The sequence below is a fragment of the Acidithiobacillus albertensis genome (genome assembly GCF_001931655.1).
Taxonomy (GTDB): Bacteria; Pseudomonadota; Gammaproteobacteria; order Acidithiobacillales; family Acidithiobacillaceae; genus Acidithiobacillus; species Acidithiobacillus thiooxidans.
In genome coordinates this window covers 1,458,176-1,515,249 of record NZ_MOAD01000001.1, presented here as the reverse complement: position 1 = coordinate 1,515,249, position 57,074 = coordinate 1,458,176, and the positions used below count along the sequence as shown (strand labels likewise).

The 57,074-nt window shown below is 52.7% G+C and carries 59 protein-coding genes (1 of these 59 cut by a window edge); 47 read left to right on the top strand and 12 right to left on the bottom strand.

Annotation, left to right across the window (positions count from 1 at the left end; genetic code table 11):
• Positions 1-62, top strand: the 3' end of a protein-coding gene (locus BLW97_RS07800) for a LabA-like NYN domain-containing protein (protein ID WP_075322856.1). Its footprint begins 904 nt before the window's first position; the window shows 62 of its 966 coding nt (coding positions 905-966); the start codon falls outside the window, past its left edge; its stop codon occupies positions 60-62.
• 10 nt (positions 63-72) lie between these two features.
• Here BLW97_RS07800 and argA read toward each other — a convergent pair whose 3' ends face one another.
• The 4 genes from argA to BLW97_RS07780 all read right to left on the bottom strand — a co-directional run bounded on the left by argA (position 73) and on the right by BLW97_RS07780 (position 2,661).
• Complete coding sequence (gene argA, locus BLW97_RS07795; RefSeq protein WP_024893516.1) at positions 73-1,380, bottom strand: amino-acid N-acetyltransferase; 1,308 nt, start codon at positions 1,378-1,380, stop codon at positions 73-75.
• Positions 1,381-1,447: 67 nt separating this feature from the next.
• Entirely contained in the window at positions 1,448-1,759 is a 312-nt protein-coding gene (locus BLW97_RS07790) for a BolA family protein (protein ID WP_075322855.1), read from the bottom strand.
• A complete protein-coding gene (locus BLW97_RS07785) occupies positions 1,756-2,058 on the bottom strand; it encodes a YciI family protein (protein WP_024893514.1) in 303 nt (100 codons plus the stop codon). Before BLW97_RS07785 ends, BLW97_RS07790 begins: the two co-directional genes overlap by 4 nt.
• A gap of 51 nt (positions 2,059-2,109) precedes the next feature.
• Positions 2,110-2,661: a septation protein A gene (locus tag BLW97_RS07780; RefSeq protein ID WP_075322854.1), complete on the bottom strand. Its 552-nt coding sequence runs from the start codon at positions 2,659-2,661 to the stop codon at positions 2,110-2,112.
• 63 nt (positions 2,662-2,724) lie between these two features.
• Between BLW97_RS07780 and BLW97_RS07775 the strand changes: the two genes are divergently transcribed.
• A complete protein-coding gene (locus BLW97_RS07775) occupies positions 2,725-3,588 on the top strand; it encodes an ATP-binding protein (protein WP_075322853.1) in 864 nt (287 codons plus the stop codon).
• Between the two features lie 25 nt (positions 3,589-3,613).
• On the opposite strand, the gene BLW97_RS07770 is transcribed toward BLW97_RS07775, so the two are convergent.
• The gene (locus BLW97_RS07770) at positions 3,614-4,411 is read right to left on the bottom strand and encodes an inositol monophosphatase family protein (RefSeq protein ID WP_065974519.1); all 798 of its coding nucleotides are present in this window, start codon (positions 4,409-4,411) and stop codon (positions 3,614-3,616) included.
• 110 nt (positions 4,412-4,521) lie between these two features.
• On the opposite strand from BLW97_RS07770, the gene BLW97_RS07765 reads away from it, so the two are divergent.
• The 39 genes from BLW97_RS07765 to tilS all read left to right on the top strand — a co-directional run bounded on the left by BLW97_RS07765 (position 4,522) and on the right by tilS (position 43,547).
• Complete coding sequence (locus BLW97_RS07765; RefSeq protein WP_075322852.1) at positions 4,522-5,289, top strand: RNA methyltransferase; 768 nt, start codon at positions 4,522-4,524, stop codon at positions 5,287-5,289.
• Between the two features lie 50 nt (positions 5,290-5,339).
• Positions 5,340-6,095 (top strand): serine O-acetyltransferase, encoded by a 756-nt coding sequence (gene cysE / locus BLW97_RS07760; protein WP_024893509.1) that lies wholly within the window; start codon positions 5,340-5,342, stop codon positions 6,093-6,095.
• Between the two features lie 45 nt (positions 6,096-6,140).
• Positions 6,141-6,632, top strand: coding sequence for an Rrf2 family transcriptional regulator (locus BLW97_RS07755; RefSeq protein WP_010638749.1), 492 nt, complete (start codon positions 6,141-6,143; stop codon positions 6,630-6,632).
• Between the two features lie 18 nt (positions 6,633-6,650).
• Entirely contained in the window at positions 6,651-7,916 is a 1,266-nt protein-coding gene (locus BLW97_RS07750; RefSeq protein ID WP_077218310.1) for an IscS subfamily cysteine desulfurase, read from the top strand.
• A gap of 24 nt (positions 7,917-7,940) precedes the next feature.
• Positions 7,941-8,369: a Fe-S cluster assembly scaffold IscU gene (gene iscU / locus BLW97_RS07745; RefSeq protein ID WP_010638752.1), complete on the top strand. Its 429-nt coding sequence runs from the start codon at positions 7,941-7,943 to the stop codon at positions 8,367-8,369.
• A gap of 10 nt (positions 8,370-8,379) precedes the next feature.
• Entirely contained in the window at positions 8,380-8,703 is a 324-nt protein-coding gene (gene iscA, locus BLW97_RS07740) for an iron-sulfur cluster assembly protein IscA (RefSeq protein WP_010638753.1), read from the top strand.
• Positions 8,703-9,320, top strand: a complete 618-nt coding sequence (hscB, locus tag BLW97_RS07735; RefSeq protein WP_075322851.1) for a Fe-S protein assembly co-chaperone HscB — start codon at positions 8,703-8,705, stop codon at positions 9,318-9,320. Before iscA ends, hscB begins: the two co-directional genes overlap by 1 nt.
• 103 nt (positions 9,321-9,423) lie before the next feature.
• Positions 9,424-11,289: a Fe-S protein assembly chaperone HscA gene (gene hscA, locus BLW97_RS07730; RefSeq protein WP_075322850.1), complete on the top strand. Its 1,866-nt coding sequence runs from the start codon at positions 9,424-9,426 to the stop codon at positions 11,287-11,289.
• Positions 11,290-11,628, top strand: coding sequence for an ISC system 2Fe-2S type ferredoxin (gene fdx / locus BLW97_RS07725; protein WP_075322849.1), 339 nt, complete (start codon positions 11,290-11,292; stop codon positions 11,626-11,628). It begins immediately after the preceding gene.
• Positions 11,628-11,822: a Fe-S cluster assembly protein IscX gene (gene iscX, locus BLW97_RS07720; protein ID WP_010638760.1), complete on the top strand. Its 195-nt coding sequence runs from the start codon at positions 11,628-11,630 to the stop codon at positions 11,820-11,822. The genes fdx and iscX overlap by 1 nt, the downstream gene beginning before the upstream one ends.
• Before the next feature lie 12 nt (positions 11,823-11,834).
• Positions 11,835-12,899 carry a tRNA 2-thiouridine(34) synthase MnmA gene (gene mnmA / locus BLW97_RS07715; protein ID WP_075322848.1) on the top strand — a complete coding sequence of 355 codons (1,065 nt, stop codon included), beginning with the start codon at positions 11,835-11,837 and terminating at the stop codon, positions 12,897-12,899.
• Positions 12,900-12,919: 20 nt separating this feature from the next.
• Positions 12,920-13,936, top strand: coding sequence for a potassium channel beta subunit family protein (locus BLW97_RS07710; RefSeq protein ID WP_242947757.1), 1,017 nt, complete (start codon positions 12,920-12,922; stop codon positions 13,934-13,936).
• Between the two features lie 160 nt (positions 13,937-14,096).
• A complete protein-coding gene (locus BLW97_RS07705; protein WP_075322847.1) occupies positions 14,097-15,359 on the top strand; it encodes a DEAD/DEAH box helicase in 1,263 nt (420 codons plus the stop codon).
• Positions 15,360-15,472: 113 nt separating this feature from the next.
• The gene (phoB, locus tag BLW97_RS07700; RefSeq protein WP_010638767.1) at positions 15,473-16,189 is read left to right on the top strand and encodes a phosphate regulon transcriptional regulator PhoB; all 717 of its coding nucleotides are present in this window, start codon (positions 15,473-15,475) and stop codon (positions 16,187-16,189) included.
• Between the two features lie 43 nt (positions 16,190-16,232).
• Positions 16,233-17,561 (top strand): phosphate regulon sensor histidine kinase PhoR, encoded by a 1,329-nt coding sequence (phoR, locus tag BLW97_RS07695; protein ID WP_075322846.1) that lies wholly within the window; start codon positions 16,233-16,235, stop codon positions 17,559-17,561.
• Positions 17,562-17,817: 256 nt separating this feature from the next.
• A complete protein-coding gene (pstB, locus tag BLW97_RS07685; protein WP_024893499.1) occupies positions 17,818-18,585 on the top strand; it encodes a phosphate ABC transporter ATP-binding protein PstB in 768 nt (255 codons plus the stop codon).
• Between the two features lie 12 nt (positions 18,586-18,597).
• Positions 18,598-19,311: a phosphate signaling complex protein PhoU gene (phoU, locus tag BLW97_RS07680; RefSeq protein ID WP_010638778.1), complete on the top strand. Its 714-nt coding sequence runs from the start codon at positions 18,598-18,600 to the stop codon at positions 19,309-19,311.
• A gap of 2 nt (positions 19,312-19,313) precedes the next feature.
• On the top strand, positions 19,314-20,825 hold the full coding sequence (locus BLW97_RS07675) for a Ppx/GppA phosphatase family protein (RefSeq protein ID WP_075322845.1): 1,512 nt from the start codon (positions 19,314-19,316) through the stop codon (positions 20,823-20,825).
• Between the two features lie 33 nt (positions 20,826-20,858).
• Positions 20,859-21,458, top strand: a complete 600-nt coding sequence (locus tag BLW97_RS07670; protein ID WP_010638782.1) for a DedA family protein — start codon at positions 20,859-20,861, stop codon at positions 21,456-21,458.
• Between the two features lie 191 nt (positions 21,459-21,649).
• Positions 21,650-22,402 (top strand): 30S ribosomal protein S2, encoded by a 753-nt coding sequence (rpsB, locus tag BLW97_RS07665; protein ID WP_075322844.1) that lies wholly within the window; start codon positions 21,650-21,652, stop codon positions 22,400-22,402.
• A 29-nt stretch (positions 22,403-22,431) separates the two neighbouring features.
• Complete coding sequence (tsf, locus tag BLW97_RS07660) at positions 22,432-23,310, top strand: translation elongation factor Ts (protein ID WP_075322843.1); 879 nt, start codon at positions 22,432-22,434, stop codon at positions 23,308-23,310.
• The gene (gene pyrH / locus BLW97_RS07655) at positions 23,311-24,036 is read left to right on the top strand and encodes a UMP kinase (protein ID WP_010638788.1); all 726 of its coding nucleotides are present in this window, start codon (positions 23,311-23,313) and stop codon (positions 24,034-24,036) included.
• Positions 24,033-24,593: a ribosome recycling factor gene (gene frr / locus BLW97_RS07650; protein WP_010638790.1), complete on the top strand. Its 561-nt coding sequence runs from the start codon at positions 24,033-24,035 to the stop codon at positions 24,591-24,593. The genes pyrH and frr overlap by 4 nt, the downstream gene beginning before the upstream one ends.
• Positions 24,594-24,598: 5 nt before the next feature.
• A complete protein-coding gene (uppS, locus tag BLW97_RS07645; RefSeq protein ID WP_010638793.1) occupies positions 24,599-25,363 on the top strand; it encodes a polyprenyl diphosphate synthase in 765 nt (254 codons plus the stop codon).
• Positions 25,345-26,163, top strand: coding sequence for a phosphatidate cytidylyltransferase (locus BLW97_RS07640; RefSeq protein ID WP_010638795.1), 819 nt, complete (start codon positions 25,345-25,347; stop codon positions 26,161-26,163). The genes uppS and BLW97_RS07640 overlap by 19 nt, the downstream gene beginning before the upstream one ends.
• The gene (gene ispC / locus BLW97_RS07635) at positions 26,160-27,338 is read left to right on the top strand and encodes a 1-deoxy-D-xylulose-5-phosphate reductoisomerase (protein ID WP_075322842.1); all 1,179 of its coding nucleotides are present in this window, start codon (positions 26,160-26,162) and stop codon (positions 27,336-27,338) included. Before BLW97_RS07640 ends, ispC begins: the two co-directional genes overlap by 4 nt.
• A 12-nt stretch (positions 27,339-27,350) precedes the next feature.
• Entirely contained in the window at positions 27,351-28,706 is a 1,356-nt protein-coding gene (gene rseP / locus BLW97_RS07630) for an RIP metalloprotease RseP (protein ID WP_075322841.1), read from the top strand.
• Positions 28,703-31,039, top strand: a complete 2,337-nt coding sequence (bamA, locus tag BLW97_RS07625; RefSeq protein ID WP_075322840.1) for an outer membrane protein assembly factor BamA — start codon at positions 28,703-28,705, stop codon at positions 31,037-31,039. The genes rseP and bamA overlap by 4 nt, the downstream gene beginning before the upstream one ends.
• 18 nt (positions 31,040-31,057) lie before the next feature.
• Positions 31,058-31,588, top strand: a complete 531-nt coding sequence (locus tag BLW97_RS07620; RefSeq protein WP_075322839.1) for an OmpH/Skp family outer membrane protein — start codon at positions 31,058-31,060, stop codon at positions 31,586-31,588.
• Positions 31,588-32,652 (top strand): UDP-3-O-(3-hydroxymyristoyl)glucosamine N-acyltransferase, encoded by a 1,065-nt coding sequence (gene lpxD / locus BLW97_RS07615; RefSeq protein WP_075322838.1) that lies wholly within the window; start codon positions 31,588-31,590, stop codon positions 32,650-32,652. The genes BLW97_RS07620 and lpxD overlap by 1 nt, the downstream gene beginning before the upstream one ends.
• On the top strand, positions 32,642-33,091 hold the full coding sequence (fabZ, locus tag BLW97_RS07610) for a 3-hydroxyacyl-ACP dehydratase FabZ (RefSeq protein WP_024893489.1): 450 nt from the start codon (positions 32,642-32,644) through the stop codon (positions 33,089-33,091). Before lpxD ends, fabZ begins: the two co-directional genes overlap by 11 nt.
• A complete protein-coding gene (lpxA, locus tag BLW97_RS07605) occupies positions 33,088-33,870 on the top strand; it encodes an acyl-ACP--UDP-N-acetylglucosamine O-acyltransferase (RefSeq protein WP_075322837.1) in 783 nt (260 codons plus the stop codon). Before fabZ ends, lpxA begins: the two co-directional genes overlap by 4 nt.
• Entirely contained in the window at positions 33,867-34,808 is a 942-nt protein-coding gene (locus tag BLW97_RS07600) for a Gfo/Idh/MocA family protein (protein ID WP_075322836.1), read from the top strand. Before lpxA ends, BLW97_RS07600 begins: the two co-directional genes overlap by 4 nt.
• A gap of 48 nt (positions 34,809-34,856) precedes the next feature.
• On the top strand, positions 34,857-35,966 hold the full coding sequence (locus BLW97_RS07595; protein ID WP_075322835.1) for a DegT/DnrJ/EryC1/StrS family aminotransferase: 1,110 nt from the start codon (positions 34,857-34,859) through the stop codon (positions 35,964-35,966).
• Between the two features lie 4 nt (positions 35,967-35,970).
• Positions 35,971-37,098 carry a lipid-A-disaccharide synthase gene (gene lpxB, locus BLW97_RS07590; RefSeq protein ID WP_075322834.1) on the top strand — a complete coding sequence of 376 codons (1,128 nt, stop codon included), beginning with the start codon at positions 35,971-35,973 and terminating at the stop codon, positions 37,096-37,098.
• Between the two features lie 41 nt (positions 37,099-37,139).
• Positions 37,140-37,742, top strand: coding sequence for a ribonuclease HII (locus BLW97_RS07585; RefSeq protein ID WP_075322833.1), 603 nt, complete (start codon positions 37,140-37,142; stop codon positions 37,740-37,742).
• Positions 37,739-41,245: a DNA polymerase III subunit alpha gene (dnaE, locus tag BLW97_RS07580; protein WP_075322832.1), complete on the top strand. Its 3,507-nt coding sequence runs from the start codon at positions 37,739-37,741 to the stop codon at positions 41,243-41,245. The genes BLW97_RS07585 and dnaE overlap by 4 nt, the downstream gene beginning before the upstream one ends.
• Before the next feature lie 30 nt (positions 41,246-41,275).
• Complete coding sequence (locus tag BLW97_RS07575) at positions 41,276-42,226, top strand: acetyl-CoA carboxylase carboxyltransferase subunit alpha (protein WP_010638820.1); 951 nt, start codon at positions 41,276-41,278, stop codon at positions 42,224-42,226.
• Complete coding sequence (tilS, locus tag BLW97_RS07570) at positions 42,204-43,547, top strand: tRNA lysidine(34) synthetase TilS (protein ID WP_075322831.1); 1,344 nt, start codon at positions 42,204-42,206, stop codon at positions 43,545-43,547. Before BLW97_RS07575 ends, tilS begins: the two co-directional genes overlap by 23 nt.
• 6 nt (positions 43,548-43,553) lie before the next feature.
• Here tilS and dksA read toward each other — a convergent pair whose 3' ends face one another.
• On the bottom strand, positions 43,554-44,018 hold the full coding sequence (dksA, locus tag BLW97_RS07565) for an RNA polymerase-binding protein DksA (RefSeq protein WP_024893481.1): 465 nt from the start codon (positions 44,016-44,018) through the stop codon (positions 43,554-43,556).
• Between the two features lie 120 nt (positions 44,019-44,138).
• On the opposite strand from dksA, the gene BLW97_RS07560 reads away from it, so the two are divergent.
• Entirely contained in the window at positions 44,139-44,903 is a 765-nt protein-coding gene (locus BLW97_RS07560; protein WP_065974495.1) for an HAD-IA family hydrolase, read from the top strand.
• 88 nt (positions 44,904-44,991) lie between these two features.
• Here the strand turns inward: BLW97_RS07560 and BLW97_RS07555 are convergent, their stop codons facing one another.
• On the bottom strand, positions 44,992-45,231 hold the full coding sequence (locus BLW97_RS07555) for an HP1242/YdcH family protein (protein WP_010638825.1): 240 nt from the start codon (positions 45,229-45,231) through the stop codon (positions 44,992-44,994).
• Between the two features lie 344 nt (positions 45,232-45,575).
• Here BLW97_RS07555 and galU point away from each other — a divergent pair, with 344 nt between their 5' ends.
• Both galU and BLW97_RS07545 read left to right on the top strand, forming a co-directional pair.
• Entirely contained in the window at positions 45,576-46,520 is a 945-nt protein-coding gene (gene galU / locus BLW97_RS07550; protein ID WP_075322830.1) for a UTP--glucose-1-phosphate uridylyltransferase GalU, read from the top strand.
• 5 nt (positions 46,521-46,525) lie between these two features.
• Complete coding sequence (locus BLW97_RS07545; protein ID WP_075322829.1) at positions 46,526-47,275, top strand: PilZ domain-containing protein; 750 nt, start codon at positions 46,526-46,528, stop codon at positions 47,273-47,275.
• A gap of 32 nt (positions 47,276-47,307) precedes the next feature.
• Here the strand turns inward: BLW97_RS07545 and BLW97_RS07540 are convergent, their stop codons facing one another.
• Together BLW97_RS07540 and BLW97_RS07535 are read right to left on the bottom strand one after the other, a co-directional pair.
• The gene (locus BLW97_RS07540; RefSeq protein ID WP_075322828.1) at positions 47,308-48,486 is read right to left on the bottom strand and encodes a glycosyltransferase; all 1,179 of its coding nucleotides are present in this window, start codon (positions 48,484-48,486) and stop codon (positions 47,308-47,310) included.
• A gap of 15 nt (positions 48,487-48,501) precedes the next feature.
• Positions 48,502-49,626: a glycosyltransferase family 4 protein gene (locus BLW97_RS07535; RefSeq protein ID WP_075322827.1), complete on the bottom strand. Its 1,125-nt coding sequence runs from the start codon at positions 49,624-49,626 to the stop codon at positions 48,502-48,504.
• A 203-nt stretch (positions 49,627-49,829) separates the two neighbouring features.
• Here BLW97_RS07535 and BLW97_RS07530 point away from each other — a divergent pair, with 203 nt between their 5' ends.
• From BLW97_RS07530 to BLW97_RS07520, 3 genes are all read left to right on the top strand, one after another.
• Positions 49,830-51,800 carry a DNA topoisomerase IV subunit B gene (locus BLW97_RS07530; RefSeq protein ID WP_075322826.1) on the top strand — a complete coding sequence of 657 codons (1,971 nt, stop codon included), beginning with the start codon at positions 49,830-49,832 and terminating at the stop codon, positions 51,798-51,800.
• 38 nt (positions 51,801-51,838) lie between these two features.
• Positions 51,839-54,160, top strand: a complete 2,322-nt coding sequence (gene parC / locus BLW97_RS07525; RefSeq protein WP_242947753.1) for a DNA topoisomerase IV subunit A — start codon at positions 51,839-51,841, stop codon at positions 54,158-54,160.
• A gap of 166 nt (positions 54,161-54,326) precedes the next feature.
• The gene (locus BLW97_RS07520; RefSeq protein ID WP_242947751.1) at positions 54,327-54,851 is read left to right on the top strand and encodes a hypothetical protein; all 525 of its coding nucleotides are present in this window, start codon (positions 54,327-54,329) and stop codon (positions 54,849-54,851) included.
• A gap of 8 nt (positions 54,852-54,859) precedes the next feature.
• Here the strand turns inward: BLW97_RS07520 and BLW97_RS07515 are convergent, their stop codons facing one another.
• From BLW97_RS07515 to BLW97_RS07505, 3 genes are all read right to left on the bottom strand, one after another.
• The gene (locus tag BLW97_RS07515; RefSeq protein ID WP_010638837.1) at positions 54,860-55,138 is read right to left on the bottom strand and encodes a YrhK family protein; all 279 of its coding nucleotides are present in this window, start codon (positions 55,136-55,138) and stop codon (positions 54,860-54,862) included.
• Positions 55,139-55,203: 65 nt separating this feature from the next.
• Positions 55,204-55,674 (bottom strand): lytic transglycosylase domain-containing protein, encoded by a 471-nt coding sequence (locus BLW97_RS07510; protein WP_242947750.1) that lies wholly within the window; start codon positions 55,672-55,674, stop codon positions 55,204-55,206.
• 250 nt (positions 55,675-55,924) lie between these two features.
• On the bottom strand, positions 55,925-56,815 hold the full coding sequence (locus BLW97_RS07505) for a sensor domain-containing diguanylate cyclase (protein WP_242947748.1): 891 nt from the start codon (positions 56,813-56,815) through the stop codon (positions 55,925-55,927).
• Between the last annotated feature and the right edge of the window lie 259 nt (positions 56,816-57,074).

Below are 57,074 nucleotides of genomic sequence, written 5' to 3'. Positions count from 1 at the left end.
CAGAGACTCGGGAAGCGGAGGAAGCAGTCGAACCGGAAGTTCTGGAGGAGACCACGCCTTAAATCAGTTTTCTCAGAGAATCTGAAAAAAAACCTGACTACGACGTTGAAAATTATAGAGTTGCTGCCGTGGAACAGGAAGTTCCTCCAGGCTTCCCTGGCGGAATTTACGCTCCAGAAACCAGTGGGTAGTTTGGGTGCTCAACACAAAAATCTGTGACAATTGCCGTTCTCTGGCCCAGTTCTCACAAAACGCCATCAGCCGCTCACCGCGTCCCTGGCGACGATAACGGCTGTCCACCGCCAGACAGGCGACCTCCGCCATGCCCTGATCGGGATAAGGATACACGGCCGCGCAGCCAATAATCTTGCCGTCCCGTTCCATCACCACAAAATGATCTGCTTCCATTTCCAGGCGCTCACGACTGCGTTTGACCAGAATCCCTTTTTCTTCCAGAGGCCGGATCAAAGCGAGAATGCCGGGAATGTCGGCGACCGTGGCCATCCGCATATGTTCAAAGGAATCCCTGGATATCAGCGTGCCCAGGCCATCACGGGTAAACAGTTCGCGGAGCAGGGCACCATCCACATGCCGGGAAATCAGATGAACACGTTCTACGCCCCGGGCACAGGCTGCTCCGGCACTCAGCAGATGCTCGCGGGCATCGGCCGAAATATTTTGACGGTCCAGCAAGCCCGGAATTTCCGAAGAGGTCAGTTGCCGCAGAAGTTCTCCATCTCCATCCAGAATGCCGTCCTCGTCCATGTAAAAAACCAGTTTTGCCGCACCCAAAGCAATGGCTGCAGCTACGGCTACTTCTTCAGCACGGATATTGAACAGGGTTCCAGTAGGAGAAACACCGATGGGTGAAAGCAGGACAATTTCATCAGCAGCCAGATGCCGTTCCATGGCCTCATTGGCCACCCGCCGTACTTGCCCGGTACTTTGGTAATCCACCCCGTCGAGAATACCCAAAGGCTGGGCAATGATGAAATTACCGCTGACCACCTGAAGTCCGGCATGTGCCATGGGTGAGCCCATTTGTCCTTCAGACAAAGCTGCTTCCACCACCAGGCGTGCGCCGCCTACCGCTTCCCGCAGTACCTGCATGGCTTCGGGGCTGGTAATGCGCTTACCATTGACGCGTTGCGTTTGTAAGCCATGAACCTGCAGAGCCGCATCGATTTGCGGTCCGGCGCCATGAACCAGCACCACGTTAATCCCCAGGCTGTTGAGCAGGGCAATGTCATGGGCCAGACCGCGAATGCTGCCATCGGCAATGGCATTACCACCAAAATTGATGACGAAAGTCTGCCCCCGGAAGCGGTGGATATAGGGAGAAGATTCGCGAAAACTGCGGACGAAACTATCAGCAGGCATATTTTGTTCCTGCAATATCGAGCGCAAGGCAGTTATTGTCAGTCAGCAATGATGGCTGTCCGGTATGTTACTGGGTATTCAGTGAGATGGTCGGGCGCCGGGTTCTGGGTTTGTTCAGCGCGGCAAATTCTTCGGGGGTATAAGCCTTGACGGCCAAAGCATGAATTTTTTCCCGTACTGACTCTGTCGCCGCGTTGACCAGCCGGTGACGGGCGAGGGGCGCCATACCTTCGAACTGATGGCAGACAATACGCAACTCGTAGTGACCGCCACCGTCGGACTGCTCGTGGGAACTGTGGGCCTCACTACGATCCTTGATTTCCAGAAATTCGGGATGAAGGGCATCTTCAATGAGTTGTTCAAGCACTTGCTTGTTCATGGTAAAAACACTCCTTTATAGGGACGAACACTGACATCTGCGTAGACGCCAGCACTGAGATAGGGTTCGGCGGCCGCCCAGGCATGCGCTTCTTCCAGAGAATTAAAACGGGCGATAATCAGGCTACCGGTAAATCCCGCTTCGCCGGGTTCTTCCGTATCAGCAGCTGGGAAAGGGCCCGCTGTCAGCAGTCGCCCTTCGGATTGCAACTGATGCAGGCGCGCCAGATGATCACCCCGGGCGTTTTGGCGCTTGCTCAGGGAATTCGGATTATCAGTGCCAATGATGCAGTAATACATAAGCTTGTCCTGTCAATGAATGAGCGGTATCGGTGTTTCCAGCATCGGCGTTCACGAGTCACTGCCTTTAATTTCCTGGGGAAGTGCCCGGGAAATGACCACGGCCTGGAACAGCACAAAAATGATGGTAATGCCGAGCATACCGAAAAGCTTGAAGTCTACCCAGATACTCGTCGAAAAACTGTAGGCCACCACCAGATTCAGGACCGCGCCAAAAATAAAAAACGTGATCCAGTAGATATTGAGGCGTTTCCAGAAAGACTGCGGTAGGGTAGCTGGCAGTTGACTACCCATCAGGCGCTCGAGCAGTGGCTGATCCCGCCAATGGGTAAACAACAGGACTCCGGCAAAAAGCAGATAGAGGATGCTGGGTTTGACCTTGATGAAGGTGTCATTATGAAAATAGAGAGTCAGGCCACCGAAAATCAGAATCAGCAGCGTAGAGACCCAGGTCATTGTCTCAATACGACCACGGCGCCACCACTGCCAGGCCATGAGCACAATGGCGGCAACAATCAGCACTTCTGTAGCCGTATAAATACCATGAATCTTATACGCTACAAAAAAGAGGATAATGGGCAGAAAGTCGGTAAGCAGTTTCATGACGGGACGCAGTAATATAGAGTGGAACCTGGCTATCTAATCACAGAAAGGAGTTTATGGACAGTGGAACGTCAGCATTTGCTTCAAAGTTTAGCAGCGCTGCTGGGGGATAGCAGTGATCATCCCTTGCCGGATTTCGCCAGCATCAAGGCTGCGCGTTGGCGACATTTGCCACTGGGTGGGCGTCTGGAGGCCGTCAGCCGGGTGGATTTGCCGGATATGGATGAGTTGTTGGGTATTGACGAAACCAAGGCGGCCCTGGAACTGAATACCCGGCAGTTTGTGGCCGGATTCCCGGCCAATGACGCCCTGCTCTGGGGCGGAAGGGGAACGGGAAAGTCTTCCCTGGTCAAAGCCTTGCTACGTCGTTATGCGGATCAGGGCTTGCGTCTGATTGAAATAGACGCGGATGGCATTCTCGATTTGCCGGAAATACTGGCCGCCCTGCAGGCTGCTGATCCCGAACAACGTTATCACTTTGCCCTGTTTTGTGATGATTTGTCTTTTGGTTCTGACGATCCTGGCTACAAGGCCCTCAAATCACTGCTCGATGGCGGTGTGGAGGCGCGGCCCGATAATGTGCTTTTGTATGCCACCAGTAACAGGCGTCATCTCATGCCCCGGCATTTTTCCGACAATGAAGAATATCACCGTCATGGTGATGAGATTATTGCGGGAGAAACAGCGGAGGAAAAAATCAGTTTATCTGAGCGTTTTGGATTGTGGCTGGGTTTTTATCCCTTTGATCAGACCATGTATCTGGATATTTGTGCCATCCATTTGCGGCGTCTGAATATGCCGGCGGATCCTGAACAATGGCAGGAGGAAGCCTTGCGCTGGGCACTGCAGCGTGGCTCCCGCAGCGGGCGGGTAGCCCGCCAGTTTGCCCGGCACTGGGCCGGATCAAAGTCACTGGCAGGGCAGTAAAACGCCGCGCCCGAGCTGCGGGTTTTCAGACCTTGGGCTTGTTGATTTCCTGGCTGATGATGTGGAGCATCTGCGCATGTACGCGCAGATTGCCCGCCACGATGTTGCCATTTTCCAGAAATCCCTGGTCCCCCGTAAAGTCGGTGGCGACCCCACCGGCCTCCTGAACCAGCAGTGCTCCCGCTGCCAGATCCCAGGGTTTGAGGTTGAATTCCCAGAAGCCGTCATAACGGCCAGCGGCCACATAAGCCAGATCCAGAGCGGCAGACCCTGGGCGACGAATCCCTGCAGTTTTCAGCATGAAGGCCTTGAAGGTGGCAAGATAGGTATCCAGATAGGAAAAATCCCGAAAAGGAAATCCGGTACCCAGAAGCGCACCATCCAGATCTTTGCGTTGGGCAATGCGCAGGCGGCGATCATTGAGATGGGCGCCGCCGCCGCGCGTGGCGGTAAACAGCTCATCGTGGATGGGATTGTAAATAACTGCATGTTCCAGCCGGTCAAAATGTTTAATGCCAATGGATACACAGAGCTGTGGCATGCCATGAATAAAATTGGTGGTGCCGTCGAGAGGATCGATAATCCATTCAAAATCCTTGTCAGGAATCCGGTTGCCCTCTTCGGCCAGAATGCCATGATCCGGGTAGGCGCGGCGGATGATTTCGACAATGGCGGCCTCGGCGCGTTGATCCACGTCGGTCACAAAGTCATTGTGCGCTTTGCTGGTGATGGTGATTTCATTGACCCGGGCAAAACTGCGATTGATGATATCGCCGGCTTTACGGGCGGCACGGATAGCGGTAACAAGTATGGGATGCTGCATGGGAACCCTATGGCAAAACAAATTGGGTCCAGTATAAAGGAGAACGGCAATGACCGCACGAATAGCGCTGCGCATAAAACTAATCAGTGCGCGATCAGGAGTAAGCTAGCTTGAGTACAAAATTTTTGGAGGGGCTGCGGGTGGTTCTGGTGGAAACCAGCCATCCGGGCAATATTGGCGCTACTGCCCGCGCCATGAAAGTGATGGGACTGCAACACCTGGTCCTGGTGAATCCACGTTTTTTTCCTCATCCTGAAGCGACAGCACTGGCATCAGGTGCCGAGGATATTCTTGAACGGGCGCAAGTCACAGCAGATCTGGCTGCAGCCTTGCAGGGCTGCCACAAGGTCTATGGAACCAGTGCCCGGGATCGCCGCATTCAGTGGCCCGTATTGGATGCCCGCGAGGCGGCTGTGGAAATGGTTGCGGAACTTGCTGACGGAAATTGTGCGCTGGTTTTTGGCCGTGAGCGCACGGGGCTCAGCAATGAGGAGCTGGATCACTGTCAGGTTCTGGTGAATATTCCCACGGCGGAATTATATCATTCTCTGAATCTTGGTCAGGCGGTGCAGGTTCTGGCATACGAACTGCACATGGCGACTCTTCAGGCAAATCTGGAGCCGCACCCTGATCTCGATGTAACCAGCGTAGAACTGGCAGCGCCTATGGAGGACATGGAAGGTTTTTATGATCATCTGGAGCAGGTTCTGCGGCAAAGTGGTTTTTTACAGGAAATTCGTGCCATCCGGATGATGCGTCGATTGCGTCGTCTCTATGACCGGGCCCGGCCTACGGTTAATGAAGTCAACATTCTGCGTGGCATACTTACCGAAATACAGCGCTGGGCGACGAATAGTAGACAAAAAGGGTCGGGATAGTCTTTAATGCGGTCTGACAAGGGCTCGTAAAACCTGGAGGAACATAACGAATGGCTGGTCATTGGCGTGCTGACCTGGATGCCGTATTTGCCCGTGATCCTGCCGCCCGCAATCGTCTTGAGGTTCTGCTGACCTATCCCGGTGTGCATGCCCTGTTTATGCACCGTCTTGCCCATGGGCTATGGAAACGGCGCTGGCGCTTGCTGGCCCGCAGTCTTGCGGCTTTTTCTCGTTTTTGGACGGGCATTGAAATTCATCCTGGTGCCTGCATTGGGCAGCGCTTTTTTATTGATCATGGCATGGGTGTAGTGATCGGTGAGACGGCAGAAATTGGTGACGATTGTACGCTTTATCATGGCGTTACCCTGGGTGGAACGTCCTGGCAACCGGGCAAGCGTCATCCCACATTGGGTAATGGCGTGATTGTCGGCGCGGGGGCCAAAGTGCTGGGACCCATTATGGTTGGCGATCAGGCTCGGGTTGGTTCCAATGCGGTCGTGGTCAAATCGGTTCCGGCAGGGGCGACAGTGGTGGGTATTCCCGGCCGGGTCGTAAATAAAGGGGAACAACACCCGGATAATTTTGAAGCCTATGGACTGACTGGGCAGATGCCTGACCCGGTAGCGCGAGCGATAGAATGCATGCTTGAACACATGCATCGCCAGGATGCCGAGATCACCCAGATCAGATCCGGATTACAACAATTACAACCGCGTGAAGCCTTGATGCCGGTCGAGGAAATCGCTTGTTCTCTGGAAGCAGGGCCGGATTCTGCCGAACAGGGAACTTCAAAACAGAATACTTGACTAAATTAGTACAGATAGTAGGATGTGCAGCAGAGGTTACCTGATATGAAATTGACGACGAAAGGCCGCTATGCCGTAACAGCCATGCTGGATTTGGCCCTGCACCAGAGTGATGGCGTGGTGACGGTGGCGGATGTTTGCCAACGTCAGCAAATATCTGTGGCTTATCTGGAGCAGTTGTTTGGACGTATGCGGCGCTTCGGACTGATTGAAAGTGTACGTGGGCCAGGTGGAGGTTATCGGCTGGCTGTACCTGATTCAGAAATTCCCCTGACCAGGATTGTCGAGGCGGTTAATGAGTCCATCAGTACAACCCAGTGCGGTGGCGAACCGCAAAACTGCTGCAAGGGTGATGGCCAGCAATGCCTGACTCATGATTTGTGGGAAGAATTGGGCGAGCGCATCGCCAGTTTTCTCGGGAATATCACCTTGGGTGATCTGGTTGCCCGACATTTACAAAAAGAATCGGCGCAGGGTGTGCCGATTCGTATGCAAAATCGCCATGCGTTGCATGCGGCAACACATGATACCGCTTGATACCGTGAGGTGCAGAAAATGAATCAACCCCAAATTATCGACCTGGAAAGCAAGAAACCCTTGCTGATTAACCCGGATCGTCCCATTTATCTGGATTATCAGGCGACTACGCCGGTAGACCCACAGGTGTTGGAACAGATGCTGCCTTATTTGACCCATGATTTTGGCAATGCAGCGAGCCGTTCCCATGCTTATGGCTGGACAGCAGAAAAAGCCGTCGAAAAAGCCCGTCAGCAGGTGGCGGATGCGCTTCATGCGGATCCCCGGGAAATTGTCTGGACCTCCGGCGCAACAGAGGCCACTAATCTGGCCTTGAAAGGTGCGGCGCATTTTTATTCCGGTAAAGGCAAGCACATTATCACCCTGCGCACCGAGCATAAGGCAACTCTGGACACCTGCCGTCAGTTGGAGCGGGAAGGTTTTGAGGTCACTTATCTGGAGGTTCAGGAAGATGGTCTGGTCGATCTGAAGGCTTTCGAAGCCGCCATTCGTCCGGACACCATCATCGCCTCGGTGCTGTTCGTAAATAATGAAATCGGCGTCATCCAGCCCATGGAAGAAATTGGCCGGATTTTGCGGACGCACAAGGTCCTTTTTCATGTGGATGCGGTGCAGGCGCTGGGTAAGATACCAGTAGATGTAGAAGCCATTCAGGCGGACATGATGAGCCTGTCCGGACACAAGATTTATGGCCCTAAAGGCATCGGTGCACTATATGTCCGGCGTAAGCCCCGGGTGCGCGTGGAAGCTCAGGTGCATGGTGGTGGTCACGAACGGGGTATGCGTTCAGGTACTTTGCCCACGCACCAGATTGTCGGTATGGGAGCAGCTGCGGAACTGGCCGTTCAGTTGATGGATGCTGATGCCCAAAGAATTGGTAAATTGCGCGATCGTCTGCTCAAAGGCATCCAGGATCGTGTTGAGGAAACCTATATTAATGGCAGCATGGAACATCGGGTTCCGCATAACCTGAACATCAGTTTTGCCTTTGTCGAAGGCGAATCTTTGATCATGGCCCTGAAGGAAATTGCAGTTTCCAGCGGTTCAGCCTGTACTTCAGCCAGTCTGGAGCCGTCTTACGTGCTTCGGGCACTGGGTAAATCCGACGAATTAGCCCATAGTTCCATTCGTTTCGGTATTGGGCGCTTTACGACCGAGGCAGAAATTGATGCCACCATCGAGTTGATAGCGGGCAAAGTGGGCAAATTGCGGGAGTTGTCACCGCTTTGGGAAATGCATCTTGAAGGCATAGATCTTAACAGTATTCAGTGGGCCGCACATTAAGGCCCTCAAGTAAGGAGAATAGTCATGGCATACAGCGAAAAAGTGATTGATCATTATGAAAATCCCCGGAATGTCGGGGCGATGGACAAGGATGATAGTGGGGTTGGCACCGGCATGGTAGGTGCGCCCGCATGTGGAGACGTCATGCGTCTGCAGATCAAGGTAAACGAGCAGGGCATTATCGAAGATGCCAAGTTCAAGACCTATGGTTGCGGTTCGGCCATTGCCTCCAGCTCACTGGTTACCGAGTGGGTCAAGGGTAAAACTCTGGACGAGGCCATGACGATCAAAAACAGTCATATTGCCGAAGAGCTGGAACTGCCGCCCGTCAAAATCCATTGCTCCGTGTTGGCGGAAGATGCCATCAAGGCGGCTGTGGAAGACTATCGCAGCAAGCGGGGTGCCGGGCAGGCCAGTCAAACTGAAGTAGCTGCCGCCCAGGTGGCACATTAAGGATACGGTCATGGCTTTGACTTTATCGGAAAGTGCGGTCCAGCAGGTACGAAAAAGCATTGCCAAACGTGGCAAAGGCTTGGGAATTCGTATCGGGGTCAAAACCAGCGGCTGTTCCGGGCTGTCCTATGTAATGGAATTTGTCGATACGCCCAACCCCGAGGATATGGTTTTTCCCCATGACGACGTGAGTCTGTTCGTGGATCCTAAAAGCCTTATTTATCTGGACGGGACGGAGCTGGATTTTACCCGTGAAGGCCTGAATGAAGGGTTTCGCTTCAACAACCCCAATGTGAAGGACTCCTGCGGCTGCGGCGAGAGCTTCACGACCTGATGGCAGATGTATGCATTCAGTGCGGGGCGGAGCTCAATGCTCCCCCCGCACTTTGTCATTCTTGTGGAGCTATTCAGCCCTTTCGTGCGGAGTTGTCCCTGTTCGATGTGGTCGGGTTGCCGGAAAGCTATGATCTGAATTTGCAGGAATTACGGAGTCAGGTATTGCAGTTGCAGAAAATCCTGCATCCCGACCGCTTTGCCCGGGCAGAAGCGGCAACCCGGCGCTTTTCCCTGGAGTGGAGTACCCGGCTGAATGAAGCGTTGGCGGTACTGCGTGATCCCTTGAAGCGTGCGGACTATTTGTTGCAACGTCAGGGAATTGATGCCCTGGGTGAACAGGTCAAGGTGGCTGATCCGTCACTGCTGATGACCCAGATGATGTATCGTGAGCGTCTGGAAGATCTGCTCGCAGCCAGGGACCAGAACGGGTTGGATCAATTGCTTGGAGAAGTGGAAGACGCTTCATCCAAAGCGGTAAATAAGCTTCACATCCTCTTGAAAAATCTGCCCTGCGAACAGGTTGACGAGGCTGGATCTGTACTGCGTGAGTTACAGTTTCTGGACAAACTCCTGGGTGAAATTGAGCGTGGCGAAGAGTCCTTGCAAAATCTGTAGTTTTTGGATGCATCACACGAACTTTTAAGATAAAGCCTGGCGTAGTTGCTTTGCAGGGACCATACCCAGAGCTTTTTATCATGAACAAACAAGGTGCTATAGCATGGCTTTAATGCAAATTGCAGAACCGGGCATGACTGCTGATCCGCATCAGCGGCGGCTGGCTATTGGGATTGATCTGGGAACTACCCATTCTCTAGTAGCTTCTGTTTTGTCTGCGCTGCCGACGGTCATGCGCAACCATGACGGGCAATATTTGTTACCCTCGGTGGTGCGTTACTGCGAAGACGACAAGGTGGTTGTGGGTTATCCGGCACAGGCGGCAGCGGGACAGGATCCCCATAACACTATTGCTTCGGTCAAGCGTTTTATGGGTCGTGGTCATGAAGACGTCCAGCTTTTGGCCGGGCACTTACCCTACGATCTGGTGCCCGCTGAAGGCATGATTCGCCTGCGTACGCGTGCGGGTGAAAAGTCTCCCGTTGAGGTTTCTGCAGAAATTCTTAAGGTTCTGAAAAATCTCGCAGAGGAAACGCTGGGGTCTGAGCCCGAGGGTGTCGTGATTACCGTGCCCGCCTATTTTGATGAGGCGCAGCGGCAGGCGACCAAAGATGCTGCCCGTCTTGCTGGCTTGAATGTTTTGCGCCTGCTGGCCGAGCCAACGGCAGCGGCAGTGGCGTATGGACTGGATAAAAAAAGTGAAGGTCTTTTTGCCATTTATGACCTCGGCGGCGGCACTTTTGATATCTCCATTTTACGCCTGCAGGCGGGAGTGTTTGAAGTGCTGGCAACTGCCGGCGATACGGCACTGGGTGGCGATGACATGGACCATGCCATCGCTGAATGGTTGATGGCGGAGAGCGGTATCCATCTGGATGATCCACTCTGGCGTCGTCAAGTTCTGCAACAGGCGCGGCAGGCCAAGGAAGCCTTAACAGATCAGGAGCAGGTTGAGCTGACGCTGGACTCCGGGCAGGGTGCTCCCCGCATCATCCAATTGACGCGAAAGCAGCTTGAAACCCTCATTCAGCCTGTTTTACAGCGCACCCTTCCAGCCTGCCGGCGCGCCCTGCGTGATGCAGGTCTGAAAGTGGCGGATGTGGATGGGGTGGTGCTGGTAGGAGGGGCAACCCGGGTTCCGGCCCTGCGTCGTCTGGTGGCCGAATTTTTTCAGCAGCCCGTATTAACTGATATTGATCCTGATCAGGTTGTGGCTTTGGGAGCGGCCATCCAGGCTGATGCGTTGGTGGGCAATCAGCGCGAAGATTTACTGTTGATGGATGTTCTGCCCCTTTCTTTGGGTCTGGAGACCATGGGCGGGCTGGTGGAAAAAATTATTCCCCGAAATACTCCTATCCCCGCTGCCAAAGCTCAGGAGTTCACGACCTTCAAGGACGGCCAGACGGCCATGAGTATTCATGTACTCCAGGGCGAGCGGGATCTGGTGCAGGATTGTCGTTCTCTGGCGCGTTTCAGTTTGCGCGGGATTCCCCCAATGGTAGCCGGAGCTGCCCGGATCCGCGTGACTTTTCAAGTGGATGCTGATGGACTGTTAACGGTATCTGCAGAAGAAACGAGTACAGGTGTGCGTTCTGAGGTGCTGGTCAAACCCAGTTTTGGCCTCAATGACGAAGAAATTGCCCGCATGCTCCAGGATTCTTTTGCGCATGGGGCTGAAGACATAGCGCATCGGCGTCTTTCTGAAGCACGGGTAGAAGGGGAACGGGTGCGCGAAGCCTTGCAAGGTGCCTTATCGACAGATGCTGCCTTGCTGCAAGCGGACGAAAAAGCCCGATTGGATGCCGCCAGTCAGCATTTAGAGCAGTGTCTGGCAGGCAGTGATGCAGATGCCATCAGTAAAGCCGCCGAGGCTGTGGAAGCTGCAGCCGAACCTCTGGTGCAGCGACGCATGGATAGTGCCTTGCGGCGGGCTATTGCCGGCCGTTCCATAGATGATCTGGGAGAGTGAATGACTAAAATACAAGTACTACCCAATGCTGAACTTTGCCCCGAAGGGGCGGAGTTTGAGGCGGAGCCGGGGGAAACCATCATTGCTGCGGCCATGCGCAACCATATAGCGATTGAACATGCCTGTGAAATGTCCTGTGCCTGTACGACCTGTCATGTCATTTTGCGGGAAGGTTTTGACAGCCTCGAAGCAGCCGAAGAAAAAGAGGAGGATCTTCTTGACAAGGCCTGGGGTCTGGAGCCCACTTCGCGCCTGAGTTGTCAGGCCAAAGTGGCGGAAACCCCTCTCGTCATTGAAATACCCAAGTACACCATCAATCTGGAAAAGGAGCGGCACTGATGCATTGGGGCGATACCATGGACATTGTTTTCGCGCTGGATGAAGCACATCCCGATGCGGATGTGCAGTTGCTCCGATTTACAGATTTGCATCGCTGGATTGTCGAACTTGCAGATTTTGATGATGATCCTGAAAAGTCCAGCGAAGGGGTTCTCGAAGCCATCCAGATGGCCTGGCTGGCAGAGCGGGACTAAGGACAGATTAACATGGCGGCGCCCAAGGCATTGGTGGCACTTTCCGGCGGTGTGGATTCAGCGGTAGCTGCGATTCTCATGCAGGAACAGGGCTATGACCTGATCGGTGTTACCATGCGCCTGTGGCCGAAAAGTCGTTGTTGCGACGAGAAAGATATTGAAGACGCAGCCGAAGTCTGTGCCCGGCTCAATATCCCTTATCAGGTTCTGGATTATCGCGAGGCTTTTCGCCAGCAGGTTGTGGATGTGTTTGTGGCAGAATATCAGGCGGGGCGAACGCCCAATCCCTGTGCCCGCTGCAATCAGTTTCTCAAGTTCGATGCCCTGTTGGAAGAAGGGAAAAAGCTGGGGGCGACGATTCTCGGTACGGGTCATTATGCCCGTCTTCAGGAAACCCCTTCCGGGATGTCTTTGCTGCGGGGTGAGGACGCAGCCAAAGATCAGTCCTATTTTCTGTTTGCTCTGAATGCTGATCTGCTGCCACAGTTGTGTTTTCCGGTGGGTGAAATGAATAAGGACGCGGTTCGGGCCATCGCCCGGCGGCACGGTTTGCCGGTGGCAGCCAAACAGGACTCTCAGGATATCTGCTTTGTTCCGGACGGGGACTATCGGCGTTTCCTGGCGGATTATGCCGGCCTTGATATGGAGCAGGAAGGGGAGATGGTCGATAGCAGCGGTCAAGTCATCGGGCATCATTCCGGAACCCTGAATTTTACCGTAGGACAGCGCAAAGGTCTGGGTGGCGGCAATGGCCAGCCGCGCTACGTGCTGGCCCTGGACCCGGTTCGTAATCAGGTGCGAGTCGGTAGTGAAAATGAGTTGTATCAGCCTCAGGCCTATTTGCAGGACTGCAACTGGCTGACGCCCCTCTCTGCTTCTGATGAACACCCTGTGACCGTCAAGTTGCGGTATCGCTCGCGCCCGGAGCCGGGGCTGTTGCTCCTGAAGGAAGATGGTCGTGCCGAAATCCGCTTTCATGAAGCACAACGGGCCATTACTCCCGGTCAGGCGGCGGTGTGTTATCAGGGCGAGCGTCTGATTGGTGGTGGCTGGATCAGTAGCGCCCATGGTGTTTGATTGATAAGGAGAGTCAATAGATGTCTGCAGATTCAAAAAGCAATTCGATGATTTATCGTCATCTCGGCCGCAGCGGTTTAAAGGTTAGTCTGTTTTCTTTGGGCTCCTGGGTCACCTTCCATAACCAGGTAGATGCTTCAGGCGTTCGCGAAATGATGGCTATGGCCTGGGATGCCGGGGTCAATTTTTTCGATAACGCAGAAGTATATGCCAACGGTGAAAGTGAGCTGTTAATGGGTAACGCTTTGAAAGAACTAGCCTGGAATCGTCTTGATTTTGTGATTTCCAGTAAGTTTTTTTGGGGGTTGAAGCCGGTTGGTGGAAAACAGTCCAGGATCAACAGTCAAAATACGCTCAACCGGAAATATTTAATGCAGGCTATTGATGGCAGTCTGCAGCGTCTGAAACTGGATTATCTGGATCTTATATTCTGCCATCGCGCTGATCCTCATACCCCTGTTGAGGAAACAGTTTGGGCGATGCATAACATTATCGAACAGGGCAAGGCACTTTACTGGGGAACCAGTGAGTGGAGTGCTGATGAAATTCGTGCTGCCTGGGAAGTCGCCGAGCGTCATCATTTGCATAAACCGGTGATGGAGCAGCCACAGTACCATTTGTTCCATCGTCAGCGTGTAGAAAAGGAATATGCCAGATTGTACAAAGACATAGGTCTTGGTTTGACCACCTGGAGTCCGCTGGCCTCAGGACTTTTGACAGGTAAATATATTGAAGGAATTCCTGATGGTAGTCGTGGTGCCATGCAAAATATGTCATTTTTACAGGAAGAATTACTGGATCAGCAAAAAAATCATGCTGTAGCTCAATTGCAGGAAATTGCGCACTCATTGGATTGTAGTGTCGCACAATTGGCTTTAGCCTGGGTGGCTCATAATCCCAGAGTCAGTACAGTTATTCTTGGAGCATCTCGTCCTGAACAATTACAAGAAAATCTTGCTGCGTTGGATGTTCTGAAGAAGCTGAATCCGGAAACGGTGGATAAGATTGAAGGTTTGACGGCGAAATTTGCCGATTAACTCATTTTATTCTCGTATTTATGTTTATATTCTGATAAAGTCCGTTCGCCAACATGATACAGTCTATATGATGGCCCTTTGCATTGGTCCCCACCTTGAGAAGCGTCTGCCCAGACTGACGCCCTAGCGGCGAGGCCGGTGTTTTTTTGGAGTAAATCCCATGTCGTCTGATTTTGCATCTCTCGGTCTTTCCGAGCCCATTTGGCGTGCTGCAGCGGAACGCGGTTATACCACCCCCACACCTATTCAGGAACAAGCCATACCGGTGGTCATGTCAGGCGTGGATTTGCTGGCTGGTGCGCAAACCGGAACGGGCAAAACGGCTGCTTTTGCCATGCCGATTCTCCACAAACTGGCCGCCACGTCGGAAACTGCGTTTCATGGTCCTTCCAGCGTGCGCGCCCTGGTGTTGGTCCCTACCCGGGAACTGGCTGCCCAGGTAGAAGAAAGCGTGCAGCTTTACGGAAAGAATTTGTCTTTGCGCTCCCTGATTCTGATCGGTGGCGTCAAAATCAATCCCCAAATGCAGAAGTTGCGACGCAGTGTGGATGTGCTGGTGGCGACGCCAGGGCGCCTTCTGGATCATATTCAGCAACGCAGTGTGGATTTGTCGCATGTTGAAATTCTGGTTCTGGATGAAGCGGATCGTATGCTGGATATGGGGTTTATCCGGGATATTCGCCGGATTCTAGCAGTGTTGCCTAAAAAACGTCAGAACTTGTTGTTTTCTGCAACTTTTTCTCCGGAAATCAGAACACTGGCAGACGGCCTCCTGAATAATCCCGTCAGTGTCGAAGTGGCCAGTCGTAACGCCACTGCCGATACGGTTTCCCAGCGCTTTTTGGCGGTAGATCAGGATCGTAAAAGAGAACTCCTGACCCATCTTATTGGTGAACAGCAATGGCATCAGGTGCTGGTGTTTACGCGTACCAAGCATGGTGCGGATCGACTGGCGAAACATCTCTCCCAGGGGGGCATGCAGGCCATGGCCATTCACGGTGATAAAAGCCAGGGTGCCCGTACCCGTGCGCTGGCTGAATTCAAGGAAGGTAAGGTGCGGGTGTTGGTGGCTACGGACATTGCAGCACGAGGCATTGATATCAATGAATTACCTCATGTGGTGAACTATGAACTGCCGCATGTGCCGGAGGACTATGTGCACCGTATTGGGCGTACCGGCCGCGCCGGTAATAATGGTCAGGCGGTTTCTCTGGTCAGCGTCGATGAACGTAAACAGTTATCGGACGTGGAAAAGCTTTTGAAACGTTCTTTTACCAAGGAAATCATTGTGGGTTTCGAGCCCAAGCAAAGCTTTTCCAGCCAGCCGCATGCGCCGCATACGCGTCGTCAGACCGCTCCCGGCGCTCAGCGCCGGGCGCCTTCACGTTCGACTGGTGGCGGGAATCGGTTTCGGGATCGATAAAATCCGCTTATAAATTTTGCTGGACATTATTTGTCTGGTTTTTGGCTTGGCAGACCCCCCGCTGATCAGTCACAATGCTGCGTGAAGGGGCGTCAATCCGAGAAAAGGCAGACATGGAAGAAGAGAAGATTTCATCTGCACGCATTCTGGTTGTTGAGGATGAAGAGGGTATTCAGGAATTGTTGCGGGTTGCCCTGAAGCGTCAGGGTTTTGAGGTGCGTTGTGAAAGCAGTGTGGAATCCGCTGAGCCGGCACTACAGAGTTGGGCACCTCAGCTTGTTATTCTGGACTGGATGCTACCGGGTGAAAATGGTCTCGCCTGGTGTCGGGCCTTGCGGCGTTGTGAAGAAACCCAAAAACTGCCGATCATTCTTCTGACTGCCCGGGGTGAGGAAGGGGATAGGGTGCATGGCCTGGAATCGGGGGCAGATGATTATCTGGCCAAGCCCTTTTCACCACGTGAGCTGGTGGCCCGCGTCAATGCCTTGTTGCGCCGCAGTTATGGTAATAATTCTGCCGGTGTGGTGAAGCTGGGTGAGTTGCATGTAGACCTGCGCGCGCATCGGGTTTATGTCAAAGATGTCCAGTTGCATCTGGGACCCACAGAATTCCGTTTGCTGCGCCTGTTTGTGACCAATCCAGATCGGGTTTTTTCTCGCGATATGTTGCTGGATCAGATTTGGGGCCGACAAAGTTTTATCGAAGAACGCACGGTCGATGTCCATATCCGCCGTTTACGGCGGGTTCTTGACGAATACGGTCACGCGCCCTTGATTGAGACGGTTCGTGGTGAAGGTTACAGATGTAGTGCAGTGGTCGGTGACGTATGAACATGGCATCGCCTAAATTTTTGAAGAATATATTTTTATTTTTGTGAAAACCTTACGCGCCTGGTTTTATCCGCTCGCCGTATGGGCTCTGATACCCCTTTTTCTGGCCGCAGACAGTTTACGTGCCTGGTCTTATTTACCTCCCGTGATCATCGCCTTGATTCTGGCGATCTGGGTTGCCTGGCATCGGCAACAATCCCAAAGTTTCAGTGCCTGGTTTCGTAATCCCGATACCCATCTTCCCCCCCTCGCTGGAGGGCTCTGGGAGGAAACGTTTGCCGACGGTTATCACTGGCGGCGGGACCAGGAGGCCCGACAACGTCAGTTAAGTGCCCAGATTCTTCAGCTGCGCGATGCGCTCCAGGCAATGCCAGACGTGGTAGTGCTCATGGATGAGCGCGGTCAGTTGGTCTGGGTGAATCCTTCAGGTATTCGCCTCTTGCAACTGCAATGGCCGGATGATGTTGGCAAACCCCTGGCCTTCTGGTTGCGTACCCCCAATCTGCGGGCATTTTTAAGCGGTGAGGGCCCTTCAAGTTTGCAACTGGCTGCTCCATCTGATGCCCAGTTGTTTTTGGAGGGCGTGCGTTATCCTTTGGCTGATGCCGGAGCCTTGGTGATTTTTCGGGATGTGACCCGTATTCGCCAACTGGAGCAGGTACGCCAGGATTTTGTGGCCAACGTCTCTCACGAGCTGCGCAGTCCGTTGACTGTTGTGCGGGGCTTCCTGGAAAACCTGCTGGATGGTCCGCTGGCCGAAGACGAAGAAGTAGGCAGCCAGTTGCATTTGATGGAGCAGCAAACCCTGCGGATGCAATCCCTGGTGGAGGATTTGCTCTCTCTGGCGCGTATGGAGGCGGCCGAAGCCGAACCAGAGCGCTGTGATACGATCATTTTCAGTGCATTGATCGAGGGCGTGCTGGACACGCTCAAGCCCAATATATCCGAAAAAAGACTGAAAATTCACAAGCACCTGGACGAGACTCTGGGTATTTTTGCGGAGCAGGTAGACTTGACCAGTATCGTCCGTAATCTCCTAGAAAATGCTATCAAGTACACCCCCGCCGGGCGCAGCATCAGCATAAGCTGGGGCCGTGGTCCCGATGGTCTCATGCTGATGGTGCAGGATACGGGAGATGGGATTGCTGCAGAGCACCTGCAAAGAATTACGGAACGTTTTTATCGGGTGGACAAGGGAAGATCCCGGCGGATGGGAGGTACGGGTCTGGGACTTGCCATTGTTCGCCATGCAGTAGAACGCTATCAGGGACATTTGGAAGTACATAGCGAAATTGGTCAGGGAACCGTATTCACCGCGCAGTTTCCCCTGTCCCTGGCGCGTAGTGCTGTCAGCGGTGAAAATGTGTCATAAAACGGTAATAAAACTCTGCTATTGTAGGTTGTCTATGCTGTAGGCTTCATACCGGAAGGTTGCGCACCAATATGAAAATTAAAAATGCATACAAGACACGTCGGCTCAGTGTGCTGCCGAAAATATTTAAGTTTGCCATGAGGCCTTATCATGAGTGGCAAAATCTTGCCCCGGCGGGTGCGTTAATGGCGACCCTAGCCGTGTTGGTTTTGAGCCTTGGATCACGTTTTCTTATTAAAGACAGGAGCCCGCGTTAATGTCGGAACTTCATAATACCAAAATTGCTGTTCGCCACCTGGATTTTTACTATGGCAGCAATAAATCCCTCAAGGATATCAATCTGGAGATGCCGGAGAAACAGGTCACCGCGTTTATCGGCCCTTCGGGTTGTGGCAAGTCGACCTTGCTACGGGTATTTAACCGCATGTATTCACTTTATCCCGGGCAACGCGCTACCGGTGAGGTGTTGCTGGATGGCGAAAATATTCTTTCCCCCAATATGGACGTCAATATGTTGCGTGCCAAAATTGGCATGGTGTTTCAAAAGCCGACGCCTTTCCCGATGTCGATATACGATAATATCGCCTTTGGCATCAAGCTCTATGAAAAACTTCGCAAGGTGGAAATGGATGAGCGCGTGGAAGAAGCCCTGCGTCAGGCCGCTCTCTGGGATGAGGTCAAAGATAAACTCAAGACCAGTGGTTTGGGTCTTTCCGGAGGACAACAGCAACGTTTGTGTATTGCCCGCGCCGTTGCGGTAAAACCCGAAGTGATTTTGCTGGACGAACCGACTTCTGCTCTCGACCCGATAGCTACCCTGAAAATTGAGGAACTGGTCAGCGAATTGCGCAATCAGTTCACCATTCTCATTGTGACCCACAATATGCAACAGGCCGCGCGCGTGTCTGATTACACCGCCTTTATGTATATTGGTGAAATGGTAGAATTTGGTCAGACCAACCAATTATTTACCAATCCGGCCAAGAAGCAGACGGAAGATTACATCACGGGTCGTTATGGTTAAGGAGAACTGAACATGGATAAAGATCAGCATATTTCCCAGCGCTTCAATGATGATTTGAACGAAGTTCATGAGCTGGTTCTGGCGATGGGTGGGGTGGTTGAAGAACAAATCAGCAATGCCATTCGCGCGCTGCAGACTGGTGACAATGACCTGGCCCGCGAAGTGGTAGCCCGGGATCATGAAGTCAATGGTTATGAAGTACGGATTGAAGAGGAATGTATCAATATCCTCGCAATGCGCCAGCCGGCGGCCTCGGACTTACGTCTGGTCATGACGCTCATCAAAAGTATTGCCGATCTCGAGCGCATGGGTGACAAGGCCAGCAAGATTGCGGATATGGTGTTGGCCATGGGACATGGGACGCGTAATTCCAACCCGGCCTTTTTACGTGATGTGGGCGTCATGGCAGACTATGCGCTGAATATGCTGCGGCGCGCCATGGATGCCCTGGCTCGGGCAGACGCTGAACAGGCCATTGCCATTGCCAAGGGGGACGAGATTCTCAATCAGGAGTACCGGTCTGCGCTGCGTCGTCTGATTACCTACATGATGGAAGATCCACGCACCATCACTCCAGCCATTGATGCCCTGTTTATTGCTAAAGCCATAGAGCGTATTGGCGACCATGCCCGCAATATTTGTGAGTATGTGATTTATCTTGCCAAGGGCAAAAATGTCCGGCATCTTCCCCTGGATCAGGTAGAGCAAAGCCTCCAGGGGAAATAATCATGTCGGAACCCGTGACCACTTCAGTATTGGAAAATTATTTGGCAGCAGTGGATCTGGGTTCCAATTCTTTTCATATGGTAGTGGCGGAAGAGCTGGGTTCAGAAATTCGCTTGCTCGACCGCCTGCGAGAAGGCGTGCGTCTTGCCGAAGGTTTGCGCGAGGATGCCACTCTGGATCCGGCCGTCGAGAAGCGTGCACTGGATTGTCTGGCACGTTTTGGTCAGCGCCTTCGTGGTATTCGTCCCGAGCGGGTCCGCATTATTGGTACCAACACGTTGCGCCAGGCGAGTGCCGCCGAGGGGTTTGTGCAGGCTATTGAATCCACTCTGGGTTTTCCTCTGGAAATTGTTGCCGGTCGGGAAGAAGCGCGACTGGTCTATCTGGGGGTCGCCCACAGCCTGGCGGTAGATGCGGATGAACGCCGCCTGGTGATTGATATTGGGGGTGGCAGTACCGAACTTATTGTGGGTCAGGGATTTGTACCGAATAATCGTGAGAGCCTTCACTTTGGATGCGTAGGTTCCAGCCGCGCCTTTTTCCCGGATGATCTGATCACCACTGAGTCCTGCGAACGGCTTGAAAAAAAAGTGCGCATGGCGGTAGAGCCAATGCTGGATGAATTTACCGGCCATGGCTGGGATCAGGCAGTAGGTTCTTCAGGGACAGTCAAAGCCATAAACCGGATTCTGGTCGAGAATGGTCAGGGTAGTCGTATTACCCGCAACGGGATGTACTGGTTGCGGGAGCAAATCCTGCAGTTGGGATCGGTGCGGGCCTTGTCCCGTCTGAAAGGTTTGAAGTCGGATCGTGCCGCTGTATTTGCGGGTGGATTCATGATTCTTTACGCCTTGTTCGAAGCCTTGAATATTCAGGAAATGCGTTTTTCAGAGGGGGCGTTGCGGGAAGGTGCCATTTATGACCTGCTCGGCCGGATTCACCAGGAAGATACCCGCGAACTCAGTATTCACAGTCTCCAGGAACGCTTTCACAGTCAAACCAGGCGCAATCGTGGGGTGGCAGCCTGGGCGGATCAGTTTTTTACGGCAGCGATGGCCAACTGGTCTTTGCATGGTGCTCATCGGCAATGGCTGCAGTGGGCGGCGTTAACCCATGATATTGGGCTGGATATTGCCCATTCCGGCTTTCACAAGCATGGCGAATATATCTGGCGCAATGCCGATTTGGCGGGATTTTCCCGCAGGGAGCAGGGCGTTGTGGCAGCATTGCTGCGCACCCAGCGCAAACGGCTTCCGCATCTGCAGTTCTATTCTACCTTGGGTATTGCGGCTGAAGATTTGCTCGCTGTTCAGCGTTTGGCTGTGCTACTGCGACTTGCTATTGTTTTCCATCGCGGCGCACAAATTTCGGGTACTGCACCCGCCTTGCAAGTGGAGGACAAAGTCCTGTGTCTGTCACTGCCTGATCATTACAAGGATAAAATGCCCCTGCTTTTTGCGGATCTTGAGCAGGAACAGGAAAATACGGCTCCTGATTTTCATCTCCATTGGTAAGAGGGCGTTCCCATCGAATTTCTGAATCCGTTGTTGCACTGGCTGCATCTGCAACCGGTTACTCTGAGCGTTATCAAGGAATTTCTCCGCCAGTATGGGTACTGGATACTGTTTATCGGGACCCTGCTGGAAGGTGAGGCGGTAGTCATTGTTGCCGGGGCCCTTGCCCATGCCGGCGTGCTGGATTTACCCGTGGTCATTGCCGTTTCCTGGCTGGGTAGCACGATTAATGATCAGGTTCTGTATCAGGTAGGTTCGCGCTATGGAGAACGGATTCTCGACTGGCTTCCCAATTTTCTCAAGCGCCATGTTGCTCAGGCAGAGGGATTGATTAGGCGCTTCGGCGATTGGGTGACGCTGCTGTTTCGCTTTATTTATGGGACCCGAACCATTACCCCGATACTCCTGGGTGTGCATCATTATCCACCCCGGCGCTATCTAGTCATGAATCCACTGGCTGCTGCTGTCTGGGCCGGCGTCATCGCCGGTATCGGTTATGTTCTCGGGGCTTCATTGCAAGGCCTGCTGAATGGTGTACGTCAAGTGCAAATCATTTTGTTGCTGCTGCTGTTTGTGGGTGCTTTGCTTTACTGGTTTTGGCATCGCGGGAATAAATCCAAAACCGGTACTTAGCACAACTGCTTGCAGCCGACCTGGCCCCAGTGCGCGTTCCAGTCTTGCTCTAGTGGGGTAACCTGTGGTAAAACGCGCTGGGCTTTGCCCTAATACGCACACGTAGCCTGAGAGGATTTCCGGGTGTCCGCAAGGATGGAATTCTCGGCCGCGTGGTGGATCTTAACCCTATGAAAACTGGAGAAATCTCTATGAGCAGCAATGTAAGCATGCGTGCCCTGCTGGAAGCCGGCGTGCACTTTGGTCATCAAGCCCGTTACTGGCATCCCAAAATGGCCCCTTACCTGTTTGGTGAGCGCAACCGCATTCACATTATCAATCTTGAACATACTTTACCCATGCTGCGTAGCGCGCTGGCTTTTATTGAGCAGGTGTCGCGCAAACACGGTCGGGTTCTTTTTGTGGGAACCAAACGCCAGGCGCGTGAAGCTGTAGAGCAGGAAGCCCGTCGTTGTGGCGCTTTTTTTGTCAATCAACGCTGGCTTGGTGGGACCCTGACCAACTTTAAAACCATTCGTCAGTCTATTCGTCGTCTGGACGAGTTGGACCAGATGACAGCCGATGGCACTCTCGAAAAGCTGACCAAAAAAGAAGGTCTGACTCTGTCGCGTGAGCGTGACAAACTGGAGCGCAGTCTTGGTGGCATCAAGGAAATGAATGGTCTGCCCGATGCTATTTTTGTGATTGATGTGGGTCATGAAAATATTGCGGTGCTGGAAGCGCGCAAGTTGGGCATTCCGGTTATTGGTGTGGTCGATAGTAATTGTGATCCATTGCTGATTGATTATCCTATTCCGGGTAATGACGATGCTACCCGTGCTATCCGACTTTATGCTTCGCTGGTGGCCGATGCCATTTTGACCGGTCGGCAGGGTGGTGCAGCGGATTTGCTGGATGAATTCGTCGAAGTGGACGAAGAAACCATTGAAATTGACGCCGATTAACGCATTCACCACATAACCAAGGAGTTTACATGGCTATCAGTGCACAACAGGTTAAAGAACTGCGTGAGCGCACCGGCGCCGGCATGATGGAATGCAAAACCGTTCTGACGGAAGCAGACGGAGATATGGAAGCGGCCATTGATCTGCTGCGCACCCGTGGTTTGGCCAAGGCCGACAAGAAGGCCAGCCGGGTTGCAGCGGAGGGCGTCATTGTTACTGCGCTGAGTGCAGACCAGAAGCAGGGCGTGGTGCTGGAAGTGAACTGCGAGACCGATTTTGTGGCCAAGAATGATGATTTTCTGGCCTTGGCCAAGGATTGTGCCGGGCAGGCTCTGCAACAGGGTCTGAAACAAATAGAGGCGCTGGTGGCGGATGCGACCATTGAAGAGCGGCGCAAGACCCTGGTCAGCAAGCTGGGTGAAAACATCAGTTTGCGGCGTTTGCAGCACTTGCAGGTTAAGGAAGGCGTGGTTGGAGCCTATATACATGGCAGCCGCATCGGGGTGATAGTGGCGCTGGAAGGTCAGGCGGCTACAGAAGAACTCGGTAAGGATGTGGCCATGCATGTGGCTGCAGCCCGGCCGGAAGTGGTTCGTCCTGATCAGGTCTCTGCAGAACGTCTGGCCCGAGAAAAGGATATTCTGGTCGCCCAGGCCGCTGATAGTGGAAAGCCTGCTGATATCGTCGAAAAAATGATATCCGGCCGGCTTAACAAGCTGGTCAACGAAATTGCGCTGACCGGGCAGCCTTTTGTGAAAGATCCGGATAAAAGCGTAGGGCAGTTGGTCAAGGGCTTTCCGGGAGTGGAAGTCGTCGAATTCATCCGTTTTGAGGTGGGTGAAGGTATCGAAAAAGCACCCACGGCAGACTTCGCCAGCGAAGTAATGGCGCAAGTCCGGGGGTCCTGAATGACCGCTCCCCGGTACTCACGTGTTCTCCTGAAACTCAGTGGGGAGGCATTGATGGGGGATGGGCAGTATGGCGTCGACCGCGAGGTCGTACGCCGTATGGCTCGTGAAATCAAGGATGTGGTCTCGTCTGGTGTGCAGGTCGCCATTGTCATTGGTGGTGGCAATATTTTCCGGGGGATGGCCAAGGCAGCCGAGGGTATGGACCGTGCTACTGCTGATTATATGGGAATGCTGGCGACAGTAATGAATGCTCTTGCGGTTCAGGATGCCCTGGAGCATTTAGGCCTGCCGACGCGGGTACTTTCTGCCCTGCATATAGAGCAGGTCGCTGAACCCTATATCCGTAGGCGTGCCATTCGTCATCTGGAAAAAGGTCGGGTAGTGATTTTTGGAGCTGGCACAGGTAATCCTTTTTTTACCACGGATACAGCCGCCAGTTTGCGGGCTGTAGAAATCAATGCCGAGCTGGTTCTGAAAGGAACCAAGGTGGATGGCGTATATACGGATGATCCAGTCACTCACCCCGAGGCTATGCGTTACCGTGAACTGTCTTACAATCAGGTTCTGGAGCAGAATCTTCAGGTGATGGATGCGACAGCAATTACCCTCTGTCGTGATAATGACATGCCCATCATCGTTTTTTCCATCAACAAATCCGGCGCATTGATGCGGGTAATGCTGGGTGAAGAAGAAGGCACCTCGGTGCGTAGAGAGGTTCCATGAGTATTCAGGAAATCAAAAAAGACGCCGAAACCCGGATGAAAAAAAGCATCGAATCCCTTAAGGGGGAGTTGACGCGTCTGCGTACCGGTCGCGCCAGTGCTGGCTTGCTGGATCATGTGATGATTGATTATTACAATGCTCCCACTCCATTGGCCCAGGTGGCCTCGGTTTCCGTAGCCGATGCCCGCTCTTTGGTGGTGACACCCTGGGAAAAAAATCTGATCCCAAAAATTGATAAAGCCATTCGCGATGCCGGGCTGGGACTTAATCCGGTGGCTGGTTCGGACAATATTCGTGTACCTCTGCCGGCACTTTCAGAAGAGCGGCGCAAGGAAATGGTGAAAGTGGTCAGACAGGAAGGCGAAGGTGCCCGAGTAGCCATTCGTAATATCCGTCGTGACAGTATTTCTCAGGTCAAGGACCTCCATAAGCAAAAAGTCATTTCCGAAGACGAAGAACGTCAGGCAGAAGAGGCTTTTCAGAAGCTGACTGATCGCTTTGTGGATGAAGTCGATGCCGTGGTGGAGGCCAAAGAAGCTGACCTCATGGAGGTCTGAGCAGGATGATGGCAGCATCTGGATCAGGAGCGCGTTCGCTTCCGCAGCATGTCGCAGTCATTATGGATGGCAATGGCCGCTGGGCGTATCGGCAACATTTACCCCGTGTAGCCGGTCATCGACGAGGAGCGGAAGTCGTCCGGGAGATGGTTCAGTCGTGTGTAGACTTGAATATTCCCCATCTTACTCTCTTTGCGTTTAGCACTGAAAATTGGCGGCGGCCTCCTTTGGAGGTGCGTCTGCTCATGAATCTGTTCCGCTTGCTCCTGAAGCGGGAAGCCCGCAAGTTGCATGAAAACGGTGTGCGTTTACGAATTATCGGCGATCGCAGCGCGTTGGAGCGGGATATTCTTCAGCTCATTGAAGAAGCAGAAAGTCTCACCCAAAATAATACCCGTTTGCAACTCAACCTCGCAGTGAATTACGGTGGACGTTGGGATATTGCCCAGGCTACACGCGCGGCAATTGCTGCGCTTCAGTCTGCAGATTTGAATCTGCAAGAGCTCGACGAGCAGGATATTGCCCGGCATTTAAGCCTTGCCGATGGTCCCGAGCCGGATTTGTTGATTCGTACGGGTGGGGAAGAACGCATCAGTAATTTTCTGATCTGGCAACTGGCGTACACAGAATTCTATTTTACTGATACGCTCTGGCCGGATTTCGATCGCGCTTCCCTGGAACATGCACTACATTCTTTTGCACATCGGCAAAGACGTTTTGGACGTACTGGTGATCAGGTTCTGGAGGGCGATTGCTCCGTCAGCGACTGATCACCGCCGCCTTTTTGTTGCTGCTGGTTTTTGTCCTGATTTTTCAGGCTTCCTCTCCGGTTTTTCTGGTTTTTTTAATGCTGCTCGCCCTGTTTGCCGGACAGGAATGGGGTCGTCTCAGCCTGTTCTCCAGGCCATTTGCCTTACTGCTGGGGCTGGTACTGGCGGTTCTTTTGCTGTTGCCGCTCTGGTTGAATAATCTGATCGGCCCTATGTTGGCAGATATTTCGGTAGCCGCATGGTTATTATGGGCGGTGCTGATGCTTGCTGTGTCACCCAGCATGCTAGATAGAGCTTCAATTTGGCAGCGTCCGTTTACGGGTTTTATGCTTTTGCCAGCTTTTTTGCCAGCTTTCTGGTTTGCCTTGCAACTTCAGCGTCAGTCCCCCCATCAACTTTTGTGGGTGATTTTGATAATCAGCGCAGGAGATGTAGGTGCCATGACTTTTGGGAAACTATGGGGCCGGCGGCGGCTGATCCCACGGGTCAGTCCGGGCAAAACCTGGGAAGGCCTCCTGGGTGGCTTGCTTGCCAGCGCCATTGTGGGCACACTGGGCGCATGGATCTGGCTGGGGGCTCACCCTCTCGTATTATGCTCAGGGGCTTTGCTGGGAGTGGTGACAGCAATATTTGCAGTCATTGGTGACCTGGCAGAAAGTTATCTCAAACGCCGCGCAGATCGTAAGGATAGCGGTCAATTACTGCCGGGGCACGGTGGTTTGCTTGACCGTCTGGACAGTATCAGCGCGGGTATCCCGGTTTTTGTAGCCGGGATTTACTATCTGGGTTGGTGGAAATGACAAGAGGCATCTGCATACTCGGAGCCACGGGCTCCATTGGGAAAAGCACCCTGGACGTGCTTTCACGCCATTCCGATGTATTCCGGGTGGTGGCCTTAACGGGTAATCATCGTGTTGCGGAGATGCTGGCACTCTGCAAAATCCATCAACCTGAGCAGATCGTCATGGCAGCACCCGAAGCAGCGCAAGAACTCCGGGTGCTGTTACGTGATGCCGGTCTAAAACAAATAAATGTGGAAAGTGGTCCCGAGGCATTGGCAGCCGTTGCCCGTATGGACGGTGTTGACGAGGTAATGGCCGCAATAGTCGGAGCAGCTGGTCTTTTGCCTACTCTGGCTGCGGTGGAAGCCGGCAAAAAGGTATATCTGGCCAACAAGGAATGTCTGGTGATGGCGGGCAAGCTGTTTATGGACCGGGTGCGGGCGTGTCAGGTGACCCTGCTGCCTATTGATAGTGAGCATAATGCCGTTTTCCAGTGCTTTGCCGATGGCCGAGGGGTGCGCCGCATCCTCTTGACGGCTTCTGGCGGTCCTTTCCGGACCTGGCCTTTGGAGCGTCTCGCGGGAGTGACTCCAGATCAGGCCTGTGCGCACCCTAACTGGGTGATGGGCCGGAAAATTTCTGTAGATTCGGCGACGATGATGAACAAGGGGCTCGAAGTGATTGAAGCCCATTGGTTGTTTAATCTTCCGGCAGAACAAATTGATGTACTCATCCACCCCCAAAGTATTATCCATTCCATGGTAGAGTACGTAGACGGGTCGGTGTTGGCCCAGCTGGGCAATCCGGACATGCGTACGCCCATTGCTCATGCCCTGGCTTACCCGGAGCGCATCGAAAGTGGGGTGTCCTCACTGGATCTGGCCAAGACCGCAGATTTGCAATTTGAAGCCCCTGACCTGCAACGCTTCCCTTGTCTGGCTTTGGCTTTTTCTGCCCTTAAAGCGGGTGGTGCTGCAGCTACTGTCCTCAATGCTGCCAATGAAGTAGCGGTTCAGGCTTTTCTGGACGAGGCTTTACCTTTTGCCCGGATTGCTGCTGTTGTGGAAAGTACCCTGGCCGATTTGCAACCTGCCGCACCGGATGAACTGGAAGCCGTTCTGGCGATTGATCAGCAGGCCAGAGTGATAGCTGGCAAGCATCTGCGCCGTTACGCTGAATCTGCTTTGGCCTGATTTCGGGCTACTGTGCACATACTCGAAACCATAGGCGCTTTTATTCTCGCAATTGGCATTCTGGTGCTGATTCATGAATCCGGACATTTCTGGGTCGCCAAATTCATGGGCGTGAAGGTGCTGAAATTCAGCATCGGCTTTGGTCCTGCTTTGATCAGTCGGCGCTGGGGCAAGGATCGCACCGAATATGTCATCGCTGCGTTACCTTTGGGTGGTTACGTCAAAATGCTCGGTGAACAGGCCGGTGAAGAAGTAATGCCTGAAGACCGTTCCCGGGCTTTTGAGCGGCTGGCTCCCGGCAAACGCTTTCTTATTGCCCTGGCTGGCCCTGCTGCCAATCTCCTTTTCGCCATCATTGCTTATGCCGGAGTTGCCTGGATTGGCATTCCCGGGCTGGCTCCCATTGTTGGTCTGGTGAATGATCATTCTCTGGCCGCTCAGGCCCATTTGCAGCCGGGTCAACGCATTACCTCCCTGAACGGGCAGCAGGTATATACCTGGGAAGACATGCGTATGGGTTTGTTGTCGGCGGCCATTGCCCGGGTGCCCGCACACCTTGAGACTACCGAGCAGGGCAGGTTGTCAACACATACTCTGCCTTTGCAAAGCCTGAAGGCAGATTCGGTGGGGCCGGACTTTGTTGGCAAGGTCATCGGAATGGAGCCTTACCTGCCAGCAACTGTGGGAGCGGTCGAAGCCAAAAGTCCGGCCGCTCAGGCAGGACTGGTTGCCGGTGATCGTATTACCGGCATTGATCATCATCCTGTCCCGAGCTGGGAGAGTCTGGCCCGTCACATTGAATCGCATCCAGACAAAACGGTGGAGATGACTTACCGGACGGCTGCGGGGATCAGTAAAACCATTCAGATCAAACCACAAATGTTTCTCGACAAGGCGGGTAAAGCGATTGGCAGGATCGGTATTGTCATGGCGCCCCTGCCCAAGGATCTCATCGTTATACGCCAGCGGGGGCCACTTGAGGGCTTGATCTATGGTGCGCACAGTACCTGGCAGATGTCCTGGATGACGGTGGAGATGATGGTTCGGATGGTGCAGGGTTTTGTTTCGACGGATAATATCAGCGGGCCTATTAGCATTGCCGAATATGCGGGGCAGTCGGCTCAGGCGGGCGTGGCGCCCTTTCTGTCCTTTCTGGCTTTGGTTAGCATCAGTTTGGGGGTCCTGAATTTGCTCCCTATTCCCATACTCGATGGTGGTCATCTGGTGTTTTACGCCCTGGAAATGGTACGGGGTAAGCCGCTTTCGCCGGCGGTGGTGCAAAAAGCCCAACAGATCGGTATAGTGCTGCTTCTGATGCTGATGTCCTTCGCTTTCTACAACGATATTACGAGATTGATGACTCCGTGAAAAAATTCAGCCTGACTTCACCTTCGCCTCTGGTTCTTGCCTCGGGTATTGCCTGTTTGGCGGCCGTTTGGACGGCTCCAGCCTGGGCATTTACACCCTTCACTGTGAAAAACATAGAGATAAGAGGATTGCAGCACATTGCTCCTGGAACGGTCTATAACTACCTGCCCATCCATATCGGGGAAGAAGTAGATGACCAGAAAGCGCAGCAGGCGATTAAAGATCTGTACTCTACTGGTTTTTTCAAGGACGTAACTATCGCCCGCTCGGATGACAATTTGCTGGTGGTCGTCCAGGAACGTCCGATCATTGCCAGCATCAAGACGCACGGCATCAAGGCCTTTTCCAAAAAAGAAGTGGAAGGAACCCTGAAAGGCATTGGTTTGGTGGACCGCCATATTTTCAATCAGTCCCTGCTTGACGAGGTCGTACATGGGCTGCAGCAGCAGTATGAGGGCATGGGTTATTATAATGCGAAAATTCATGCCAAGGTGGAGAAACTGCCACGTAACCGTGTAGCTATTTATCTGGATGCCAACGAGGGAGAGCAGGCTACTATCAAGCAGGTGACCATAGTCGGTAATCACGCTTTCAGTGAAAGCCGTCTGCGTGGACTTTTCGATATTGGTGCCCCTGACGCCTTTTCATTTTTTACTAAAAATGATCGTTACTCTCAGGAAAAATTGATGAAGGGCCTGGAAGCCCTGCACAATTTCTATCTGGATCGCGGCTATCTGAATTTTGATATTGAATCCAATCAGGTACAGGTCACACCAGATCGTCGTTTTGTCTATATTACGGTCAATGTGCATGAAGGACCGGTTTATCATGTGAAGTCGGTGAATTTGACGGGGAATCTGGTGATTCCCAAGCCAGAGCTGGAAAAACTGGTTGAAATCCATCCCGGCGAAGTGTTTTCCCGGGCAAAAATCAACGACACCAACAGTGCCATTGCCAACAAGCTGGGTGATCTGGGCTATGCTTTTGCCAATACCACACCGGTGCCGACGGTAGATGAAAAAACCCGCGAGGTAGCACTGAATTTTGAAGTGGACCCAGGGCGCAAAGTATACATTCGCCGCATTGAAATTACCGGCAATGATCGCAGTCGTGACTATGTAGTCCGGCGTCAGTTCAGGCAGATGGAAGGATCTCTTTATAATGGTGCGCAGATCAGGCGTTCCAAGGAGCGGCTCCAGCAGACCGGTTTTTACGATAAAATCGATACTAAAACGGTTCCGGTTCCCGGTCATCCTGATCAGATGAATCTGGATGTGCATGTCAGTGAGCGGCCAACTGGCAGTTTTAGCCTGGGTGTGGGTTACTCCAATGCGCAGGGTATTTTGTTCAATGGTTCCATCAGCCAGAACAATTTCATGGGTACTGGAAATGCGCTCTCTTTTTCGGCCAACGTGGGCGGTTTGGGCACAGCATTCAACCTATCTTATACTGATCCTTATTTTACTCCGGATGGTATCAGTCTGGGTGTTAATCTTTATCGGAATGATACCAATCTTTCCAGCCTTGCTGTTGCGCCGTATCAGGAAATTGACTACGGCGCTACGGGTACGCTGGGCATACCCATCATGCAGTATGTCTATGACTATATGTCCTTGGGCTACAGTAATACAACTATTAATCTGACTTCAGACAGCACGCAAATTTATAATTCTTACGTAAATACTTTCGGGAATACGGCCAGCGCTGTCACTGTAGGTAATAGCCTCGTTTATGACAGCCGCAACTCGCCCATATTTCCGACCAAGGGGTTTTATGGCAGCCTGGATCTGAAAGCGGCTGTTCCTCCGGGAAAACTGAAGTGGTATAAGGCCGAAGTCAAGGCTGACTATTATCATCCCATTACCTCCTGGTTAACCGGCGGGCTCAGCGGGCGATATGGTTTCATAAACGGTTATGGTGGCAAACCAGTTCCTTTCTTTAATAACTACTATTTGGGTGGCCCCACGACCTTGCCGGGTTACCAGACATATTCCCTGGGCGAACAAATTGATGGTTATCCCGTCGGAGGCACACGAGAATTATTGTTTAACGCCAGTTTGTACTTTCCGTTACCAGGTCTGGAAGATAACCATAATTTCCGGATGTCTCTGTTTGCCGCCAGCGGTTGGGTTTATGGGGTGCAGTCTTATCTCGGCGGTGCGAACAGTACGAGTTATTTCCCCAGTCTGGGTGAGATGCGGACAACAGCTGGCGTAGGCTTTCTGTGGATCAGTCCTCTCGGGCCTCTGCGTTTGTCTCTGGCAATTCCTCTGGACAAAAAGCCGGGAGATCTTACCCAACCCCTGCAGTTCACTGTGGGTAATAACTTCTGATGCCCCGGTGAGATGGGTATGATGCGTCAGTTACTTCTGGGTCTGGGTTTGTTGCTGTTTGCCGGGATAGCCTTGGCGGATCCCATGAAAATTGGCTTTGTCGATCTTGATAAAGCCCTGCGCGAGCTTCCAGAAGCGCAGGTTGGCGCGGCGAACCTCAATAAGCAGGTGGAGGCGAAGCAAAAGGAAATAGAAGCAAAGCGCCAACAGATAGATACTTTTCAGAAATCGCTGGAAAAAGATTTTCCACATTTGAGTAATGCCCAGCGACAGGATCGCGAAGCTCAATTGCAAAGTATGATTCTCAGTCTTCAGCAATTTCAGCGCCAGGCTCAGGATACGCTCAACTATCAACGCAATCAGATCCTCAAGAATATTCAGACCCAACTGGTCAAAGTGGTCAGTCAAATTGGCCGTGCCGGGCATTATACGGTCATTCTCAATGACAAGTCGGTGTTATATGTCAGTGGTGCCATTGATTTAACCGGGCAGGTGGTGGCAGCGATGAACAGCACGATGAGTGCGGCAAAGTCCACAGGTAAAAAATAATGAGGGCAGCCAGCGCACATCGCCTTCAGGATCTGGCACAACACATTGCTGGAGAAGTACGCGGTGATGCGGAATATCTGATTACCGGCATGGCACCTCTGGATACTGCCGAGGCTGGGGATATTACTTTTTTCCAGGCGAGCAGCCTGCGCAGCTGTTTGCAGTCCAGTCAGGCTGGTGCTGTTATCCTCAGTTCTGAATTTGCTGATGATTTTTCTGGGCACTGCATTGTTGTCAAAAACCCCTATGCGGCTTTTGCTAAAACCATGCAGTACCTGTTTCCTGTGGCCCGATCTGAACCGGGTATTCATCACAGCGCTCAACTGGATCGGAATGTACAGATCCATCCTGAGGTACGCATGGATGCTTTCGTCAAGGTGGAGGCGGGGGCACAGATCGCGGCCCGAGTTTGGCTTGAGGCAGGGGTATTTGTGGGCGCTGACGTTCAGATAGGGGCGGGCACCCATGTTTATCCGGGTGCGAAAATCTACTCTGGTTGCCGCATTGGCGAACGGTGTGTTGTCCACGCGGGTGCGGTCATTGGTGCCGATGGTTTTGGGTTTGCGGAAGAAAACGGAAAATATCTGAAAATTCCCCAGATAGGCGGGGTACTGATTGGCAATGATGTGGAGATAGGTGCCAATACCTGTATTGATCGTGGTGTTCTGACCGATACGATCCTTGCCGACGGGGTCAAGATCGATAATCTGGTACAAATCGGCCATAATGTACAAATAGGCGCGCATACCGTTATTGCCGGCCAAACGGGAATAGCAGGCAGTGCCCGTATTGGCAGCCATTGCCGGATTGGCGGGCAGGTTGGCATTACCGGCCATGTTGAAATAGCAGATAACTGCGTGATTGCCGGACAAAGTGCTATTACCCATTCGTTACGCAGCCCGGGGGTTTATTCGGGAGTGGTCCCTGCCCATGAAATTACGCGATGGCGGCGCATTGTTGCCCGCTTTGACGGGCTGGATACCTTATTTCGGCGGGTAAAAAATCTGGAAAAAAAATCTGCGCACCAAGCATCAACTGACGGAGAGCCATTTCATGGAGAGTGAACTGAATATTCAGGATATTATGAAGCGATTACCGCATCGCTATCCTTTTTTGCTGGTGGACCGTGTGCTGCATGTGGAAGTGGGGAAATCATTGCGTGCGATCAAAAATGTCACTATAAATGAGCCCTTTTTTCAGGGACATTTTCCGGCTATGCCCGTCATGCCAGGGGTTTTGATTATTGAAGCCCTGGCCCAGGCTGCTGCTCTACTGGCTTTTGTTTCGGAAGATAAATATGGTGAAAATGCTGCTGTGTATTTTGCCGGTATTGATAAAGCCCGCTTCCGCAAACCGGTCACTCCAGGCGATCGCCTGGAACTGCTGGCTAACGTCAGCCGGCGTCGCTCGGGAATGTGGCAAATGGAAACCCAGGCATTGGTGGATGGTCATGAGGTGGCTTCGGCCCTGTTGATGGCGACACTTCGGGAAACCGCTCCATGACTAGGGATATTCACCCTACGGCCATTGTTGATTCAGGTGCTATTGTGGGTGCCGATTGTAAAATTGGTCCTTACGCAGTGATTGGTGCTCACGTCGAGCTGGGCGCTCATTGTCAGATCGGTGCGCATGCGGTACTGGAAGGTCCGACCAGGATAGGTAGCCATAATCATATTTTTCAGTTTGCTTCAGTGGGGACAGCTCCTCAGGATCTAGGTTACCAGGGCGAGTCTACGGCACTGGAAATTGGTTCGCACAATACCTTGCGGGAATTCGTGACGGTGAATCGCGGCACGGTAAAGGGGGGCGGTGTTACGCGGATTGGTAGCCATAATCTGCTCATGGCCTATTGTCATGTGGCGCATGACTGCCGCATCGGCGATCAGGTGGTGATGGCCAATGCGGCGACTCTGGCCGGACATGTCTGCATTGAAGATCATGCCATTCTGGGTGGCCTTTCTGCCGTACATCAATTTGCACGCATAGGTTCACATGCCATTTTGGGTGGGGGGACCATGGCACCTTTGGATATTCCACCTTATATGATGGCTGCCGGGAACCATGCCAGTCTTCATGGAATTAATGTGCGTGGTCTGGCTCGGCGTGGCATTTCCCGCGAGACCATTTTGCAAATCAAACGCGCTTACAGGATTTTGTTCCGTTCCGGGCAACGACTGGATGATGCTATGGAAGAGGTGCGCCAGCGCGGTCTTGATGCCCCGGAAATCGCCCATTTGCTGGACTTCATCCAGAACAGCAAGCGCGGAATTACCCGACCATGAAAAATCTCAAAACAGCCGTGATCGGTGTGGGTCATCTGGGTCGTTTTCATGCCCAGAAATATGCCAATGTGTCCGATCTGCAAGGCATTTATGACGCCAATCCCGATCGTGCTGCTGAAGTGGCCCAGGAACTGGGCTGTCGGGCTTTTGCCAGTATTCCTGAGCTGCTGGCTTCAGTAGAAGCCATATCCATAGCGACCCCAACTTCAACCCATCATGAGGTTGCTGAAGAAGCACTGCGTGCGGGAGTGCATTGCCTGGTTGAAAAGCCGTTCACGCTGGATATTCCGGAAGCAGACGCCCTGATTGCCCTGGCTCAGGAACGTCAACTGGTTCTGGCTGTGGGGCATATCAAAAGAGTGCATCCAGCCATTCGCTATTTGCGTCAGGCGGGTTATGGCGCCCCGCGTTACCTGGAGGCAGAGCGTCTGGCACCGTTCAAGCCCCGTTCTCTGGATATTGATGTCATCATGGATCTCATGATTCATGATCTTGATCTGACTTTATTGTTGACCGAGGCCGAACCTGTTGATGTGCGCGCGGTAGGCGTTGCTGCGGTGACCGACAAGGCCGACATGGCCAATGCCTGGATTACTCTCAGTAACGGTACCGTGGCGAACCTTGCGGCCTCCCGGGTGGTTCGCGAACCGGCCCGGCGCTTGCGGATTTTCTGGCAGGACCGTTACGCTTCTGTGGATTTTATCCAGAATACCCTGCACATTTACCATCGCGGAGAAGGCGCCGTGCCAGGTATTCCCGGTGTTCGGGATGAAGCCGTCAATTTGGCTAAAACCGATGCCCTGGCCGCAGAAATTGAAGATTTTCTGGGTGCGGTGCTGCGTCAATCTCCGGTATTTTGTGATGGTATGGCGGGTCGCCGGGTATTGGCGGCAGCACTGCAAGTACGCAAGGCGGTGGATGGTTTTCTTTCCCGATGAGGGATGGGCCAGACCCAGTGAATGAATTTCTAAACAGGATATCAATACATGAGTTATAGTACAGCCATTCCCATGGTCGATTTGCGCGCGCATTTTCAGCCACTGCGTGAAGAAATTCTTGCCGGATTGGGAAAAATTCTGGATCAGGCGGGTTTTATTCTCGGTGAACACGGTCGTGCTCTGGAACAGGATGTGGCCCAACTTTGTGGCGTAGCCCATGGGGTAGGCTGTGCGTCGGGAACAGATGCATTGTTGCTGGCTCTGCGTGCTTTGGGGATTGGGCCGGGGGATGAAGTCATTGTGCCTACCTTCACCTTTATTGCTACGGCAGAAGCGGTCCTTTACGTGGGGGCAAAGCCGGTCTTTGTAGACGTGGACCCGCAAAATTATGTGCTGACCGCGTCACTTGTTGAAGCGGCCATCACCGACCGCACAAAAGCCATTATTCCAGTGCATCTTTATGGCCTGCCTGCCGATATGCCCGCTATCATGTCTTTGGCGCAACAGTATCATCTGAAGGTCATTGAAGATTGTGCCCAGGCTATTGGGGCCAGTATTCATGGGCGTGCGGTGGGAAGCTTTGGTGATATCGGCTGTTTTTCCTTTTTCCCCAGCAAAAATCTTGGCGGTGCTGGTGATGGCGGCATGGTGGTGACCAATGATCCGGAACTGGAAAAACAATTAAGGGGCTTGCGCAATCATGGTTCATGGCAGACTTATCATCATGATGTACTGGGTTATAACAGTCGTCTGGATGAAATGCAGGCATTGATTTTGCGCACGGAATTTCCGCATCTTTCTATTTTTAATGCGGGTCGTCAACGGGCTGCTGCCTGGTATGCCGAGCATCTGGCGGGCCTGGATCTGCAGTTACCCCATGCACCAGAAGCTTATCAGCATGTATACCACCAATATACGATTCAGCTGGAAGGTCGGGATGCGTTAAAAGCCGCCTTGCAGGCTGAGCAGATTGCCAGCGCCATTTACTACCCCATTCCCGGCCATCGCCAGAAAATGTTTGGTGATCAGCCTCAAGGCCATTGTCCGGTAGCGGACAATCTGGCCGAGCGGGTTTTGTCCTTGCCCATGTTTCCCGAGCTGCAAGAGGCGCAGGTTGCCCGGGTGGCAGAGGTGATTCGCCGCACGCTGAAGGATTAAAGCGTTGGGCAAGGTATTTATCCTTGCTGTAGAGCGTTCCGGAGAAAATCTCGGACTGGAAATCATGGAAAATGCGACTGCTGCTGGTCTGGATTTACATTGGTCAGGAGTAGTGGGTTCGCGTTTGCAGGCCGCCGGCGTTGAAAATATTGCCGACGGGGAACCACTTGCCATCATCGGTCTGGTTGAGGTGCTGCGCCATTATGGGGCGCTACGCCGACTGTATCATCAGGTTGTATCGCACCTGAAAAATGAAAGGCCCACTTGTGTCATTCTGATTGATCACCCAGCATTCAATATGCGCATTGCCAAGGCTGCCAAGGCACTGGGCATTCGCGTTCTTTATGTGGTGGGGCCGCAGATTTGGGCCTGGCGCGGGCAGCGCATTCATCAAATCAAGCAGATTGTTGATCAAATGCTGGTGCTTTTTCCCTTCGAAGTTCCTATTTATGCCGAAGCCGGTGTTCCGGTGCAGGTTCTGGCCCATCCTTTGCTGGCACAGACTACTGCTGCACCTGATCGTTTGACTGCTCGGGCGGCTCTGGGGCTCGCGGCGGAGGATCAGGTGCTCGCCTTGCTGCCCGGCAGCCGGCGTGGTGAGCTGGAAAAACTTTCCCGCCGTTATGCGCAAACCGCAAGTTTGCTGCGCGAGCAGATGCCCCGGTTGAAAATTGTCGTGGCTCTGGCTCGTGATGAACTGGCGTCGGCCTGGAAGCGTCAGTGGGAACATGGAGCTGGCCCCTGTGATGCTCTGGTGGTTATTGCCCAAACCCGCACGGTACTGTCAGCCGCCAATGTGGTACTGGTGGCTTCCGGAACGGCGACCCTGGAAACCGCACTGATGGAACGTCCGGCGGTAGTGGTTTATGCCCTGAATGCGCTGACCTACGCTTTTGCGCGGCGCCTGGTTAAAACCCCTTTTGTGGCCATGCCCAATATTTTACTCAAGGAGTCTGTTTATCCGGAGTTTTTGCAGGATGCCTTTAAACCCGGACAAGTCGCTGCAGCTCTGTTACCCTTGTTTACCGATGCCGGTCATAAACAAGTTCAGCGCCTGAAGCAGATACGTGACTTGTTGCAGGGGGATTCCGCAGAGGCGTTGCAACAGGTTTTGCGGAAAATGCTTTTATGACTGGTAAATCCAAAAATGGCCAGTGGCATGAATAATTGAGAATGAGTACAGCCAGAAGATCTCCGGTTCTGGAACACTGGGGCCCCTCGTGCGCGGGTGTGGATGAAGCCGGTCGTGGTCCGCTGGCGGGGCCGGTCATTGCGGCGGCGGTGATTTTGCGTGAACCTCTGTACGGCCTGAATGACTCCAAGAAAATGACCGCCAAGGCCCGCTTGCAATGGGCTGCCAGAATTCGGCAGGAAGCGCGGGCCTGGTCGTTGAGCTGGGCGGCAGTGTGGGAAATTGAGCGCTACAATATTTTACAGGCCTCTTTACGGGCCATGTCCCGGGCTATTGCTGCCCTGCCAGTGCGTCCGGAGCTTGTTGTTGTGGATGGTAACCAGTCACCGCCGGGCTGGCAGGTTGAGACTCTGGTGGGCGGTGATGGTCGGGTAGATGCTATTGCAGCGGCCAGTATTCTCGCCAAGGTGGCGAGAGATCAGACCATGCAGGTGTTGGATGCTTATTATCCGCATTATGGCTTGGCCCGGCACATGGGTTATGGAACCGCAGTCCATATGCAGGCATTACAGCGATATGGACCTTGTCCGCTGCATCGACGTGGTTTTGGTCCGGTGGATCGAGCCTGGGAGGCAAAGCAGTGAGTGAACCGACTTTTGTCCATCTTCATGTGCATTCCGAATATTCGCTGGAGGATGGCATTATTCCGGTCAAGGCGCTGGCCAAGCGCTGTGCCGAAAAAAATATGCCGGCAGTGGCGATTACGGATCACGGTAATCTTTTTGCTCTGGTGAAGTTTTATAACGCCGCCCGCAGTCAGGGCGTGAAACCACTGATCGGGAGTGAAATCTGGGTCCACGATGAGGGCGATGCAGATCGCCCCGCCAGCCTGATTTTGTTGTGCATGAACAAAACCGGTTACGCCAATCTCAGCCGTCTGTTGAGTCGCGCCTATCTGGAGGGACATCAGCAGGGCCGCCCGCAAATTGCCGCCGAATGGTTGCAGCAGGCCAGTGATGGATTAATTGCCCTTTCCGCAGCGGGGCAGGGTGAAATCGGTCGGGCTTTGCTGCGCCGCGATCATGCGCAGGCTGAACTGTTGGCAAAACGCTATGCAGACTGGTTTCCCGAACGCTTTTATCTGGAACTGCAACGGAATGGCGAAAAAGATCAGGAAAGTCTGCTGCAAGCAACCCTCGGGCTGGCCGAAAAGCTGGATTTGCCGGTGGTGGCTACCAATAATGCCCATTTTCTGGATGCCGCCGATTTTGCCGCTTTTGATGCCCGTCAATGCATTTCTGCAGGGCTGACCCTGGATGATCCACGTCGGCCGCGACGATTTACCGCCGAACACCGTTTACCGGATCCAGAGGAAATGCGGACACTTTTTGCGGATTTACCCGAAGCTTGTGACAACACGGTAGAAATTGCCAAACGCTGTAATATGGAGTTGGTGCTGGGCCAATACGCCTTGCCGGATTATCCCATTCCTGAGGGTCAGTCTGTGGATGAATATCTGCATGAAGCGGCTCAGAAAGGGTTGCAGGTGCGTCTGAATGCCCTGGGGATTCGGGCTGAAGGCAGCTTGCCTTACCATGAACGCCTGCTGCGTGAAGTGGGGGTGATCCAGCAAATGGGTTTCCCCGGTTATTTTCTGATTGTGGCGGACTTTATCCAATGGGCCAAGAATAACGGGGTTCCAGTCGGCCCCGGACGTGGTTCGGGCGCCGGTTCTCTGGTGGCCTATGCCCTGGGGATTACCGACCTCGATCCGATCAGTAATGGCCTGCTTTTTGAACGCTTTCTGAATCCTGAACGGGTTTCCATGCCCGATTTTGACGTGGATTTCTGTATGGATCAGCGCGACCGGGTCATTCAGTATGTCGCTGAAAAATATGGCCGCGAACGGGTCGGTCAGATCATTACCTTTGGAACCATGAAGGCGCGGGCGGTAGTCCGGGACGTTGGCCGGGTGCTGGGACTGCCCTACGGGTTTGTGGATCAGCTCGCCAAGCTGGTGCCCGGTGATTTGGGCATGACCCTGGCCAAAGCCCTGGAAGAGTCCGAAGAGTTGCGGCGCCGCCAGACCGAAGAAGACGACGTGCGTGATCTTCTGGATATTGCCTTACGTCTGGAGGGATTGCCTCGCCATGCTTCCACCCATGCGGGGGGGGTTGTCATTTCTCCAGAGCCGCTGGCGGATCGTTTGCCGCTATTTACGGACAGTTCCGGTGGCGGTGGTAATGTGACCCAGCTGGACAAGGATGATGTCGAAAAAATGGGTCTGGTCAAATTCGACTTTTTGGGTCTGCGCACCCTGACCATTATTGATATGGCGGTAAAACTCATTAATGCCGCTGCCGTCACGGAGGACCTTGCGCCCCTGGATATTCAGCAACTCCCGCTCGATGATCCAGACACTTTTGCACTGCTGAAATCCACGGAAACCGTGGCCGTGTTTCAGCTGGAATCATCGGGCATGCGTGATCTGGTGCGGCGTCTGCAACCCGATACTTTTGAGGATATTGTCGCCCTGGTGGCCCTGTTTCGTCCCGGTCCTTTGCAGTCGGGCATGGTGGACGATTTTATTGCTCGCAAGCATGGCAAGGCCCAGGTCAGTTATTTGCACGCCAATCTCGAACCCATTCTCAAGGAAACCTACGGCGTTATTGTTTATCAGGAGCAGGTCATGCAATCGGCGCAGGTCCTGGCAGGCTATTCCCTGGGGGGTGCCGATTTGCTGCGCCGCGCCATGGGCAAGAAAAAACCCGAAGAAATGGCCAAACAACGCAGTATTTTTCTGGAGGGCGCCCATAAAAATGGCCTGCAACCCGATCAGGCAGGAGCCATTTTCGACCTGATGGAAAAATTTGCGGAATATGGTTTCAACAAATCCCATTCTGCCGCCTACGCTCTGGTTTCCTATCAGACAGCTTATCTCAAGGCCCATTATCCCCAGTTTTTCATGGCGGCAGTACTGACTGCGGATATGGACCATACCGACAAGGTCGTGGCGATGATTACCGAATGTCAGCGCATGGGACTGCGCATTGCCCCGCCCAGCGTGCAATGCAGTGGTCTGGAGTTTAAACCCGAAGGCAGGCAGGATATCCGTTTTGGTCTGGGGGCGATCAAGGGCCTGGGACGAGCGGCGATTCAGAGTATTCTGGAAGCACGTAGGGAAGGTCCTTTCCAGAGCCTCTTTGACCTGCTTTGTCGGGTAGATAGCCAGAAAATCAATCGCCGCGCGCTGGAGGCCTTGATTCGAGCCGGTGCCATGGATGACTGGCAGGTATCCAGAGCGGATCTGATGGCTTCTCTGGAAAACGCCATTGAAGCAGCCGCCCAATTTCAGCAAAGCCGGGCCAGTCTGCAGGAGTCCCTTTTTGACGGACTGGAAGCATTACCTGTCGCCCCCCCTATTAGTCATGCTGAGCTGTGGACATCCACAGAAATTCTGCGTCAGGAACGGGAAACCCTGGGCTTTTATTTCAGTGGTCATCCCATGGATGATCTCCGTGTGGAACTCGCCGAGCTGGGTGTGCAGCCGTTGAGCAATATTGTGGTGGGAACCGTTATGTTGGTTGCCGGATTGGTGGTGGCGCGGCGCAGCACCCGTACCAAAAGGGGCGATCGTATTTATTTTCTGACCCTGGATGATGGTGTAGGGCGTCTGGAGGTCGTGGTATTTGCCGAAGTCTGGGCCCAGGCGGGGAAAATCGGAGAAGGGGAAGAACCCGTGCTGGTCCTGGGTGAGGTCGGCGAAGACAGCTATTCCGGTGGTCTGCGACTCAGCGCCCTGCGGGTGCTGGATCGCCAGCGGGCTCGTGATGAGTTGGCAACACAATTGACCGTGGAAATTCCTCAGGGTGAGTCCCTGGCTCCCGAGCTTTTGCGTGACTGGCTTCAGCAATATCCGGGCTCTGTGCGTCTGCTACTGCGTTTACCGGTGGACAATGACCTGCAGGTGCTGTTAAAAGTTCCGGAAAGCTTAAGTTTTGTGGCGAGTGAAGAAGCCCTGGCGGCACTGCAGGCGCATATGCCCGAGGGATATCAATGGCAGTGGACGTACCGTGCTGCCACTTCGCTGGTAAATAATGTGATTCCTCTGGAACGTGGACAGCGCAAGACCCGGCGTCCCGCCTGAGGCAAGTTTTCAGATTGTTCAGGAGTACCTATGAAAATCAGTTATCTGGATTTTGAACAGGGTGTAGCAGAGCTGGAAGCCAAGGTAGAAGAGTTGCATGCTCTGAATCAGCCCGGTATCGCCGATGAAATCAAGCGCCTTGAAGTGAAGGCCCGCAAAGAGCTGCAGCGCATATACAGTAAGCTGGGTGCCTGGCAGACCGTGCAGGTGGCGCGCCATCCCCAGCGCCCCTATACCCTCGATTATGTGCAGGCTCTGTTCAGTGAAGTGCAAATTCTGGCCGGAGACCGCGCTTTTGCAGATGATCAGGCCATCATCGGCGGTTTGGCCCGCTTCAATGATCAGCCGATTGTCTGGATGGGACATCAAAAAGGGCGTGACACTAAGGAAAAAATCCAGCGTAATTTTGGTATGCCGCGCCCTGAGGGGTATCGCAAGGCGCTGCGCCTCTTGCGTTTGGCCGAACGCTTTCAATTACCGGTATTCACTTTTATTGATACGCCCGGTGCCTATCCTGGAATCGGTGCGGAGGAACGCGGCCAAAGTGAAGCCATTGCCCGGAATCTGGCGGTTATGTCCGATCTCGCCGTTCCCATCATCTGTACCGTCATTGGCGAAGGCGGGTCTGGCGGCGCACTCGCCATTGGCGTGGGTGATCGGATGCTGATGCTGGAATACAGTGTTTATTCCGTTATTTCACCGGAAGGCTGTGCGTCCATTCTCTGGAAAGATGCAGGAATGGCTGCGGAAGCGGCAGAAACCCTTGGTATTACGGCTCGCCGTTTACAGTCTCTCGGACTGGTAGACGAAGTCCTGGTTGAACCTCTGGGCGGTGCTCATCGTGATCCGGAAGCCGTTTTCACTTTGGTCCGGGAACGTTTTACCCAGCATCTGGATGAACTGAAAGCGATGGATACCAGTAAATTACTGACCACCCGTTATGAACGCCTGATGCATTATGGAGTGGTCGGCGCGGCCTGATCTGGAGCTAAGGCTCCAGAACATTCTCCAGAAGTGGGAGCTCCTGCCCCGGGAGCGCCCGTTTTTTGTGGCCTATAGTGGCGGATCGGACTCGACCGCCTTGCTGGCCGCTCTGGTGGCCTTGGGCTGTCCTGTGCAAGCCTTGCATGTAGATCATGGCTGGCACGCCGAGAGCCCGGACTGGGCGCGTTTCTGCGTCGCGCAGGCCAACGCCCTGGGTGTCTCCTGTATGGTGCTGCATTTACCTCCGGAAACTTCAGGAGAAGGTCCGGAAGATCGGGCCCGTCGCGGTCGTTATGCGTTGTTGGCGGCGCAGTTACAGGCCGGGGACTATCTGCTGACCGCTCAACATCAGCAAGATCAGGCCGAGACTTTTTTCCTGCAGTTATTGCGGGGTACGGGTATTGCCGGACTCTCCGGCATGCCTCAGCAAAAATCCTTGGGGGCAGGGGTGTTGCTTCGCCCATTTTTGCAGTTTCCTAAACAGGCACTGCTGGACTACCTCCAGGAAAAGAAAATCCCCTATATTTCCGATCCTGCGAATCAGGATCCCCGTTATGACCGGACCCGCGTTCGCGAACAGCTGTTACCGCTGCTCGAAAATCTCGGCTGGCCGCACGCTGTGGCCACTGTGGCCAGAACGGCAGAAAATCTGGGCGATGTTCACGAACTCGTCGATGACTGGTTTACCTTGTATTGGGATCGGCACCAGTCAGACCATCCTGGCTTGCAGGAAGACGCTTTGTCTCTGGGCTTTTTGCAGCGCCTGTCTCCAGCCCGGCAAAGGATGTTTTTGCGGGGCTGGCTGCAACGTCTTCAATGTCCATTACCCTCCCGGGCGCGTCTGGAGGTCCTTCAGGACGCACTGATGACCGCTACAGCTAAAAGTATTCAATGGGAGGGGGGTGCCTGCAGGATTCAGGGGAAAACCCTCTATTTAAGTCGTGCCCCGGAGTTTGATGATAATTGGCAAGAGGGTAGCTGGGATATTTCCCGGCCCCTTCCTTTTCGCGGCTGGGAATGCCGGTTACTGGCGCAAGGGTCTGGGGAAGGAGTCAGTCATGCTTTGCTCGCGGAGTGTGCCGAGGCTAATTTATATTGGCGACGCCGTCAAAATGGTGAGCGGTCACGGATGGCTAACGGACAGCATCGAACGGTAAAAAACATCATGCTGGAGGCTGGCATACCACCCGAATGGCGAGCAAATATTCCCCTGCTGTGGGATGAAGCCGGGCACTTGTTGTGCATTCCCGGTTATTATCTGGCCCCGTGGGTTTGCGCCCCGATGGGGGGCGCTGCGCTCTGCTTACTCCGAAAATAAAACTTTTCAGTCCTGCGCCATTTGTTTTTCACGTTTTTCTTCAAGTGTTTTGCAATCAATGCAAAGCGTGGCCGTTGGTCTGGCTTCAAGACGCCGCAGACCAATTTCCACACCACAGGATTCGCAATAGCCGTATTCATTTTCCTTGATGCGACCCAGAGCCTGGGTAATTTTGCGAATCAGTTTGCGTTCGCGGTCCCTTGCCCGTAATTCCAGACCCATGTCGGTTTCAAGACTGGCGCGATCATTGGGATCCGAGTAGTTGACGTTTTCCATTTGCATGTGTTGCACAGTACGATCGACCTCAGCCATGAGTTCGCCGCGCCAGTCTTCCAGAATTTTCTGGAAGTGAGCGATTTGCGCGTCGTTCATGTATTCTTCGTCAGGCTTCGGTTCGTATGGAACAAATGCGGTATATTGCTGAACATTTTTGGGGCTGATGCCAGCATTTTGAGAGGCTTGGTCTGCCATGTGATCTTCCTGTCCTTGTAATAAATCCGCTTACGTTTAACAGAGATCAGCCATTTTGGCAATCTTGCAGCTTGCGTTTACAATGCCGGCTCCTTCAACTCTGTACCAGGAATAAAGCTTATGCCCTTGCGCGCCCTGATTTTTGATGTGGACGGAACTCTTGCTGATACCGAGCGGGATGCTCACCGTGTGGCTTTCAACCAGGCATTTGCTGCTGCAGATCTTCCCTTTGACTGGGATGTACCTACCTACGGATATTATTTGAAGGTGACCGGTGGCAAGGAGCGCTTGCGCAGCTTTTTGAATGATCACCCTGAATATCCGCAGCTTGGTGATGCGGATATTGCCCGAATCCACAAGCAGAAAACGGGTTTTTATGTGGAGATGATGGAAGCCGGTCTTTTACCCTTGCGCCCCGGCGTGGAACGCCTGCTGAATGTTGCCAGAGAGGTCGGGCTACCCATAGCCATAGCGACCACGACTACCCCGGCCAATGTGGAGTCCTTGCTGAAAAGCACCCTGGGTAAAGATGGACCGGGCCGATTCCGGACCATTGGCGCCGGCGATATTGTGCCGCACAAAAAGCCGGCTCCGGATATCTATTTGTATGTACTGCGGCAATTGGGTTTTCCGGCTGCGGACTGCCTGGCTTTGGAGGACTCGGAAAATGGCTTGCGTTCTGCCGTCTCTGCCGGATTGGATACGGTGATTACGCAAACGGAATATACTCAACACCAGGATTTTTCATCGGCTCTGCGGGTACTTGATCAACTCGGCGAGCCCCAGGCTCCTGCACAGATTTTGCTAGGACGTGAAGCGGGTGCGCGCGTTGTGGTGGATGTGGATCTGCTGACCCAATGGTGGGAAGAAAAAACGCAGCATTAATCTGGAAACGGCCGTTGGCTGCTTCCAGGATTTATCAACTAAAATCATGTGTAGATGGCGGGTATTATTTCTTCGGGTATGTGTAAGCTTAATCCGAAGTAAGCATACGATATATTTCATCTTTCAGGAGCAGGCGTTTTTTCTTCATTTCTTCCAGACTTTGTGAACCGCTAGCCGCATCATTGCGCTCAATGTGCTCAATTTGCGCGGTCAGTTCATTGAACTCTTCGTAACGCCGGGCAAAATGGCCTTCCTCGGCCAGAAGCTGATCCATCCGTTCAGACAGTTCAGGAAACTCTGCTTTCAAGTCTTGGTGTTCAGTATTCATATATTCTCCGGTAGTGATTGGATCCACTGGCTGTCTGCGGGGCCAGCACAAGCCCCCCGCACTCAGTATAGCCTGCTGTTTTGCGCACGAAAAGCAGACAAAACCTGTTTCACAGGGATAGCGTGTTCCAATTTTGTTAAAGTTTTGGGTTTATTTACTGTTTTGGTTTTAATCAAAAATATTTTTCTGAGAATAAATATGTATCACATGTTTTACGTCTGGCATCTGTCTATGGAGGATTTTTTAGAAGGAGGGACGGTGAAGTACACCATTTGCTTTGCATGGTATAAGAATTGCTAATGCTTGGTAACTAAAATTTTGACCCAGCAAAAATGAGGTGTGTCATGCAGAAACATGCTCCGGATGTGGCAAAAAAATCTGTTCGGACCGCAGTCTTTCCTGTCGCAGGCATGGGTACCCGTTTTCTTCCTGCTACAAAAGCAACTCCTAAGGAAATGATGCCCGTGGTGGATAAACCGCTGATTCAATATGCCGTAGAAGAGGCTTTGGCAGCAGGTTGTGATCGTCTGGTATTCATAACGGGGCGGGGTAAACGTGCTATTGCCGACCATTTTGATGTCGCCTATGAGCTGGAAACAGAACTTGAAAAGCGCGGTAAAACAGCTCTACTGAAGGAAATTCAGAATATTGTACCGCGTGGTGTGACCACGACATTTATTCGCCAGCCTCGGGCTCTAGGCCTTGGTCATGCGGTGCTCATGGCTCGTGATGTGGTTGGCGATAATCCCTTTGCGGTGCTCTTGGCGGATGATCTGATTCTTTCAGAAAAGCCGGTGCTTTTACAGATGAAAGAACAGTATAGCCGTTATCAGACGGCTATATTGGCAATTCAACAGGTTCTGAGGGAGGAATGCAGTCGTTATGGAATAATCGCTTCATTGGGTCAGGAAGAACAAATTGTGCGTATCGGCGGAATCGTCGAAAAACCAGCGCCTGAGTCAGCTCCTTCCAATTTAGGGGTGGTGGGCCGCTATGTGCTTCCTGCAAGAATTTTTGACCTTCTGGAAGAATTGCCTTCGGGCGCTGGAGGTGAAATTCAATTGACGGATGCCATTGCCCGTTTGGCTCTTGAGCGTCAGGTGCTTGGTTATGAATTTGAAGGACAGCGCTTTGATTGTGGCGATAAGTTTGGTTACCTCCAGGCCATTGTCGAGTTTGCACTCATGCATCCTGAATTTGGTAAAGAGTTCAAAGCTTATCTCGATAAAAGAATGGTTCAGGCAGGGAAAAAGAGTAGGTCAGTTGCCAAAGTCACTTGTGCTGGATGAAGCATATGGCTAGCTCTGAGAGCGCTACAAATGATCTGAGTCTCATTTTACCTCCCCGTGCCGGACAAACATTTAGCGAGTATCTGCAAGTAATTGAGAAAATTTTTCAGGAAATAGCACAAGAAGATACAGTTACTCTTCTCAGTGCCATGCAGACGGGTGAAGTAATCGTATTTTCATCCGCCGAAGCCGATTCCGGCCAGCTGTGTAGTCTTTATAGCATCAATTCAAGTACTATTTCTCTAAAATTTAGTGTTTCCCAGAGGCTAAATCATGTTAATGATAATGAGCGAATTATGGTAATTATTGGATCTGGTAACAATATTTATGCTTTTTTCGCGAAATTTTTATACAATTCTGATAACCTCGCGATAGTTGCCGCGCCATTAGCTGTTTATAAGCGATCAGTGCGAAAATATTCGCGAATTAATATAATAGAGCCGCTTAAAATATCTTGTAAAGATGGTCTGCAGCTTGAGGGCGAAATCGCAGATTTTAGCCCTACCGGGATACGTTTTATTATGCCAACTATCAAAGTTATGAAGCGAGATACCATGTTAGTCGAATTTGCATCGGGCGATTGTGGGGCTTGTGAGACGCTTGTTCAGGTGACTCGCAGTCAAAGGCTTTCTTCCGGTGTGCGCAGTCAGGTGGCTGTGCGTATGTTATTGACTGGGTTGATGAAGAATAAAATGGAGTATATGTATTGGTGTTGCCGCAAGGTGCAATCAGGTAGCGCTCAATTGAAATACTGAGGCAATGTATGTGCATGTTGAATGTGCAGACATCATAATTTTTGCTTAGTTCTGTTTTCGTTAATGGTCTCTCGGTAAAATTCTGCCAGTTTTGCCACCATGGCGCTTTCTGCCCAATCCTGGGCGAGCTTTCGGGCCTCATCGGATAATTGCTGACGTAAATTTTCATCGGCGAGAAGTTCCGCGCAAGTTCGTGCGAACGTATTGGCTTCGGCAGGCGCTGATCGGGTGCCTAAACCGCTGCGGAGAACATCTGCCGCACCCATGGCTGGAACAGCAACAATGGGCAGTCCTGCGGCGAGGGCTTCCAGTAATACCATACCCTGTGTTTCCGTTTCCGATGCGAAAACCAGCAGGTCTGCAGCCGCATACGCCTGAGGTAATTCGGCAACATGATCAAGGTAACCCAAAAAGCGGACGTTTTGCGCCAATTGACTTGATTGCACCTCGTTTTCCAGGTTTGATCTGGCTGGCCCATCACCAACAAGTAGCAGCAGAATATCGGGAAATTGTTGTCTGAGCTGCTTTAACATGGACAGAAGCAGTCCGATATTTTTTTCGGGAGCCATGCGTCCTGCGTACAGCAGGACAGGACAATTTTGGTCCAGATTATAGCGCGTTCTAAAATCCTGGCGATGACTTGTATTATGGGTCTGATGATTGATGCGAATGCCGGTGGGAATCACTCTTGTCGGTGTACGGATACCATAATTCCAGAGAACTTCAGCCATGGCTTGGGACGGAACAATTAATCCGTTTATAGCTGCACATTGCTGGCGCGATGGAATGCGCGCCATAGCTTTACGCAGCGGACCGGGGATTTTTCCGTAGTAGTGGCCGAGATACGCTTCAAAATAGGTATGGTAGGAACTGATGACTGGCAATTTCAAACTCCGCGCCAGATGATTCCCCAGATAGTGGGCAACGAAGGGGGTCTGGATATGCAGGATATCGTAGTGGCGAGCTTTGAGACCGGTTTTTATTTTCAATAATGCGCGCGGTTGCATCAGTCGTTCTTCGGGGAAAAAAGGAATATTTCGTGCCGGAATACGGTAAATTCCGCATTCCTCAGACGTGCAGGAGCCATAATCCGGAATCAGTAAATCGACCTCGTGTCCCAGCAACTCCAATCCTTGGCGAAAGCTGCGAATGGAAGTGGCCACACCGCTGATGCGTGGAAAATAAGTATCAGAAATCATGAGAATGCGCATGGAATATCCAAAAATTCAGCGGGCTGCAAGTTGTTGTTGATAGGTGGCTTCGAGAATATCAAAGCTGCGTGTCCAGCTTTGTGATTCCGCACGCAGGCGTCCTGCCTTTCCCAAGCGCTGGCGTTCAGCGGGATTGCTATAGAGTGTTTGCATAGCTGTTTCCAGATCGCTATCACGCGGAAGCAGCAGACCATGTTCGCCATGAATGACTTGTTCGCAGACGCCCGGACAGTCATAGGCAATGATGGGCAAGGCGCTGGCCTGTGCTTCAAGTACCACATTACCGAAGGTTTCACTACAGGATGGAAAGCAGAACAAATCGGCGCTGGCGTACCAGCGAGCGAGATTCATGCCGTTTTGCATGCCCGCACAATAAATCCGTTTGTTGGCGTAATGGTCGATTTCACTGCGTAGCGGGCCATCACCGACCAGAACGAGGATAGCCCGGGGGTGGTTCCTGCTCAGTTTGCGAAAGGCTGCGAGCAGGGGCGGCAGGTTTTTTTCCCGCGCCAGACGCCCAACATACAGCAGTAATAAATCTTCATCGCCCAGTTCCAAATCCTTACGAATATTTTCATCACGCCATTGCGGATTGAAGCGCTGCGTATCTACCCCGCGCCCCCATTGCTGCAAATGCAGAAATCCCTGGTGATGGAGTCGCTGCAGAGTACCCTGACTGGGTACCAGCGTTTGCCGGGTCGCATTATGAAAATGACGTAAATAGAGACGCGCTATGTGGCGTAGGGCAGGAATCCCATAAAACGAAAAGTATTGGTCGAAATTGGTGTGGAAGCTGGTCACAACGGGCAAACCCAGTTTGCGCGCAGCGATGAGTGCCGAATAACCCAAAGGTCCTTCAGTGGCAATGTGTACCACCTCACTGCGCCAGGTCTGGAAGCAGTCAGTCAGATAGCCTGGATGGGTCCAACCTAATTTGACCTGAGGATAAAAAAACAGAGGGAATGCTTTCACCAGTCCTTCCTGAGCAGCCTCGTCAGATTGGCGGGGTCGAATGACCTGAATTTCGTGACCGCGTGCCCGGAGTTCTTCAACAGCCTTCCCTAAGGTAAGAGCTACTCCATTGATTTCTGGAGGGTAAGTCTCGGTGATCAGTGCGATTCTGAGTTTGCCTGTTGTCATGCCTTAACCGTTTGCTGAATGACTTGCAGGGCGAAGATGCTCTGCAGTTTATCCCCTCGACCTCGACATGATGATAACGGAGAAATATGACAATTTGATGAATCCTGCTGACATGCTGCTCAAAGTCATTAATCCGTTTATGATGGGCCCGGTAGTCAGCCCGAACTGAATTTGGGATACAATGATTAAGGAACCCTACTGTTTTGAACTATAGTGCTGAACAATTCACTGTCCTTAAGGGACTGGAGCCCGTGCGTTTGCGCCCGGGTATGTACACGCGTACCACCTGTCCGACACATATGGTTCAGGAGCTCATTGATAACTCTGCGGATGAAGCGCTGGCCGGACATGCGACCCGTATTGAAGTCACCGTACTCAGTGATGGGTCGGTCGTCGTCGAGGACAATGGTCGGGGGATTCCGGTAGGAATTCCTCCAGGAGAGACGCGTCCTGCAGCAGAATTGGCCTTTACTACCCTGCATGCAGGGGGGAAATTCGACAAGACTGACAAGTCTTCGGCTTACCGCTTTTCGGGCGGTTTGCATGGGGTGGGTGTGGCAGTTACCAATGCACTGTCCAGCCGTTTGTTGGTGGAAATTCATACCCGGGATCCGCAAGGGGGTGGGTATGGTCATTATCGTTTGAGCTTTGTGGACAGTAAGCTTCAGGAAGCCCTGACCCGCGTGGAAAACAGTCAGGCCCGCCGTCATGGGACTCGGGTTCAGGTTTGGCCGGATCCCCGCTATTTCGATTCTGCTCGAGTCAACATCCGGGAGTTGACGCACTTACTGCGTGCCAAGGCTATTTTGCTGCCCGGTTTGCAGGTGATTCTGAATTTACCGGAGCAGGAGGCGCTGGTCTGGCAGTATGATTCCGGCCTGGCGGAGTATCTGGGAGAAATGCTTGCGGAAGCAGAGCCTATTACCCCGGTTTTTGCAGGTGAAATGTATCAAAATGATGATAGTAATGGTTTCGCTCAAGGAGAGGGGGCGAGTTGGGCGTTATGTTGGAGTGCCCAGGGTAATCCACGTCCGGAAACCTACGTCAATCTGATTCCCACGCTCGATGGTGGAACCCATGAATCGGGTTTCCGCGCCGGTGTTTTTGAAGCAGTGCGCAGCTTTATGGAGCACCACAGTCTGGTGCCGGCCAAGCTGAAGCTGGTGCAGGATGATGTCACCGGTAAAATGGCTTTGGTGCTTTCCGGGCGGATTCTTGATCCCCAGTTTCAGGGTCAGACCAAAGATAAACTCACCAGTCGCGAAGCCTATAAGCTTATGGTGCAGACCATTCGCGATCCTCTGGATTTGTGGCTGAACAGCCATCCCGAGGCGGGCAGGGCCATTGTCGAGCAGGCTATTCAGAGCGCACAACTGCGTAGTCGCGCGGCGCAAAAAATAGAACGCAAGAAAGGCTCGGGCTTAGCGACTTTGCCGGGCAAGCTGACCGATTGCGAAAGTGAGGATATTCAACGCAATGAACTGTTTCTGGTAGAAGGTGATTCGGCGGGAGGCTCAGCCAAGGCTGCGCGTGATAAAGAATATCAGGCGCTATTACCGCTCCGGGGCAAGGTGCTGAATACCTGGGAGGTGGATGCGGACCTGATTTTCAAAAATCAGGAAGTACACAATATGGCCGTGGCACTGGGTATTGAGCCGCATGGTGTCGCGGCGGATCCTGAGCAGGTGCTGGCGGGGTTGCGCTATGGCAAAATCATGATTCTCTCTGATGCTGATGTGGATGGGAGTCATATTCAGGTGCTGATTTTAACGCTGTTTCTGCGCCATTTTCCGGCACTGCTCAGACGTGATCATGTATTTGTGGTGAAGCCGCCCTTGTATCGGGTAGATGCTACCTGGCGCGGCAAGGCCCGCAAAATCTATTGTGAAGCCGAAGCCGAGCGGGATGTAGCCATTGATCGTCTTCGCGCTGAAGGCGTCAAGGAATCGGCTATTTCGGTTCAGCGTTTCAAGGGCCTGGGAGAGATGAATCCAGATCAACTCTGGGAAACGGCCATGTGTCCCGACACCCGGTCCCTGGTGCCCTTGACCATGTCGCTATCTGATCAGGCTGCTCTCCATGAACGCTTCAGTCTGCTCATGAGCAAACAGTCGGCGGGCGGGCGTCGGGAATGGATGGAAAGAGATGGCTGGACAGCCGATCTGGATATTTGAGGAGATAACTGTGGTGGATGTTCAGAAAGGAATCCCACATGAGTAATACACTGGACTTGTTTGATGACTTCAGTCCTGAGCAGGCATCCAGCCCGCCAAACGAGCCCCCGCTGCCGACTGCAGAGGGGGGGGACCCCGAGGATCCTTCGCCGCCTCTTGCGGAATATGCCGCCAAAGCCTATCTGGCCTACGCCATGAGCGTCGTGACCGGGCGTGCCATTCCGGCTCTTGCCGACGGACAAAAGCCGGTGCAAAGACGCATTTTATATGCCATGCGCGATATGGGCCTGCAGCGTTCTCCCAAGCACGTCAAATCTGCCCGGGTGGTGGGTGAGGTGATCGGCAAGTGGCATCCCCATGGGGACAGTTCTGTATATGATGCCATGGTGCGCATGGCGCAGCATTTTACCTTGCGTTATCCCGTGGTGGATGGACAGGGTAATTTTGGTTCTCTGGATGGTGATTCTGCTGCAGCCATGCGCTACACCGAAGCCAATCTGACCCCCATCTCCGAGTTGTTGCTGGGTGAAATTGATGAGGGCACCGTCGATTTCCGCAGTAATTATGATGGTACCCTGGAAGAACCGGTGACGCTCCCTGCGCGTCTGCCATTTTTGTTGATGAATGGTGCCTCCGGCATTGCCGTCGGCATGGCTACAGAAATTCCGCCCCATAATCTGCGCGAGCTGGCGACCGTCTGTGCGCAGTTGGCAGCAAATCCGGAGACGTCGGATGACGCTATTCTTGAGCAGATACCCGGCCCGGATTTTCCCGGGGGAGGGCAGATTATTTCGCCACCCGAACAAATTCGTGAAGCTTATTTGTCGGGGCGGGGCAGTATTCGGGTACGGGCCCGCTGGGAAGTGGAAAAGCTGGCGCGGGGTGAGTGGCGCATCAGTATTCATGAACTGCCTCCAGGCGTTTCCACGGCACAGGTGCTCTCGGAAATAGAAAATCTCTCCAATCCTCAGCCGAGAGGTGAGGGCAAGAAAAAAGCCCTGACGCCAGAGCAGCAGTCCACTAAAACGGCCATGCTTTCACAGATAGATACGGTGCGCGATGAGTCCGGCAAGGATCACGCAGTGCGTATTGTGGTGGAACCCCGTTCCCGGAATCAGGACCCCCAGCAACTGATGACCTATTTATTGGCGCGCACTTCGCTTGAATCCAATCAGTCTGTCAATTTGACCGTGCTGGACCTGGAAGGCCGCGCACCTTGTCTGCCGCTAACGGCCATTTTGCGTCAGTGGGTAACTTATCGCCTGCGCACGGTTCGCCGCCGTAGCCAGTTTCGTCTGGACAAGACGTTGGCGCGTATCCATATTCTCGAAGGACGACTCCGGGTTCTTCTGGATATTGATGCCGTTATCCGGGTTATTCGGGAGTCCGATGATCCCAAAATCGACCTCATCCAGCACTTTGCTCTGACAGAAATTCAGGCCGAAGACATTCTTGAAATCCGTTTGCGGCAATTGGCCAGACTGGCTGGCATTGAACTGGAAAAAGAACTCAAGGACAAGCGGGATGTGGCCGATTATCTGGCTGGCCTGCTGGCGCATGAAGAACGCTTGAGGGCCTTGTTGGTTGAGGAAATCCGTGCCGATGCCCAGAAATTTGGTGACGACCGGCGTACTTTGCTGGAAGTCGATGTCGCCATAACCAGTAAATCTGCTCAGACTATTGTGGCTGCAGTGACCGACGAGCCAGTGACGGTCATAGTGTCTCGCAAAGGCTGGTTACGCAGTCGAGCCGGACACGGTATTGCCACGGAGAGTCTGAACTTCAAGGAAGGCGACCAGCTCCTGCAGGTTTTTGAAGTACGCTCTGTAGACCATCTGGTATTGCTGGATCAAACCGGTCGCGCTTATTCTGTTCCAGTCAGTCAGATTCCCGGTGGCCGTGGGGACGGGGTCCCCGCCTCCAGTCAGGTAGATTTTCAGCCCGGAGCTTCCCTTCAGTCGGCGGCTTGTGGTCCGGCCGACAGTTTGTGGCTGGTAGCGAGCAGTGGTGCATATGGCTTTGTCACTGCACTGGAAAACATGGCCGGGCGCAATCGTGCCGGGAAAGCTTTCCTGTCTCTGGATAAAGATGAGTATCCTTTGCCGCTGCTTCCTGTTTCTGATCTGTCTGCAGAAATATTGTGCGTTTCTTCAGATTATGCGGGATTGATATTTCCGCTGGCAGAAATCAAAAGCCTGCCGAAAGGGAAGGGGGTCAAATTGATGACACTGGCCCCCCAAGCCCATTTGCAAAGCCTTTATACTCATCCCGAGGGACAGACTTTGCCGCGCCCTATTCGTAAAAATCGCCTGGAGATTTGTCGCGGTAAGCGGGCTGGCAAGGGGCGTTCATTGCGCTAATGGAGAGCAGTCGTGCGCACCAATATAGTGCATTTGCATTATGGTGGTGCAACTTAATAGAAAACGATGTCGGAAATGCACTCGGTCCCGTCTGGAATGTTTCTTGCAAATGTATCAGCATGCCGACGATAAACGGCAGGTTTTTTTGCTGAATCAGGAGTCGATAATGTCTATAAAGGATTTGCTGCGCCGTGATCCCCGGTTGTCCGTCTTGCGTGATAGTTTGGGGGGCGAGCATACCCCGGTTTTTTACAGCTCGCTGGCGGATAATGTGAGTGCTGTGCACGACCCCATTACCGGAGCGGTGTTTTTATCCCCGGCGCTGGCTCAACAGCCCCAGGAATGGAGGCAAGCGCTCCTGGCTAGAGAACTGGGGCGTGCTACAGCTCCCAAGCGCAGCAGAAGATGGCGTCTGGGAGTTACGGCTTTTCTTCTCTGTGTGATTCTGGATGTTGTGCTCATGCAGGTTCCTCTGGCAATGATGCCCAGGCTGCTTGACGCAGGAGTTGCCACCGTATGTTTCTGGTTGGCTATCTGGCAGTTTAGAGGCTTACACGCGCGAAACACCATTCAACAAACGGAGCAGCATGCCAGCGCATGGGCTCGTGATCGGGTTGAGAATTATGACGAACTGATCGCGCAAGCCACTGCGCGGCAAAGTATTGCGCGATATTTGCGGCCCGCTCGCTGAACGGGCAGTTACATATCCCAACTACCACTGGGTAGTTTCTGTAGGTGAATATGGCGGGCGAGCCGGATCACCGGTCTTATTAACAGTTCGGCGCTGCCAATCACAAAAAGCCAGACGCCAGCCGTTTCCATGGAAGGATAGAAGAAAAAAAAACTGCCTATCAGAAATAATATGCCGATCATGAAATCATTGGCGATGCTGATGGTTTCGTAGCGGTTACGAATCAATAATTCATCGTGACCCATGCAGATAGTGAAATTGCTGTTTGACTGACTGTTTTCTGGCAAGGTCCTCTCCTGATCAAGTTAACAATAAATATTAATGTTAACATAGGCTGGCGTACAGACCGATTTCAAGCCGCCAGTGCCATCACCTGACGCGCATAAACTTTTGCCGGTATTGGAATATTCCCCTGGGCCACTGTGGTGGGTCCGGCATTATAGGCTTCCAGTGCCAGGCGCAGGTGTCCATGGAAAATCGCGAGCAGACGGCGCAAATAGCGGGCCCCCCCCACAATATTCTGGCGAGGCTTCCACGGATTGACATGGAGAATGCGCCAGGCGGTGCCGGGCATAAGCTGCATAGGACCAACAGCCCCAGCATAGCTGACGACGTTACTTGCACGACTTTCGACATGAATCACGGCGGCCAACAATTTGCGGGAAACTCCGGTTTGATTGGAAGCATACAGTACATCTTTACTGTAGACGCCAGCGAGCTTCTGCCATGCACGTCCCGTGAGCGGGTTGGCAAGAGCAGCAGAAGATTGTGGTTGGGAACTGTGTGAGCTTCGAGAACTACTTAAAGTTATTCTTGGTTTCATTAGAGCTATATTTGCAGGGAGTCCGGAGATACTGCACTGCAAAGGCTGCGGGGCAATAATAAACAAGAAGCTTAATCCGGCCGTCACTGCGACCACAAAAAGTTTTTTCAAATCAAAATAACCACATAGCTGCAAGGGCCATAGGTTATACAGGTTTTTTTTGGCGGACGCAAGTTTTAGCTGATGCTAATATGCTTGGGCAGATCCGATTGTCAGACCCGGCCAGTCCGTTGTGTTTTCATTATCCTGATCATGATAAAAGCATTGCGACATGGGCGCCGCCATTCTGTTTGGCCTGATAAAGAGCCCGATCTGCTCGGGCCAGTGCCAGAGAAAATGGCAGGTCTTCTTCATGCAACTCGGTCAAGCCGATGCTGGCTGAGATGGAAACTTCATTATCGGAGAGTCTAATGCTGATTTTCTGCATTTTTTCCTGAATTCGTTCCAGGATTTCCAAGCCTTCTGTCATCGTACACTTTCTGAAAATGATCGCGAATTCATCTCCACCCAGGCGACCAAAAACGTCTGTTTCCCGAAGGGTCTCCTTAAAGAGTGATACAAAGACTTTCAGAACACGATCTCCGCTCAAGTGTCCATAGCGGTCATTGATGGGTTTGAATTTATCCAGATCAATCACGGCGAGCAGGCTATATTCTGGCTGTCTACGCAAATGCTTGATCAGGTGATTGGCTTTTTCCAGAAAGGCCCTACGGTTCAATATGCCGGTCAATTCATCAATGGTGGCGAGTCGATGTAGCTTTTCCTTAATAACGACCTGTTCGCTCACATCTCTGAACAGGCCTTCCATACCCAGAAACTGCTTATCCTCACTATAAATTGCGCTGCTGGTAATTTCGACATCCACAATATGCCCATCTTTATGTTTCAGGCGTGCCGGGAAGTTTTGAACTTTCCCATGTTTCTTAACGGCGGTGACAATATTTGCCCGTGCTTGTGGATCAAAATAGAAGCTGGAAGCAGGGAGGCCAATAACTTCTTCAGGTAAATAACCTAAAACACCTAAGGCTGCGGGACCCACCAAGGTCAGGTTTTGCTCACTGTCCGTTCGATAGAAAACGTCGAGCATATTTTCAAAAAGCCGCTGAAAATTCTGCTCAGATTGGCTGATTTCATGTCCCATTTCTTCACTGAGCTCGGTAGCGGCCGCCAGAACCAGAGTATGCCCGGCAATTTCAATTAATGAACTGACAGATATGATGTGTTTAATTTTGCCATTGAGCGTGTAAACACAATAATGTTTAGTTAGTAACGATCACGGCGCACGGGTTACAGGGAACCCTTAATGGATCGCCTCTATCCCTGATTGGATATGAACTCATTTTTCGGCGCACTCCGCGTGGGTTACGCTTACCCCGACTGGTAACAGCGCGACCGGAAGC

Bases quoted from the DNA above. Each gene is read 5' to 3' on its own strand.
- argA (WP_024893516.1), bottom strand. From the start codon at position 1,380: ATGCCTGCTGATAGTTTCGTCCGCAGTTTTCGCGAATCTTCTCCCTAT.
- BLW97_RS07790 (WP_075322855.1), bottom strand. From the start codon at position 1,759: ATGAACAAGCAAGTGCTTGAACAACTCATTGAAGATGCCCTTCATCCC.
- BLW97_RS07785 (WP_024893514.1), bottom strand. From the start codon at position 2,058: ATGTATTACTGCATCATTGGCACTGATAATCCGAATTCCCTGAGCAAG.
- BLW97_RS07780 (WP_075322854.1), bottom strand. From the start codon at position 2,661: ATGAAACTGCTTACCGACTTTCTGCCCATTATCCTCTTTTTTGTAGCG.
- BLW97_RS07770 (WP_065974519.1), bottom strand. From the start codon at position 4,411: ATGCAGCATCCCATACTTGTTACCGCTATCCGTGCCGCCCGTAAAGCC.
- cysE (WP_024893509.1), top strand. From the start codon at position 5,340: ATGGCTGGTCATTGGCGTGCTGACCTGGATGCCGTATTTGCCCGTGAT.
- BLW97_RS07755 (WP_010638749.1), top strand. From the start codon at position 6,141: ATGAAATTGACGACGAAAGGCCGCTATGCCGTAACAGCCATGCTGGAT.
- BLW97_RS07750 (WP_077218310.1), top strand. From the start codon at position 6,651: ATGAATCAACCCCAAATTATCGACCTGGAAAGCAAGAAACCCTTGCTG.
- iscU (WP_010638752.1), top strand. From the start codon at position 7,941: ATGGCATACAGCGAAAAAGTGATTGATCATTATGAAAATCCCCGGAAT.
- iscA (WP_010638753.1), top strand. From the start codon at position 8,380: ATGGCTTTGACTTTATCGGAAAGTGCGGTCCAGCAGGTACGAAAAAGC.
- hscB (WP_075322851.1), top strand. From the start codon at position 8,703: ATGGCAGATGTATGCATTCAGTGCGGGGCGGAGCTCAATGCTCCCCCC.
- hscA (WP_075322850.1), top strand. From the start codon at position 9,424: ATGGCTTTAATGCAAATTGCAGAACCGGGCATGACTGCTGATCCGCAT.
- fdx (WP_075322849.1), top strand. From the start codon at position 11,290: ATGACTAAAATACAAGTACTACCCAATGCTGAACTTTGCCCCGAAGGG.
- iscX (WP_010638760.1), top strand. From the start codon at position 11,628: ATGCATTGGGGCGATACCATGGACATTGTTTTCGCGCTGGATGAAGCA.
- mnmA (WP_075322848.1), top strand. From the start codon at position 11,835: ATGGCGGCGCCCAAGGCATTGGTGGCACTTTCCGGCGGTGTGGATTCA.
- BLW97_RS07710 (WP_242947757.1), top strand. From the start codon at position 12,920: ATGTCTGCAGATTCAAAAAGCAATTCGATGATTTATCGTCATCTCGGC.
- BLW97_RS07705 (WP_075322847.1), top strand. From the start codon at position 14,097: ATGTCGTCTGATTTTGCATCTCTCGGTCTTTCCGAGCCCATTTGGCGT.
- phoB (WP_010638767.1), top strand. From the start codon at position 15,473: ATGGAAGAAGAGAAGATTTCATCTGCACGCATTCTGGTTGTTGAGGAT.
- pstB (WP_024893499.1), top strand. From the start codon at position 17,818: ATGTCGGAACTTCATAATACCAAAATTGCTGTTCGCCACCTGGATTTT.
- phoU (WP_010638778.1), top strand. From the start codon at position 18,598: ATGGATAAAGATCAGCATATTTCCCAGCGCTTCAATGATGATTTGAAC.
- BLW97_RS07675 (WP_075322845.1), top strand. From the start codon at position 19,314: ATGTCGGAACCCGTGACCACTTCAGTATTGGAAAATTATTTGGCAGCA.
- rpsB (WP_075322844.1), top strand. From the start codon at position 21,650: ATGAGCAGCAATGTAAGCATGCGTGCCCTGCTGGAAGCCGGCGTGCAC.
- tsf (WP_075322843.1), top strand. From the start codon at position 22,432: ATGGCTATCAGTGCACAACAGGTTAAAGAACTGCGTGAGCGCACCGGC.
- pyrH (WP_010638788.1), top strand. From the start codon at position 23,311: ATGACCGCTCCCCGGTACTCACGTGTTCTCCTGAAACTCAGTGGGGAG.
- frr (WP_010638790.1), top strand. From the start codon at position 24,033: ATGAGTATTCAGGAAATCAAAAAAGACGCCGAAACCCGGATGAAAAAA.
- uppS (WP_010638793.1), top strand. From the start codon at position 24,599: ATGATGGCAGCATCTGGATCAGGAGCGCGTTCGCTTCCGCAGCATGTC.
- ispC (WP_075322842.1), top strand. From the start codon at position 26,160: ATGACAAGAGGCATCTGCATACTCGGAGCCACGGGCTCCATTGGGAAA.
- BLW97_RS07620 (WP_075322839.1), top strand. From the start codon at position 31,058: ATGATGCGTCAGTTACTTCTGGGTCTGGGTTTGTTGCTGTTTGCCGGG.
- lpxD (WP_075322838.1), top strand. From the start codon at position 31,588: ATGAGGGCAGCCAGCGCACATCGCCTTCAGGATCTGGCACAACACATT.
- fabZ (WP_024893489.1), top strand. From the start codon at position 32,642: ATGGAGAGTGAACTGAATATTCAGGATATTATGAAGCGATTACCGCAT.
- lpxA (WP_075322837.1), top strand. From the start codon at position 33,088: ATGACTAGGGATATTCACCCTACGGCCATTGTTGATTCAGGTGCTATT.
- BLW97_RS07600 (WP_075322836.1), top strand. From the start codon at position 33,867: ATGAAAAATCTCAAAACAGCCGTGATCGGTGTGGGTCATCTGGGTCGT.
- BLW97_RS07595 (WP_075322835.1), top strand. From the start codon at position 34,857: ATGAGTTATAGTACAGCCATTCCCATGGTCGATTTGCGCGCGCATTTT.
- BLW97_RS07585 (WP_075322833.1), top strand. From the start codon at position 37,140: ATGAGTACAGCCAGAAGATCTCCGGTTCTGGAACACTGGGGCCCCTCG.
- BLW97_RS07575 (WP_010638820.1), top strand. From the start codon at position 41,276: ATGAAAATCAGTTATCTGGATTTTGAACAGGGTGTAGCAGAGCTGGAA.
- tilS (WP_075322831.1), top strand. From the start codon at position 42,204: ATGGAGTGGTCGGCGCGGCCTGATCTGGAGCTAAGGCTCCAGAACATT.
- dksA (WP_024893481.1), bottom strand. From the start codon at position 44,018: ATGGCAGACCAAGCCTCTCAAAATGCTGGCATCAGCCCCAAAAATGTT.
- BLW97_RS07560 (WP_065974495.1), top strand. From the start codon at position 44,139: ATGCCCTTGCGCGCCCTGATTTTTGATGTGGACGGAACTCTTGCTGAT.
- BLW97_RS07555 (WP_010638825.1), bottom strand. From the start codon at position 45,231: ATGAATACTGAACACCAAGACTTGAAAGCAGAGTTTCCTGAACTGTCT.
- galU (WP_075322830.1), top strand. From the start codon at position 45,576: ATGCAGAAACATGCTCCGGATGTGGCAAAAAAATCTGTTCGGACCGCA.
- BLW97_RS07545 (WP_075322829.1), top strand. From the start codon at position 46,526: ATGGCTAGCTCTGAGAGCGCTACAAATGATCTGAGTCTCATTTTACCT.
- BLW97_RS07540 (WP_075322828.1), bottom strand. From the start codon at position 48,486: ATGCGCATTCTCATGATTTCTGATACTTATTTTCCACGCATCAGCGGT.
- BLW97_RS07535 (WP_075322827.1), bottom strand. From the start codon at position 49,626: ATGACAACAGGCAAACTCAGAATCGCACTGATCACCGAGACTTACCCT.
- parC (WP_242947753.1), top strand. From the start codon at position 51,839: ATGAGTAATACACTGGACTTGTTTGATGACTTCAGTCCTGAGCAGGCA.
- BLW97_RS07520 (WP_242947751.1), top strand. From the start codon at position 54,327: ATGTCTATAAAGGATTTGCTGCGCCGTGATCCCCGGTTGTCCGTCTTG.
- BLW97_RS07510 (WP_242947750.1), bottom strand. From the start codon at position 55,674: ATGAAACCAAGAATAACTTTAAGTAGTTCTCGAAGCTCACACAGTTCC.
- BLW97_RS07505 (WP_242947748.1), bottom strand. From the start codon at position 56,815: ATGGGACATGAAATCAGCCAATCTGAGCAGAATTTTCAGCGGCTTTTT.